The sequence below is a fragment of the Agrobacterium sp. SOY23 genome, from assembly GCF_027212525.1.
In the GTDB taxonomy this organism is placed as follows: domain Bacteria; phylum Pseudomonadota; class Alphaproteobacteria; order Rhizobiales; family Rhizobiaceae; genus Agrobacterium; species Agrobacterium tumefaciens_I.
The window spans coordinates 285,308-342,978 of record NZ_JAPWDT010000003.1 but is presented as its reverse complement, the minus strand read 5'-3'; the positions used below and the strand labels follow the sequence as shown (position 1 = coordinate 342,978).

Annotated in this window: 47 protein-coding genes and 1 riboswitch (2 of these 48 running past the window's edge); of the genes, 25 read left to right on the top strand and 22 right to left on the bottom strand. The window is 60.0% G+C overall.

The features are described 5' to 3' along the window. Both O3S81_RS10445 and O3S81_RS10440 read right to left on the bottom strand, forming a co-directional pair. A protein-coding gene (locus O3S81_RS10445) for an aldo/keto reductase (RefSeq protein ID WP_269342926.1) crosses the window boundary here: on the bottom strand, positions 1-69 show its start. The gene continues 825 nt to the left of window position 1, outside the view; only the first 69 of its 894 coding nucleotides appear in the window; it begins with the start codon at positions 67-69; its stop codon lies beyond the left edge, outside the window. Continuing rightward, complete coding sequence (locus O3S81_RS10440; protein WP_269342925.1) at positions 69-1,226, bottom strand: LLM class flavin-dependent oxidoreductase; 1,158 nt, start codon at positions 1,224-1,226, stop codon at positions 69-71. The genes O3S81_RS10445 and O3S81_RS10440 overlap by 1 nt, the downstream gene beginning before the upstream one ends. 100 nt (positions 1,227-1,326) lie before the next feature. Between O3S81_RS10440 and O3S81_RS10435 the strand changes: the two genes are divergently transcribed. The 6 genes from O3S81_RS10435 (at position 1,327) to O3S81_RS10410 (ending at position 8,698) form a co-directional block, all read left to right on the top strand. Beyond that, on the top strand, positions 1,327-2,031 hold the full coding sequence (locus tag O3S81_RS10435) for a GntR family transcriptional regulator (RefSeq protein WP_269342923.1): 705 nt from the start codon (positions 1,327-1,329) through the stop codon (positions 2,029-2,031). 335 nt (positions 2,032-2,366) lie between these two features. After that, complete coding sequence (locus tag O3S81_RS10430) at positions 2,367-3,443, top strand: ABC transporter ATP-binding protein (RefSeq protein WP_269342921.1); 1,077 nt, start codon at positions 2,367-2,369, stop codon at positions 3,441-3,443. Positions 3,444-3,493: 50 nt separating this feature from the next. Next, positions 3,494-4,744 (top strand): ABC transporter substrate-binding protein, encoded by a 1,251-nt coding sequence (locus O3S81_RS10425; protein WP_269342919.1) that lies wholly within the window; start codon positions 3,494-3,496, stop codon positions 4,742-4,744. Positions 4,745-4,918: 174 nt separating this feature from the next. Further along, complete coding sequence (locus tag O3S81_RS10420) at positions 4,919-5,830, top strand: carbohydrate ABC transporter permease (protein ID WP_269343500.1); 912 nt, start codon at positions 4,919-4,921, stop codon at positions 5,828-5,830. 4 nt (positions 5,831-5,834) lie between these two features. Beyond that, a complete protein-coding gene (locus tag O3S81_RS10415) occupies positions 5,835-6,692 on the top strand; it encodes a carbohydrate ABC transporter permease (RefSeq protein WP_269342918.1) in 858 nt (285 codons plus the stop codon). Between the two features lie 11 nt (positions 6,693-6,703). After that, a complete protein-coding gene (locus O3S81_RS10410) occupies positions 6,704-8,698 on the top strand; it encodes an alpha-glucosidase (RefSeq protein ID WP_269342916.1) in 1,995 nt (664 codons plus the stop codon). 35 nt (positions 8,699-8,733) lie between these two features. Here the strand turns inward: O3S81_RS10410 and O3S81_RS10405 are convergent, their stop codons facing one another. Both O3S81_RS10405 and O3S81_RS10400 read right to left on the bottom strand, forming a co-directional pair. Continuing rightward, positions 8,734-10,023, bottom strand: coding sequence for a pilus assembly protein TadG-related protein (locus tag O3S81_RS10405; protein ID WP_269342915.1), 1,290 nt, complete (start codon positions 10,021-10,023; stop codon positions 8,734-8,736). 193 nt (positions 10,024-10,216) lie between these two features. Further along, positions 10,217-11,542 (bottom strand): TadE/TadG family type IV pilus assembly protein, encoded by a 1,326-nt coding sequence (locus O3S81_RS10400; protein WP_269342913.1) that lies wholly within the window; start codon positions 11,540-11,542, stop codon positions 10,217-10,219. A 192-nt stretch (positions 11,543-11,734) separates the two neighbouring features. Continuing rightward, a riboswitch (TPP riboswitch) is annotated at positions 11,735-11,837 on the top strand. A 125-nt stretch (positions 11,838-11,962) separates the two neighbouring features. Between O3S81_RS10400 and O3S81_RS10395 the strand changes: the two genes are divergently transcribed. From O3S81_RS10395 to thiD, 5 genes are read left to right on the top strand one after another with little or no spacing between them, the layout of a single operon-like run. Beyond that, a complete protein-coding gene (locus O3S81_RS10395; RefSeq protein WP_269342911.1) occupies positions 11,963-12,748 on the top strand; it encodes an ABC transporter permease in 786 nt (261 codons plus the stop codon). After that, positions 12,745-13,695 carry an ABC transporter substrate-binding protein gene (locus tag O3S81_RS10390; RefSeq protein ID WP_269342909.1) on the top strand — a complete coding sequence of 317 codons (951 nt, stop codon included), beginning with the start codon at positions 12,745-12,747 and terminating at the stop codon, positions 13,693-13,695. Before O3S81_RS10395 ends, O3S81_RS10390 begins: the two co-directional genes overlap by 4 nt. Continuing rightward, on the top strand, positions 13,692-14,432 hold the full coding sequence (locus O3S81_RS10385) for a hydroxyethylthiazole kinase (protein ID WP_269342908.1): 741 nt from the start codon (positions 13,692-13,694) through the stop codon (positions 14,430-14,432). The genes O3S81_RS10390 and O3S81_RS10385 overlap by 4 nt, the downstream gene beginning before the upstream one ends. Further along, entirely contained in the window at positions 14,419-15,081 is a 663-nt protein-coding gene (thiE, locus tag O3S81_RS10380) for a thiamine phosphate synthase (RefSeq protein ID WP_269342907.1), read from the top strand. The genes O3S81_RS10385 and thiE overlap by 14 nt, the downstream gene beginning before the upstream one ends. Beyond that, positions 15,078-15,875 (top strand): bifunctional hydroxymethylpyrimidine kinase/phosphomethylpyrimidine kinase, encoded by a 798-nt coding sequence (gene thiD / locus O3S81_RS10375; protein ID WP_269342906.1) that lies wholly within the window; start codon positions 15,078-15,080, stop codon positions 15,873-15,875. The genes thiE and thiD overlap by 4 nt, the downstream gene beginning before the upstream one ends. Before the next feature lie 197 nt (positions 15,876-16,072). On the opposite strand, the gene O3S81_RS10370 is transcribed toward thiD, so the two are convergent. Then, on the bottom strand, positions 16,073-16,531 hold the full coding sequence (locus O3S81_RS10370; protein WP_269342905.1) for an Lrp/AsnC family transcriptional regulator: 459 nt from the start codon (positions 16,529-16,531) through the stop codon (positions 16,073-16,075). A 127-nt stretch (positions 16,532-16,658) separates the two neighbouring features. On the opposite strand from O3S81_RS10370, the gene alr reads away from it, so the two are divergent. Both alr and O3S81_RS10360 read left to right on the top strand, forming a co-directional pair. Then, the gene (alr, locus tag O3S81_RS10365) at positions 16,659-17,825 is read left to right on the top strand and encodes an alanine racemase (protein WP_269342904.1); all 1,167 of its coding nucleotides are present in this window, start codon (positions 16,659-16,661) and stop codon (positions 17,823-17,825) included. Positions 17,826-17,832: 7 nt separating this feature from the next. Then, positions 17,833-19,089 carry a D-amino acid dehydrogenase gene (locus O3S81_RS10360; protein ID WP_269342903.1) on the top strand — a complete coding sequence of 419 codons (1,257 nt, stop codon included), beginning with the start codon at positions 17,833-17,835 and terminating at the stop codon, positions 19,087-19,089. 48 nt (positions 19,090-19,137) lie between these two features. On the opposite strand, the gene O3S81_RS10355 is transcribed toward O3S81_RS10360, so the two are convergent. Continuing rightward, positions 19,138-19,848 carry a GntR family transcriptional regulator gene (locus tag O3S81_RS10355; RefSeq protein ID WP_269342901.1) on the bottom strand — a complete coding sequence of 237 codons (711 nt, stop codon included), beginning with the start codon at positions 19,846-19,848 and terminating at the stop codon, positions 19,138-19,140. 178 nt (positions 19,849-20,026) lie between these two features. Here O3S81_RS10355 and O3S81_RS10350 point away from each other — a divergent pair, with 178 nt between their 5' ends. Next, the gene (locus tag O3S81_RS10350; protein ID WP_269342899.1) at positions 20,027-20,530 is read left to right on the top strand and encodes a BA14K family protein; all 504 of its coding nucleotides are present in this window, start codon (positions 20,027-20,029) and stop codon (positions 20,528-20,530) included. Positions 20,531-20,709: 179 nt separating this feature from the next. Here the strand turns inward: O3S81_RS10350 and O3S81_RS10345 are convergent, their stop codons facing one another. Both O3S81_RS10345 and O3S81_RS10340 read right to left on the bottom strand, forming a co-directional pair. Beyond that, positions 20,710-22,074, bottom strand: coding sequence for a sigma-54-dependent transcriptional regulator (locus O3S81_RS10345; protein WP_269342897.1), 1,365 nt, complete (start codon positions 22,072-22,074; stop codon positions 20,710-20,712). Position 22,075: 1 nt separating this feature from the next. Continuing rightward, positions 22,076-23,917 (bottom strand): sensor histidine kinase, encoded by a 1,842-nt coding sequence (locus O3S81_RS10340; RefSeq protein ID WP_269342895.1) that lies wholly within the window; start codon positions 23,915-23,917, stop codon positions 22,076-22,078. A 236-nt stretch (positions 23,918-24,153) separates the two neighbouring features. Between O3S81_RS10340 and O3S81_RS10335 the strand changes: the two genes are divergently transcribed. Next, entirely contained in the window at positions 24,154-25,500 is a 1,347-nt protein-coding gene (locus O3S81_RS10335) for a dicarboxylate/amino acid:cation symporter (RefSeq protein WP_269342894.1), read from the top strand. Between the two features lie 177 nt (positions 25,501-25,677). Further along, positions 25,678-26,115, top strand: a complete 438-nt coding sequence (locus O3S81_RS10330) for an EamA family transporter (RefSeq protein ID WP_269342892.1) — start codon at positions 25,678-25,680, stop codon at positions 26,113-26,115. A gap of 126 nt (positions 26,116-26,241) precedes the next feature. On the opposite strand, the gene O3S81_RS10325 is transcribed toward O3S81_RS10330, so the two are convergent. Both O3S81_RS10325 and O3S81_RS10320 read right to left on the bottom strand, forming a co-directional pair. Continuing rightward, positions 26,242-27,594 carry an aspartate aminotransferase family protein gene (locus O3S81_RS10325; RefSeq protein ID WP_269342891.1) on the bottom strand — a complete coding sequence of 451 codons (1,353 nt, stop codon included), beginning with the start codon at positions 27,592-27,594 and terminating at the stop codon, positions 26,242-26,244. A 36-nt stretch (positions 27,595-27,630) separates the two neighbouring features. Next, positions 27,631-28,365 carry an SDR family NAD(P)-dependent oxidoreductase gene (locus O3S81_RS10320; RefSeq protein WP_269342889.1) on the bottom strand — a complete coding sequence of 245 codons (735 nt, stop codon included), beginning with the start codon at positions 28,363-28,365 and terminating at the stop codon, positions 27,631-27,633. Positions 28,366-28,598: 233 nt separating this feature from the next. Between O3S81_RS10320 and O3S81_RS10315 the strand changes: the two genes are divergently transcribed. Next, on the top strand, positions 28,599-30,245 hold the full coding sequence (locus O3S81_RS10315; protein WP_269342888.1) for a GNAT family N-acetyltransferase: 1,647 nt from the start codon (positions 28,599-28,601) through the stop codon (positions 30,243-30,245). Positions 30,246-30,305: 60 nt separating this feature from the next. Then, complete coding sequence (locus O3S81_RS10310; protein WP_269342885.1) at positions 30,306-31,460, top strand: amidohydrolase; 1,155 nt, start codon at positions 30,306-30,308, stop codon at positions 31,458-31,460. Positions 31,461-31,489: 29 nt separating this feature from the next. Here O3S81_RS10310 and O3S81_RS10305 read toward each other — a convergent pair whose 3' ends face one another. The 5 genes from O3S81_RS10305 to bcsN form a co-directional block, all read right to left on the bottom strand. Continuing rightward, positions 31,490-33,838 carry a cellulose synthase gene (locus O3S81_RS10305; protein WP_269342883.1) on the bottom strand — a complete coding sequence of 783 codons (2,349 nt, stop codon included), beginning with the start codon at positions 33,836-33,838 and terminating at the stop codon, positions 31,490-31,492. Then, on the bottom strand, positions 33,829-34,884 hold the full coding sequence (locus tag O3S81_RS10300; protein WP_269342882.1) for a glycosyl hydrolase family 8: 1,056 nt from the start codon (positions 34,882-34,884) through the stop codon (positions 33,829-33,831). Before O3S81_RS10300 ends, O3S81_RS10305 begins: the two co-directional genes overlap by 10 nt. After that, a complete protein-coding gene (locus O3S81_RS10295) occupies positions 34,881-37,355 on the bottom strand; it encodes a cellulose biosynthesis cyclic di-GMP-binding regulatory protein BcsB (protein ID WP_269342881.1) in 2,475 nt (824 codons plus the stop codon). The genes O3S81_RS10300 and O3S81_RS10295 overlap by 4 nt, the downstream gene beginning before the upstream one ends. Further along, positions 37,352-39,541 (bottom strand): UDP-forming cellulose synthase catalytic subunit, encoded by a 2,190-nt coding sequence (gene bcsA, locus O3S81_RS10290; protein WP_269342880.1) that lies wholly within the window; start codon positions 39,539-39,541, stop codon positions 37,352-37,354. The genes O3S81_RS10295 and bcsA overlap by 4 nt, the downstream gene beginning before the upstream one ends. A 94-nt stretch (positions 39,542-39,635) precedes the next feature. Further along, on the bottom strand, positions 39,636-40,538 hold the full coding sequence (gene bcsN, locus O3S81_RS10285) for a cellulose biosynthesis protein BcsN (protein WP_269342879.1): 903 nt from the start codon (positions 40,536-40,538) through the stop codon (positions 39,636-39,638). A gap of 432 nt (positions 40,539-40,970) precedes the next feature. Here bcsN and O3S81_RS10280 point away from each other — a divergent pair, with 432 nt between their 5' ends. Further along, positions 40,971-42,155: an AGE family epimerase/isomerase gene (locus tag O3S81_RS10280; RefSeq protein WP_269342876.1), complete on the top strand. Its 1,185-nt coding sequence runs from the start codon at positions 40,971-40,973 to the stop codon at positions 42,153-42,155. Positions 42,156-42,209: 54 nt separating this feature from the next. Here O3S81_RS10280 and O3S81_RS10275 read toward each other — a convergent pair whose 3' ends face one another. From O3S81_RS10275 to O3S81_RS10255, 5 genes are read right to left on the bottom strand one after another with little or no spacing between them, the layout of a single operon-like run. Beyond that, positions 42,210-43,172, bottom strand: a complete 963-nt coding sequence (locus tag O3S81_RS10275) for a glycoside hydrolase family 26 protein (RefSeq protein WP_269342875.1) — start codon at positions 43,170-43,172, stop codon at positions 42,210-42,212. A gap of 13 nt (positions 43,173-43,185) precedes the next feature. Further along, positions 43,186-43,689 carry a DUF995 domain-containing protein gene (locus tag O3S81_RS10270; protein ID WP_269342873.1) on the bottom strand — a complete coding sequence of 168 codons (504 nt, stop codon included), beginning with the start codon at positions 43,687-43,689 and terminating at the stop codon, positions 43,186-43,188. Between the two features lie 14 nt (positions 43,690-43,703). After that, the gene (locus O3S81_RS10265; protein WP_269342871.1) at positions 43,704-45,641 is read right to left on the bottom strand and encodes a glycosyltransferase family 2 protein; all 1,938 of its coding nucleotides are present in this window, start codon (positions 45,639-45,641) and stop codon (positions 43,704-43,706) included. Beyond that, complete coding sequence (galE, locus tag O3S81_RS10260) at positions 45,638-46,621, bottom strand: UDP-glucose 4-epimerase GalE (RefSeq protein WP_269342870.1); 984 nt, start codon at positions 46,619-46,621, stop codon at positions 45,638-45,640. Before galE ends, O3S81_RS10265 begins: the two co-directional genes overlap by 4 nt. Position 46,622: 1 nt before the next feature. Then, positions 46,623-47,645: a UDP-glucuronic acid decarboxylase family protein gene (locus O3S81_RS10255; RefSeq protein ID WP_269342869.1), complete on the bottom strand. Its 1,023-nt coding sequence runs from the start codon at positions 47,643-47,645 to the stop codon at positions 46,623-46,625. Between the two features lie 392 nt (positions 47,646-48,037). Here O3S81_RS10255 and O3S81_RS10250 point away from each other — a divergent pair, with 392 nt between their 5' ends. Further along, a complete protein-coding gene (locus tag O3S81_RS10250; RefSeq protein ID WP_269342868.1) occupies positions 48,038-48,388 on the top strand; it encodes a hypothetical protein in 351 nt (116 codons plus the stop codon). A 59-nt stretch (positions 48,389-48,447) separates the two neighbouring features. Here O3S81_RS10250 and O3S81_RS10245 read toward each other — a convergent pair whose 3' ends face one another. Then, a complete protein-coding gene (locus O3S81_RS10245; RefSeq protein WP_269342867.1) occupies positions 48,448-49,221 on the bottom strand; it encodes a helix-turn-helix transcriptional regulator in 774 nt (257 codons plus the stop codon). Between the two features lie 912 nt (positions 49,222-50,133). Here O3S81_RS10245 and O3S81_RS10240 point away from each other — a divergent pair. The 5 genes from O3S81_RS10240 (at position 50,134) to O3S81_RS10220 (ending at position 57,507) form a co-directional block, all read left to right on the top strand. Beyond that, positions 50,134-51,093, top strand: coding sequence for a fibrinogen-binding protein (locus O3S81_RS10240; RefSeq protein ID WP_269342865.1), 960 nt, complete (start codon positions 50,134-50,136; stop codon positions 51,091-51,093). A 153-nt stretch (positions 51,094-51,246) separates the two neighbouring features. Continuing rightward, positions 51,247-53,268, top strand: a complete 2,022-nt coding sequence (locus tag O3S81_RS10235) for a hypothetical protein (protein ID WP_269342863.1) — start codon at positions 51,247-51,249, stop codon at positions 53,266-53,268. A gap of 89 nt (positions 53,269-53,357) precedes the next feature. Next, positions 53,358-55,562, top strand: coding sequence for a type I secretion system permease/ATPase (locus O3S81_RS10230; protein WP_269342861.1), 2,205 nt, complete (start codon positions 53,358-53,360; stop codon positions 55,560-55,562). 8 nt (positions 55,563-55,570) lie between these two features. Beyond that, on the top strand, positions 55,571-56,929 hold the full coding sequence (locus O3S81_RS10225) for an HlyD family type I secretion periplasmic adaptor subunit (protein WP_269342858.1): 1,359 nt from the start codon (positions 55,571-55,573) through the stop codon (positions 56,927-56,929). 83 nt (positions 56,930-57,012) lie between these two features. Continuing rightward, entirely contained in the window at positions 57,013-57,507 is a 495-nt protein-coding gene (locus O3S81_RS10220) for a hypothetical protein (RefSeq protein ID WP_269342856.1), read from the top strand. Between the two features lie 41 nt (positions 57,508-57,548). Here the strand turns inward: O3S81_RS10220 and O3S81_RS10215 are convergent, their stop codons facing one another. Continuing rightward, a protein-coding gene (locus O3S81_RS10215) for an O-antigen ligase family protein (protein WP_269342853.1) crosses the window boundary here: on the bottom strand, positions 57,549-57,671 show its end. Its footprint extends 1,188 nt past the window's final position; only the last 123 of its 1,311 coding nucleotides appear in the window; its start codon lies beyond the right edge, outside the window — the gene reads right to left on this strand; its stop codon occupies positions 57,549-57,551.

The window sequence follows — 57,671 nt, the reverse complement described above, 5'->3', positions numbered from 1 at the left end:
ACCGATGCGCCACATACCATAAACGATGCGGCTGAGTTCGAGTTTGTCAGAAAGAGCGATACGTTCCATCAGTGGCGTTCCCCGTTGCCGAGCGGCGTGGCTGGCATTTCAGAAGGTACCCGGCCGTAAGCATGCGGCAGGGAGCAGGTTTTCATCTGCGGCAGAACCTTGGTGCCGAAATGTTCCGCCTCGTCAAGATGCGGATAACCGGAGAGTATGAAGGCGCGGATACCCATCTTCTGATATTCCTCCAACGCCGAAAGGACCTGATCCGTGGAGCCGACCAGCGCCGCACCACAGCCGGAGCGGGCCCGGCCGATGCCGGTCCACAGATTGGGCTCGACATAACCGAACTTGTCGGCGAGTTCGCGGGCCCGTGCCTGATGCGAGACGCCGAGCGAGCCGCTGTCATGGGCGCGGTTGCGGATCAGCTGGCCATATTCGTCATCGAGCTTCGACACCAGATGGTCGGCATACTCGCGGGCTTCCTTTTCGGTATCGCGCACCACCATGTGAACGCGCAGACCATAATCCAGCGTGCGGCCATGAGCGGCGGCGCGCTCATTGGCGGCGCGCATGCGGTCTGCCAGCTGGTCCTTCGTCTCCGGCCACATCAGATAGACGTCGCATTGTGCACCGCAGAGTTCCAGCGCATCGGGAGAATAACCGCCGAAATAGAGAAGCGGGCCACCATTCTGCTGGTACGGTCTTGCGGGTTCGGTGGAGACGCCCTTGAACTGGTAGATTTCACCGTCATGGTCGATGGTATCCCGCGTCCAAGCCTGACGCAAAATCTCGACGACCTCGTGGCTGCGCTTGTAACGGAAGGCGCTGTCGGCAACTTCGCCGGGAAAATCCGAGCTGATGACGTTAAGCGTCAGGCGGCCCTTCAGCATATGGTCGAGCGTTGCCACGGTCCGCGCCAGCATGATCGGCTGCATCTCGCCGCAGCGAATTGCCGCGAGGAAATTGATGCGGTCGCTGATCGGCGCGCAGCCGGCAACGAAGCTCAGCGTGTCCTGTCCGACCTGATAGGACGAAGGGCAGAGAATGTTGCGGAAACCGAGTTCCTCTGCTTTTTTGACGATATCGGAGCAATGTTCGAAGCTGGAACGCAAGCTGCCATCCGGCACGCCGAGATAGGCGTAGTCATCGGAACACAAAGCGGAAAACCAGGAGACCTCGGCAGCATCGAGATCAGCGGATGTAACGGGTACGACGGTCATGCAATTCCTCCTCAAGGCCGCTCTCGTTTTTCTTGCATAACATCAAGAAATATGTAAATCAATGATGTATCAATTTTTGTTTCGGGGAGGAAACGGCATCATGAAACACACTGGCGGCAGCCTGCCCATGTATATGCAGATCGCCGAAATGCTGGTGCGCGAGGTGGCTGCCGGCCGATTGATCGACGGCGAAAAGCTAGCGCCTGAGCGCGATATGGCGGCCGATCTCGGCATTGCCGTCGGTACGCTGCGCAAGGCGCTTGCCGAATTGCAGGAGCGCGGCCTTCTCGAGCGCGTGCAAGGGTCAGGCAATTACATCCGCGCGGTCAGTGACCCGCAGAGCGTCTACGCCTTCTTCCGGCTTGAACTGATCGAGGGCGGCGGCCTGCCAACGGCGGAGGTTCTGGATGTGGCGCGCCTTGCCAAGCCAGCCGACCTGCCCGCCTTCGGCACATCGACTGAGGGACACAGGATTCGCCGCCTTCGCCGCATCGCCGGAAAACCGGCGGCCATAGAGGAAATCTGGCTGGACGGTTCCTATGTCGATGCGATCGCCATCGAGAACATGTCGGAATCGCTTTATCTTTATTACCGTACCCGCCTCAATCTCTGGATATCGAAGGCCGAAGACCGCGTCGATCTGGGTGAAGTGCCCGAATGGGCGCCTGAGGTTTTCGGCCAGAAGCCGGGCGTGTCTGTGCCCCGGGTGTTGCGCCTCAGCCAGGCGCAGGACGGCGCGGTGGCTGAAGTTTCATGGACCTGGTTCGACCATACCGTCGCGCGCTACGTTTCTCGCATACGTTGAGATTGCGCAAATTTCGCGTGATCTACATGGGTGAAGGAATTTGACGGGAGGCAAGCAAGCCGTTGCCTGCTCAGCAGGTAGTTTTGCAGTTATATTTCTTCGAATCAATGACTTAGTAGTTTTTGATTTCTGTCAGAAATAAAATTGATACACTATTGATTTCCTTTTTATGAAAGGTAATATCACGACCTCAGGGAGACAGGCGTTTTGCCATCCCACGATATCGCCGGACAATCGGGATCGATTTTCGAAGATGCGATACGGGGAACTTGAAGGTTGATACCGGCTATTGCGTCCATTCAAAATTCGGGCGCGCCGGTCGTGAGGAGGAAAATATGGCTTCGGTCAGCCTGCGCAAGCTGGACAAGAGTTACGGTGCGCTTCGCATCGTCAAGGGCATAGACCTTGAAATCAACGATGGCGAATTCGTCGTGTTCGTCGGCCCTTCCGGCTGCGGCAAATCCACGACGCTGCGCATGGTCGCGGGGCTGGAGAGCATTACCGGCGGCGAGGTGAAGATCGGCGACCGCGTTGTCAACAAGCTCCCGCCGCGCGAACGCGACATCGCCATGGTGTTTCAGGACTATGCGCTTTATCCGCACAAGACGGTGCGTGAGAACATGGGTTTCAGCCTGAAGGTACGCGGCGTCAGCGCCTCCCAGGCCAATGCCAGCATCGATGAAGCGGCGAAGATGCTCGGCATCGAGCATCTTCTCGACCGGCGGCCCGGCCAGCTTTCCGGCGGCCAGCGTCAGCGTGTGGCCATGGGACGCGCCATCGTGCGCCGCCCGCAGGTCTTCCTGTTCGACGAGCCGCTTTCCAACCTCGACGCCAAGCTGCGCGGACAGGTGCGCACGGAAATCAAGCGCCTGCACCAGCAACTCGGCACCACCATCATCTACGTCACCCATGACCAGGTAGAGGCCATGACGCTCGCCGACCGCATCGTCATCCTGCGCGGCGGTGATATCGAGCAGGTCGGCACGCCGGATGAGGTCTACAACCGCCCTGAAAGTGTCTTCGTCGGCGGTTTCGTCGGTGCGCCCGCCATGAATTTTGCCCGCGCCAAGGTGAACGGCGACCGGTTGACATTCTCCGACGGCAATTCACTGCAGATGGCGGCCATCCGGCCATCGCGCGAAACGGGGCTCGAAGGCCGCGAAGTCATCGTTGGCATTCGTCCGGAACATTTCGGTCCTGCCGAGGGCTTCGACAGCCAGCTTGCCGTGAAGGTGCAGGTGGTGGAGCCGCTGGGTTCGGACACACTCGTCCATTTCAGCCTCGGCGATGCGGCGCTGACCGCGCGGATGCCGCCGCAGCTTCGGCCAACCCCGAACGAGGAACTGCGGATCGGCGTCGATCCATCCAAGGTCCATCTTTTCGACGCGACGACGGAACGCTCTATCCACTGATTGCCGGGCGAAAAACGCTTCGGCCAAGGGTTTAATAACGGGAGGAACTCATGACATTCAAAGCTATCCGGGGCAAAGCCCTGATGGGTGCCGCACTCTGCGCAACCATGCTTGCCTTTTCGGGACAGGCCTTTGCCGATGCCGAACTGAAGATTTTCGTTTCCAGCCAGCATCAGCCTGATGTCTGGCGCAAGGCGCTGGACCAATATGAGGCAAAGACGCCGGGCGTGAAGGTGGTCATCGAGACCGGCGGCAACACCTCGGAAATGCAGGCGCAATATCTCAACACCGTCATGTCGGCCAAGGATTCGAGCCTCGACGTGCTGATGCTCGACGTCATCCGTCCCGCACAATTCGCCACCGCCGGCTGGACCAGCGATTTTTCCGGCAAGGACATGTCGGCCTACCTGCCGACCTATGCCGAAGCCAACACGGTGGATGGCAAGATCGTGGCGCTGCCCGCCTTCGCCGACTCCATGTTCCTCTATTACCGCAAGGACCTGCTCGACAAATACGGTATCAAGCCGCCGACCACCTGGGATGAGCTGAAGGAAGCCTCCAAGAAGGTGATGGAAGGTGAGAAGAACCCCGAACTTCAGGGCCTGTCCTTCCAGGGCAAGGCGATCGAAGGCGCGGTCTGCACCTTCCTCCTGCCCTATTGGAGCGAAGGCAAGTCTCTGGTTGAAAACGGCAAGCTGAATTTCGACAACAAGGCTGCGGTGGATTCCCTGAAGCTCTGGAAGAGCTTTGTCGACGAAGGTATTTCCAAGAAGAACATTTCGGAAGTCGCGACCGACGACACCCGCAAGGAATTCCAGGCCGGCAAGGTGCTCTTCGCCGTCAACTGGTCCTACGCCTGGACCCATTTCCAGGGCAAGGAATCGCAGGTGAACGACAAGGTCGGCGTCGCCCGCCTGCCGGCCGTCAAGGGTGGCGAGCAGACGACCTGCCTCGGCGGCTGGGAATTCGGCATCTCCGCCTATTCCAAGCAGCAGGATGAAGCCAAGAAGCTTGTCGAATATCTCTCCGGTCAGGATGTTTCGAAGTTCATGGCCATCAACGCAGCGCTTCTGCCCACCTATGCCGCACTCTACAAGGATGCGGATGTGACCAAGACCATCCCGTGGTTCGCGGATGCCCTGCCCGTCGTTGAAACGGCGAAGGCCCGCCCCGTGACACCGCGTTACAACGAGGTCAGCGAAACGATCCGCACCACCGTCAACGGCGTGCTTGCCGGCGTGATGACGCCGGAGGATGGCGCAAAACAGATGGAAAGCCGTCTGCGGCGCGTTCTGCGCTAAGCTTTGAGCCGGAAGGCGGCATGCGTGCCATGCCCTTTCCGGCCGTTTCGACTGACAGGAATAAAGCCGCCTGAACGGCGCGATAAACGGGCCGGACATAAACCGGTCCGATCGGGAGACGATGACGTGAATCCAGTTGCGGGAGTGGCAGAGGTGACAATGCCGGAAAGAACCATGGTTCGGGTGGACGAGAAACCGCAGCCGCGCTGGACGCGGTGGCTCGATCTCGGCGACCGGTCACTGGCCGTGCTTCTGCTCGCGCCGGCCGCGATCCTGCTGTCGCTCATCATCGTTTATCCGGTGGCAAGACTTGTCTACACGAGCTTCTTCAGCCTTTCGCTGACCTCAGGCCTGCCGGCGGAATTTATCGGCTTTGAAAATTACACGGCGATGTTCGATGATCCGATCTTCTGGGAAACGACCTGGAATACGGTTCTCATCACGCTGATCACGGTGCCCGGCGCGCTCTTCATGGGCCTTGGCCTCGCGCTGCTCGCCAACCTGCCTTTCTCCATGCAGTGGCCGATGCGGCTTTCGCTTCTCATTCCCTGGGCGCTGCCGCTCTCCTTTGCCGGCCTCATCTTCGCGTGGTTCTTCCATTACGAATATGGCGTGGTCAACGATGTGCTGAACCGCCTGGGATTTGAAGGCATCATCTGGTTCAACTCGCCGAGCTGGGCCTTTGCGGCCATCTGCCTGACGATCATCTGGAAGACCTCCTCCTTCATGGCGCTGATGATCCTTGCCGGTCTTCAGACCATTCCGCGCTCGCTCTATGAGGCAGCGGATGTGGATGGCGCCGGCAAGATCAGGCAGTTCTTCGAGATCACCCTGCCGCTGCTGAAGCCCTCGATCGTCGTCGCCCTCATCTTCCGCACGATCACGGCGCTGCAAACCTTTGATATTCCCTACATGATGACCGGCGGCGGCCCCGGCACATCCACCACCACGCTTGCCATGTATATCCACCAGAACACCGTCTCCTTCCTCGATCTCGGTTACGGCTCGGCGCTGGCGGTCATGATGTTTGCGCTTTCGATGTGCGTTACCGCCGTTTACCTCCGCATTATCAGGACGAAGGACTAAAGCCATGAGCACCGTTGCCACCTCCTCCGGTCTGTCCTCCGTCTTCTCCGGCAAGCCACTGCGCTTCATCGCTGCCTCCATTCTTCTGGTGAATGGCCTCTTCCCCGCGATCTGGATTCTCTTCACTTCGCTGAAAACGGAAGCGGAACTAACGGTCAAACCGATCACCTGGTTTCCGCACGCGCCGACGCTCGCCAACTACATGCAGGCCTTTTCCGATCAGCCGCTGCACCTTTTTCTGTTCAACAGCTTCATGGTGGCTCTGCTTTCCACTGCGCTCACCATCCTGATTTCGGTGCTCGCGGCTTACGCGCTTGCGCGGCTCAACCTCAAATACCGGGCGCTGATCCTGTCGCTCATCATCGCCGTTTCCACCTTCCCGCTTGTCACGCTTCTGGTGCCGCTGTTCGAAATCATGCGTGCCTTGAACCTGCTCAACAGCTGGACGGCGCTGATCCTGCCCTACACGGTGCTGTCGCTGCCGGTCTGCACGCTGATGCTAGTCTCCTTCTTCGAGAGCATCCCGCGCGATCTCGAAAACGCCGCCATGATCGATGGCTGCACCCGCATCGGCGCGCTGTTCAAGGTGGTTGTGCCGCTTTGCGCGCCGGGTGTCTTCACCGCCGGCATTCTTGCCTTCGTGAATGCCTGGGATGAGTTCCTGCTGGCGCTCTCCTTCAATTCCAACCCGGCACTGCGCACCCTGCCCGTCGGCATCCAGCTTTATCAGGGTGAGTTCGCTTTCCCCTGGCCGGTGATTTCGGCAGCGCTGGTGGTCGGCATCGTACCGGTTGCGATCCTGATCGTCATCTTCCAGGAACGGGTTGTCTCAGGCCTCACCGCCGGTGGTCTCAAGGGCTAAAAGGTTAAGTCATGCATTTCGAAACGACCCAAGACGGCTTCACGCTCACGATCGGCAACCGCACACTCCTTTCCCACTCGCCTGAAAGTCCGGCCTTCTTCGCCGGCTTCGGGAAAGAGCGGATGGATATGTATCGCGGCAATTTCGATATCGAGGACTATGTCATCGAGCGCACCGCCCTGCGCCATGCCGAGGTCAGCGATAACAGCGTCACGCTCTCATCCGCACCGGGACAGGCACCGCGCCTTCGCCTGACGCTCGATGGCAACACTGTCCGACTGACGGCGCTGGACGAGACAATCAACCGCCTCTGGCTGCGTATCGTCGCGGAAACGGACGAGCATGTCTGGGGCGGCGGCGAGCAGATGTCCTATTTCGACATGCGCGGCCGGCGTTTCCCGCTCTGGACCTCCGAGCCCGGGGTCGGTCGCGACAAGACCACCGAGATAACCTTCAAATCCGATGTCAGCGGCAAGGCGGGCGGTGATTATTACAACACCAACTATCCGCAGCCGACCTGGCTCTCCTCGCGCAAATACGCGCTGCATGTGGAAACGACCGCCTATTCGGTCTTCGATTTCCGCAATGGCGATTTCCACGAGATCGAAATCTGGGCCATCCCCGAAAAGATCGAATTTTTCGCCGGTGACAGTTTCACCGATATCGTCTCGGCCCTGTCGCTGCGGTTCGGACGCCAGCCGGAATTGCCTGATTGGGTCTATAATGGCGCGATCATCGGGTTAAAGGACGGCGCCAACTCTTTCACGCGGCTGGAAAAAATCCGCGCGGCCGGAACGAAGGTGTCCGGCCTGTGGTGCGAGGACTGGGTGGGGCTTCGTCAGACTTCTTTTGGCGCCCGCCTTTTCTGGGACTGGCAGGCGAATGACACGCGCTATCCGCATCTGCGCCAGAAGATCGCCGAACTTGCCGACCAGGGCATTCGTTTCCTGGGTTATGTGAACCCCTATCTCTGCGTCGACGGACCGCTCTTTCCCGTCGCTGAAGCGGCCGGTTATTTCGCCACCGACGCCGAGGGCAAGACGGCGTTGGTGGACTTCGGCGAGTTCGATTGCGGCGTGGTCGACTTCACCAATTCGGCCGCCGCCGACTGGTTCGCCGAAGAGATCATTGGCAAAAACATGCTGGATTTCGGCCTTTCCGGCTGGATGGCCGATTTCGGCGAATATCTGCCGATCGATATCAAGCTGTCGAACGCGGTCGATGCCAAGCTGATGCACAATGCCTGGCCCACGCTCTGGGCGGAGGTCAATGCGAAGGGCGTCGAAAGTCGCGGCAAGACCGGTGAAGCACTGTTCTTCATGCGCGCAGGTTTCACCGGCGTGCAGGCTCATTGCCCGCTGATCTGGGGCGGTGACCAGTCTGTCGACTTCTCCCGTCATGACGGCCTTGTCACCGTCATCTGCGGCGCGCTTTCCTCAGGCCTCATGGGCAATGCCTATCATCACTCAGACATTGGCGGTTACACCAGCCTGTTCGGCAATGTCCGAACGGCGGAACTCATCATGCGCTGGACGGAGATGGCCGCCTTCACCCCGGTCATGCGCACCCATGAGGGCAACCGGCCGCGTGACAATCTGCAGATCGATCAGGATGAAACGGTTCTTTCCCATTTTGCCCGCATGACGGCGATCTATGTGGCGCTCGCCCCCTATCTGAAGTTACTTTCCGCCGAGGCCGCAAAGACGGGCCTGCCGGTACAGCGCCCGCTTTTCCTGCATTATGAGGATGAACCTCAGACCTACGCCATTCAGGATTGCTATCTCTACGGTGCCGACATGCTGGTTGCCCCCGTCTGGAAGGCGAGCGAAACGCAACGTGCGCTCTATCTTCCCGGCGACGGCGAATGGGTGCATCTGTGGAGTGGCGCACGCCATTCCGGCGGGCGCGAAATCATCGTCGAAGCTCCGCTCGGTCAGCCGGCGGTCTTTTACCGTGCCGATAGCCTCCATGTGCCGCTGTTTGAACAGCTTCGCACCATCGGTTGAAGAAGGCTGCGCGGATTCCAGTGGAAACGCCGCGCTCAGCCTGTCAGACGGGGCGATGTAATGGCCTTTTTGAAAAGCGCCGACATCGCGTCGCTGATGCCCTGCGACGGGCTGACCTCGAAGAACAGGCCGGGTGAAGCGCATGTCTGCATACGTGCGCCGATTTCCGACTGGAAAGGCTTGATCCAGCTATTATACCAGTCGTTGGTCGGCAGCGGCAGATAGGTGGTGTAGAGCACCGCGATCCGGAAACCCTTTTCCTTCAGCTTCGTGCAATATTTGATATCGATCGGCTCCTGACAGCGGCCGCTTGTCGTTTTTTTGGTGCATGTGGACGGCTTGTAGCTATCACCGACACCATCCGAAACGAAGAAAATGATCTTGTCCGGGCTCGCCGAACTCGCGCCTGTCCCCGAACTGCCGATCTTGTCGCCTATCTGGATCAAAGCCCGGTCGAAATCGGTCTGCTGGTCGTTATTATATCCCTGATAGGGAATGGACATCAGGTCGACTTCGCCCGCCTTTTTCTTAGCGGTCGCCAGATCCGACGTCAGGGGAACAACTTCGAGCAGCTTGGTGTCTTCCGCCTTCTCCCCGAAGGTATAGACCGCCATGCGATATTGATTGCTGCTCTTCCGCGTGGCCTTTGCCGTGTCCATCAGGCTTGCCGTGGCCTGCGCGACCACATTGATGCGCGTCGTGACCCCAAGGCTTTTGGCCCTGTAATAATAGCTGCCCGTGTCCACCACCCCGTTTTTCACGATGTGACAGGCGAAAGCGCATTTGTCGCTGGTATTCGCAACCATGGTGGCAACATCGGCGGGGGTGGCGCCGACACCCATCGAGGGCGTGTTATCCAGAAGGACATAAAAATCACTGAAGGTTTCCGTCTCGTATTTGGCGGTCGCCTTGCCCGAAACAGTGATGAGATCCTTCGCGAGAACCTGCGAAAGCGTCGTGCCGACGGAAGCCGTGAAACTGACGGAAGACTCGATGACATTACCGTGCTTGATCACCGATATATCGAGCGACAGAAGCTTGTAGTCGGCATTGGCGCGTTGATTGCCTTCGAAGAAAGCCGAGGCCTCGCTACTGCCAAGGCTGATGACGCCATCTCCCGACATTTCTTTTGCGGCCTTGACGCTCGCCGACGTATCCGCCACCACCGCGAGGGCCGCCGCATCGGCCGCCATTTGCAAATCGGACTTCACGGCCATGCCGTGTGTCACATCCAGGGCCACGCCGGCCACTCCGATCAACGGCACCATCAACAAGGCGCTGAGAATGCCAAAATTCCCTGATTCATCCTGCCAGATATTTTTCAAATTCGCCCCCGGAACCCTGCTGGAGGCGAGACTTAGCCAAAGATTATTGAAAGGCAGTTTCAAGGAATAACTAATTTTCGATAAATCTAATTTCCGGAATAACTAATATTGCACTCAAAAGCGTTTTCCGTCACACCGACAGGCGCGATGGACAGCGTGTTGAACAGCAGCCCGGCATCGGACGCGCGGCCATTCAACTCGTCAGGCGCGGCGTGCTGATTGCCTTTTTGAAAAGGGCCGACATCGCATCGCTGATGCCCTGCGAAGGGCTGACTTCAAAGAACAGCCCCGGAGAAGCGCAGGCCTGCATGCGCGAACTGATTTCCGTCTGGAACGGTTGTATCCAGAGCCTGTACCAGCCATTGCCCGATAGCGGCAGGTAGGTCGTATAAAGCACGGCGATACGGAAGCCCTTTTCCTTGAGCTTGGTGCAGAGCCTTGTGTCGATCGGCTCCTGGCAACGCCCGCCCTGCGTCGTTTGTTTTGTGCAGTTATTTGGCTTGTAGCTGTCGGCAACACCGTCAGAGACGAAAAACACTATTTTTTCCGGGCTGGCGGAACTGGCGCCGCTGCCCGAATTTCCCATCTTTTTCTCGATCTTGGTAAGCGCCCGGTCGAAATCGGTGTGCTGATCGTTCTTATACATATGGGAAGGAACCGACATGAGTTCGATTTCGGCAATCTTCTTCTTGGCCTCCTGCAAATCCGAAGTCCGCGGCACAACTTCGAGCAAATCCCCGCCTGACGCAACATCGACTGCCGTTTTCCCAAAAGTGTAGACGGCAATACGATATTGATCATAGCTCTTGCGCGTGGCAGCGGCCGTATCCATCAAACTCGCGGTTGCCTTGGCAACCACGTCGATGCGCGTGGTCGCGTTTATGCGACCCTTGGCATCGGCGTCTTTATTCTTGATCCTGAAATAGGTGCTGGTCGGGTCTGACGCGCCGTCTTTCGTTGTGAGATGGCAAGCGAAAGCGCATCCTATCGTCTTTTCCATCACCGCGACATCGGCGGGCGTGGCGCCCACGCCCATGGAAGGCGAGTTGTCGAGAACGAGGTAAAAATCGGTAAAGGTTTCCGTCTCGTATTTGGCGGTTGCACTCCCCGAGACCGTCAGGAAGTCCTTTCCGAGAACTCTGGAAAGCGTCGTATTCACTGAGGCCGTAAAATTGACCGAAGACTCGATGATGGTCCCGCGCTTGATGACAGATATATCGAGAGACAATAGCTGATAGTCTCGGTTGCCCCGCTGATTGCCATGGAAGAAAGCGGCGGCTTCTTCTTCGCCGACGGCAATGACGCCATTGCTCGCCATCCGTTTTGCAGCCTGGGCGCTTGCCGAACTATCGGCAACCACCGCCAGAGCAGCGGAATCGGCCGCCATCTGCAAATCGGACTTGACGCTGAGGCCGCGTGTTATGTCGAGCGCAACACCGGCGGATCCGATGAGCGGTATGATCAACAAGGCGCTGAGAATGGCAAAATTTCCGGACTTGTCCCGCCAGATGCTTTTCAAGTTAGTCTCCGAGCTTCTCTGAATGCGGGCTTAGTTACTCGAACGACGTTGCAATATAGTTTATTGATATAACTAATTGTCGATAAATTCGATATATCTAATAACTATATTTCTCCCGGCCGCATAACGGCGGGGTACCGATCACCGGTTGGTAGAGACCGTTGACATTTTTAAAACTTGACCTACAAAACAAGCTCTTCCGAGGGGAGCACCGCACGGTGCTGAGATGGCGATGAGCCGGACCCTTGAACCTGATCCGGGTCATGCCGGCGTAGGAACGGAACTGTCGCGCCTTGGAGGCGCTGCCCTTTCTCTTCTCCGCTATGCCTGATCTCCGTGATTGCCACATCTGGAGACGACCGATGATGCTGAAACCTTCTGCCCTTCGCACATGGTGCATCTGCATCTGAGGCCCGGCTCATGCGTGCCACCCATGCGTTGAACGGTGTCGGTCTTCTGCTCCTTCTCTGGCAGGCGGGAACGTCGCTGTTTTCGCCGCCTCGCTATATCCTGCCGTCGCCCGCCGATGTCGCCGCCGCCTTCCTGCGCCAGCCGGGTTTCCTGTTCGGCCAGGCCATGGTGACGTTCGGCGAAATGACGCTCGGGCTTGCCGCGGGCATTGCCGCCGGTATTCTCGTTGCCTTCACGACGGCCGCCATCCCGCGTCTTGGCCGCCTCGTCTGGCCAATGGTTCTGGTGTTGCAGGCCTTTCCGGTCTTCGTGCTCGCCCCCATTCTCGTCCTCTGGTTCGGCTTCGGCATGGCCTCGAAAGTGGTCATGACGGCAATCATCATTTTCTTCCCCGTCGCCTCCTCTTTCACCGACGGCCTCAACCGCACGGATCGCGCCATCCTCGACGCCGCCTCGCTGACGGAGGCGAGCCATTGGCAGATCCTCACCCGGTTGCGCGTGCCGCTGGCGCTCCCCTCACTGATTTCGGGCTTGAGGGTGGCTGCGCCGCTTGCCCCGCTCGGGGCCGTCATCGGCGAATGGGTGGGCGCATCGGCCGGGCTCGGCTTCGTGATGATCCAGTCCAATGCCCGCATGCAGACCGACACCATGTTCGCCGCCATGGCCATTCTCGCCGTCATGGCCTTGCTGCTCCGGCTCATCGTTGACGGGGCGACGGCCAATCTCGCCCCCTGGGCCAAAGAAACAGAACACATCATTCCTTTCAGATATTTACGGAGACTTTCGGGACCATGAAACGAACGCTTCTTTCCCTCGCCATCGCAGCGGCAAGCGTGCTTGCGCCCATGCAATCCCAGGCGGCCGACAAGCTGACCGTATTGCTCGAATGGTTCGTGAACCCCGATCATGCACCGATGGTGATCGCCAAGGAACGCGGCCTGTTTGCCGATGCGGGACTGGAAGTGGAGCTGGTTCCTCCGGCTGACCCTTCCACGGTGCCGCGCCTCGTCTCGGCAAAACAGGCCGATATCGGCGTGCATTACCAGCCGAACCTCTATCTCGACCACGAAGCCGGCCTGCCGCTCGTGCGTTTCGGCACACTGGTCGAAACCCCGCTCAACACCGTCACGGTTCTCGCGGATGGGCCGATCAAGAGCCTGAAAGATCTGAAGGGCAAGAAGGTCGGTTTTTCCGTTTCCGGTTTCGAGGATGCGATGCTGAAGCGCATGCTGGAGAAGGACGGGCTGACGAAGGACGACGTCGAGCTGGTCAACGTCAATTTCTCGCTGTCGCCTTCCCTGATCGCCGGCAAGGTGGATGCCACGCTCGGCGGTTTTCGCAATTTCGAACTGACTCAGATGAAACTCGAAGGACATGAGGGCCGCTCCTTCTTCCCCGAAGAACATGGCGTACCGGCCTATGACGAGCTGATCTTCGTCACCCATCGTGATCTCGCAAAGGACAGCCGTCTGCCGCGTTTCCTCTCCGCCGTGGAGCAAGCCGCGATCTTTATCACCAACCATCCGCAGGATGCCTGGCAGCTTTTCATCAAGGCCTATCCGAACCTTGACGATGCCCTGAACAAACAGGCCTTTTTCGACACGCTGCCACGTTTCGCCAAGCGCCCCGCCGCACTTGACCGCACCCGTTACGCTCGTTTCGGCGCCTTCATGCAGGAGATGCAGCTGATCAAGCTGGCGCCGGCAGCAGACGATATCGCCGTGGAGCTGCAACAGCCATGACCGGCAATTTTCCGACAGCGGCAAAAGCCGCCGAGATTCTGGAACGCGTGCGGCAGACGCGTCCGCGCGTGCATTGCCTGATGAACACCGTGGTGCAGAAATTCACCGCCGACGGCATCACCGTCGTCGGCGGCATTCCCTCGATGACCACCTCGCTGGAAGAGATCGAAAGCTTCGTCACCAAGGCGGATGCACTGACCGTCAATCTCGGCACGCTGGACGCCGAACGACGCAAGGTCATCCGGCTGGCGATCGAGATCGCCAATGCATCCGGCAAGCCGTGGATCGTCGACCCCGTGCATGTCGACTATTCACCCTCGCGGCTGGATTTCGCCCGGGAACTTATCGCCCATTCGCCCACCATCGTCCGAGGCAACCGCGCAGAAATGAGCCTGATCGGCGATGTGTCGGGCGCGGTGCGGATCGAGACCGGACCGGTGGATCATCTCCGCGACACGACGCGCAATGTCAGGATCGTCAATGGTCACCCGTGGATGGCGAAGGTGACCGGCACGGGCTGCCTTTCGGGCGGTGTCATCGCCGCCTTCATGGCAGTGGAAAAAGACGCGTTGACGGCAGCGGCTTCCGCCCTTGCGGTGACAGGCGTTTCCGCCGAGCTCGCCGCGAAACAGGCCAAAGGCCCCGGTACGTTCGAACCGGCATTTCTGGATGCTCTTTCCGAAATCTCCGGTGAGGACATCATAAATCACGCGAGGATTGAGCATGAACAAGGTTGATTACCGCCTTAATGCGCTGGTCGATACCAGTCTTGCCGATGTCGCGCCGTTGCCGGAGCTTGCTCTGGCGGCCGCGCTCAACGGGGCAACGATCCTGCAATATCGCGACAAGCATGGCTCGACGCGGGAGATGATCGAAAATGCCCGTGCCATTCGCGAGGCCATCGCTGGCACTGGCGTGCCGCTGGTCATCAACGACCGGGTGGATGTGGCGCTGGCTGCGGGGGCTGATGGGGTGCATCTCGGTGCCGACGACATGGATGCAAAGACCGCAAGGCGTATTCTCGGGCAAAAGGCAATTATCGGCCTTACCGTCAAGAACCGCGCCGATGCCGAACGGGCGGCCTCCATGCCCGCCGACTATGCCTGCATCGGCGGCGTGTTCGAGACCGTTTCCAAGGTCAACCCGGACAAGCCGGTCGGCATCGATGGCTTTATGACGCTGCGCGCCCTGTTGCAGGAGTGGCGGCCGGATATGCCGGTGGGTGCGATCGCCGGCATTGATCTTGCCCGCGTACCCGCCGTCGTCACCGCCGGCGCGGATGGGGTCGCCGTCATTTCCGCAATTTTCCGCGCAGCCGATATCGCCAGCGCAACCAGGGATTTCCGCTCCACAATTGACGCGGCGCTGAAAGCGAGACAGCCATGACAGCCATTGCATTGACCATTGCCGGCTCCGACAGCGGCGGCGGCGCGGGTATCCAGGCCGACATCAAGACCTTTTCCGCACTCGGCGCCTATGCCGCCAGCGTCATCACCGCCATCACCGCCCAGAACACCAGGGGCGTGACTGCCGTGGAGGATATTTCGGTCGCTACCATCGTCGCGCAGATGGATGCGGTTTTTTCCGATCTCGCGGTCAATGCCGTGAAGATCGGCATGGTCTCGCGGATCGAAACCATCGCAGCCATCGCAGAACGGCTTCGGCAGCAATCGCAGCCGGTGGTGCTCGATCCGGTCATGGTGGCGACGTCGGGCGACCGGCTGCTGCATGAAGATGCCATCGAGACCCTGCGGCGCGACCTGTTGCCACTCGCTGCCATCGTGACGCCGAACCTGCCGGAAGCGGCGCTGCTGACCGGCACGCCGATGGCGGAGACGGAGCGGGAGATTACCCGCCAGGCCGAGCTGATCCTGAAGGCCGGTGCGAAGGCCGTGCTCATCAAGGGCGGCCATGGCGACGGGCCGGAAAGCACGGATTATCTGTTTGCGGACGGGACCATGCAGGCACTTTCTGCGCCGAGGGTGGAGACGAAAAACGACCACGGCACCGGCTGCACGCTGGCGGCTGCGATTACGGCGCATCTTGCGATGGGGCACGAATTTCGGGAAGCGGTCGGGCTTGCGAAGGATTATCTGAACGGGGCGCTCGATGCCGGACGGGGGCTTGCCATTGGACATGGGCGGGGGCCGGTGCATCATTTTTATCGGTGGTGGGGGTGATATCGATAGGTAGAGTGTGGGGTTTACCCCCCTCTGTCCTGCCGGACATCTCCCCCTCAAGGGGGGAGATCAGATGGGGCTTGTGCCTCAGTACCACGCAATCCTGCTGATTGGATGATCAGCAAGCCGCTTGTCAATCTCCCCCCTTGAGGGGGAGATGTCCGGCAGGACAGAGGGGGTAAACCCCACACTCGAGGCTATCGCGCCTTCGGCGTCGCCAGCACATTCCGGATCGCAAAACTCGAATGAATGCGCGAAACCCCCGGCAGTTTCGACAATATCTCCTTGTGAATCCGCTCGAAATCCCCCGCACTCTCCGCCTCGCAGCGCAGGAAATAGTCCGAACCGCCGGTCATCAGATAACATTCGCGGATTTCCGGATAGCGCCGCACCGCATTTTCGAAGCGGTTGAGAAAATCCTCCGTCTGCCGGTCGAGCGTGATCTGCACGATGACCGAAATTACCTCGCCGCCGGCAAGGCCGCTGGTCAGCGCGGTATAACCGCGGATAATCCCCTCCCGCTCGAGGATGTCGACCCGGCGAAGGCAGGCGGAGGGCGAAAGTCCGACTTCCACTGCCAGTTTTGCATTGCTGATGCGGGCATTGAGCCGAAGCAGGCGGATGATGTGGCGGTCGGTCGCATCCAGTGACGACATAGAAGATTCCAATTGATCAACGAAAATTGCGTGATTTCTAATTCTATCGCATTTTCTTCGAACAATCGCCAAGAAATTCGATAATCGTTGCAATACCCTCAGAGGATAAAAATGAGGGTGAACGACCATGGACATGCAGATCAGCCGCCAGCAGGCAGCCGGTGGTGCAAGCGGCCATCTGACCATCGATCTCGGCGCATTGCGCGACAATTATCTGACCCTGACGGCGATGGCGCCAGCCTCGCAGACGGCGGCGGTCGTGAAAGCCGATGCCTATGGACTCGGCACGGATATCGTCTCGCAGACCTTGTTCGAGGCGGGTTGCCGCAATTTCTTCGTCGCCCATATCGATGAGGCATTGTCTCTCAGGCTGCGGCTTTCGGCAGATGCGCGGATTTTCGTTCTCAACGGGCTTCAGCCCGGCAATGAGACCTCCTGCGCCGCCATGGCGGTCACCCCGGTCCTGAATTCGCTGGAGCAGATCGCGCAATGGTCGGCCCATGCCGGAAAGCTTGGCAAGAGCCTCACCGCTGCCGTGCAGATCGATACCGGCATGTGCCGCCTTGGGCTGTCACCCGAAGAGCTTGAAGTCCTTGCCGCGCAGCCGCGACTGCTCGATGGTATCGACATCGCCTTCGTGATGAGCCACCTCGCCTGCGCCGATGAGCCGGATCATGCCGCCAATGCCGCACAGCTTTCGGTAATGCATAAAGCAGCCGGGGCCTTCCCGGATGCGCCGGTGTGTTTTTCCAATTCGGGCGGTATTTTTCTCGGCAATGACTATCACAATGCTCTGCTGCGCCCGGGCATCGCGCTTTATGGCGGCGCCCCTTCCACTGCCCGCCCCAACCCGATGAAACCGGTCGTCCGTCTCGATCTCGCCGTCATCCAGACCCGCACCGTCCCTGCCTGCTCTCTGGTCGGTTACGGCGGCTCTTTCGAAGCGACCAGCCCGACGCGTCTTGCAACCATCGCCGCCGGTTACGCCGATGGCCTGCCGCGCGCGCTCAGCAATCGCGGCGCGGCGTGGTATAACGGCGTGCGCCTGCCGATTGCCGGGCGCGTTTCGATGGACAGCATCATTCTCGACATATCCGCCCTGCCCGAGGGAACATTGACCCAGGGCAGCCTCGTGCAGATGATCGGGCCAGACCAGACGCTGGAAGACATTGCCGAGGATGCGGGCACGATCGCCTATGAAATCCTGACCGGCCTCGGTCGCCGTTATCGCCGTAGTTACATTCAGCCGGGCGAAACCCCGGCCATTGCTTCAACATCAGCCAATCACAAGTGAGACGATCATGAACGTCACTATCCTCGGAGCCGGCGTCGTCGGCGTGACATCCGCCTGGTATCTGGCCAAAGCCGGGCACAAGGTGACGGTGATCGACCGCCAGCCGGCCGCAGCCCTCGAAACCAGCTTCGCCAATGCGGGCGAGGTATCCCCCGGTTACTCCTCTCCATGGGCGGCACCCGGCATCCCGGTCAAGGCGATGAAATGGCTGTTCATGAAACACGCGCCCCTCATTATCCGCCCGACGGCGGACCCTGCGGCATGGCGCTGGATGAGCCAGATGCTGCGCAACTGCACCTCGGCACGTTATGCCATCAACAAGAGCCGCATGGTGCGTGTTGCCGAATATAGCCGCGATTGCCTGATGGCGCTGCGCGAAGAGACCGGCATCGAATATGACCAGCGCATGCAGGGCACACTCGAGGTGTTTCGCACCCAGAAGCAGTTCGACGCCATCGGCAAGGATGTGGACGTGCTGACGGCGGGCGGCGTGCCTTTCGAGATTCTCGACCGCGACGGTTGCGCCGCCATCGAGCCGGGCCTTGCGCCCGCCAAGGAGAAGATCGTCGGTGGCCTGCGACTGCCCGGCGACGAGACCGGCGACTGCTTCATGTTCACCACCGAACTTGCCCGCATGGCGGAAGAGGCCGGTGTTACCTTCCTTTACGATACCGGCATCATGCGCCCGATCGTTGAAGGCGGCCGCATCAAGGCCGTGGAAACCACGCGCGGACTGATGGAGGCGGATATCTTCGTGGCGGCGCTTGGCAGCTATTCGCCGCAATTCGTGCGGCAGCTTGGGCTGACCCTGCCGGTCTATCCGGTGAAAGGGTATTCCATCACGGTTCCGGTCGTGAAGGAGGAGCGCGCGCCCGTCTCCACGGTCATGGACGAAACATTCAAGGTGGCAATCACCCGGCTCGGCTCGCGCATTCGCGCGGGCGGCATGGCGGAAATTGCGGGTTTCAGCAAGGATTTGCCGGCCGCGCGCCAGGAAACGCTGGCCCATTCAGTGGAAGACCTGTTCGGCGGTGCGGGCGATCAAAGCCAGGCGAAATTCTGGTGCGGCCTGCGCCCGATGACGCCGGATGGCACGCCGGTGATCGGCGCCACGCGCTACAGCAATCTTTATCTCAACACCGGCCACGGCACGCTCGGCTGGACCATGTCCTGCGGCTCGGCCCGTGTACTCGCCGATCTGATTAGTGGCGAAAAACCGGAGATCGACACGCACGATCTGGCCATCAGCCGTTACGCGGCCTGAAGCGAATAGAAACGCCCACTCCCGCCGGAAAGGCGGGATGGGCGGCGATCAAAGCGCCAGCGCATCCTTCAGCGCCAGCCCTTCCTTCATGCGAAGATCGAGATCGGCTTCGATATGGTCGAGATGCCGCAACATCAGCGCACGGGCTTTTGCGCCGTCCTTCGCCTCCAGCGCATCCAGCAGATCGGCATGATCGTTGTGGCCGCAGCTTGAAACGCCCGAGCGTCCGTAGAGCGCGATGACCAGCGACGAGCGGGCGACCAGCTCGTCCATGAATTTTTCGAGAATGGCATTACCGGCAAGCGAAGCCAGCATCAGGTGAAAATCGCCCGATGCCTTGATTTCCGCGCGCCTGGCGTTCGGGCCGCGCTCGTGTTGATGGCGGCTTTCCTGCACCAGATGTTCCCTCAGCCGCGCCGCCGCCGCAGGTGTGATTTTTTCAATGGCAGCATCCACGACCCCCGGTTCGATCAGCCGGCGCGAAGCGAAAACCTGCCGTGCCTCGTCCGGCGTCGGATTGGAAACGAAAGCACCCCGGTTGCGTTCTGCCTTCACCAGCCCTTCATAGGCCAACATCTGAAGGGCGGCGCGCACCACCGTGCGGCTGACATCGAACAGGGTTCCCACTTCCGATTCGGATAATTTCGTTCCCGGTGCCAGCCGCCGGTCGACAATGGCGTCGCGCAGCGTGTCGCGAATGGCCTGGGCGCGGTCTTCATGGGAGGAATCGGGGCTGACGGTTATGTGGGCAAGGCTCATGGGCGTGTCCTGTTTGTTCTTTGTTCTAGCGCGAAGCGCGGTCCACGCAAACAGGAATTGCGGGCCTGCACCGCTCTGCCACAATTCATTCAGCGCCCGTTCAGCAGGCGGGCTGTATTTCCTTAACCATCGAATTTGCAACTGGCAGCGCCCTGCCACCTGTATGGAAGAACACAACATGTCGTCCTTTGCAGCCAAAACCGTTATGGCCATCGCCGTCGCCGCCGCCGCCATCGTTCCTTTCAACAGCGCATCCGCTGGCGACTGGGACCGTCACGACCGTCGCGATGCCGCCATTGTGGGCGGTGTGCTCGGCCTTGCCGCCGGCGTGGCCGTTGGCTCGGCCCTTTCCCGCCCGGCACCGGTGTATGAAGAACGCGTCTATGTCGATCCGGCACCGCGCCGCTACCAGGCCTATGAGCCGGGTTATGTCGATGATGAGCCGGACTACCGTTATTACCGCGCAGCGCCGCAGCCGGTTTATCGCCCCGCGCCCGTCTATCGCGCCCAGCCGGTCTATGACAGCCGCCCGGTCTATAACCAGCGCCGTGCCTATCGCACCATCGAACCCTGGACCAATGCCTGGTACGACTATTGCTCGCAGCGTTACCGGAGCTTCAACTCCCGCACCGGCACCTTTACGGATTATGACGGCCAGCGTCATTTCTGCGTAGCCGGCTGATCGGGTAAAACCGCAGCTTAAGGCTTGTTGCCTTGCGCTCTCCATCATCCTCGGCCTCGTGCCGAGGATTTGGTCACCTATCGTAAATAGGTAGGGAACAGATGCTCGGGAGAGGCCCGGGCATGGCGCAGGAGAGGTTTTCGGATCAAGCCGAAGGCCTCCAATACGTCACGGCCGCCTCACGCCGTGCCGTTCTTCACATAATCCGCCCGGTTGATGCCGTGGCGTTGCAGCTTGTCGTAAAAAGTCTTGCGGGCGATACCGAGCGACGCGATGGTCGCGGCCACGTCCCCGTTCGATTGTTCCAATGTTTCGCGAATGATACGCGCTTCGATCTCGTCCATGCGCTCCGGCAGGGTGCCGGAAGCAGGCAGCGCAGATTGCAAAGCGGGCGCAGCCGCAGGTTCCGCCTCCAGCCCCAGCACCACCCTTTCGGCGAAATGGCCGAGTTCGCGCACATTGCCCGGCCAGTCATGGTCCTGAAGCCGGCGGGAAATGCCGGCGCTGATCTGCGGCACCGGCATGTTGAAACGGTTGGCCGCCTTAGTGACGAAGTGCGAGAACAGCAGCGGAATATCCGCCTTGCGTTCACGCAGCGGCGGAATGGACAGGGTCACCACGTTCAGCCGGTAATAGAGATCCTCGCGGAAGCTGCCGCGCTCGGCCGGATCGCCAAGATCGACCTTGGCCGCCGCCACCACGCGGATATCGACTGGCCGCTCCTCGTTCGACCCGAGCGGTGAAACTTCACGCATTTCCAGCACGCGCAGCATCTTCACCTGCACCGCAAGCGGCATGCTCTCGATCTCATCCAGAAACAGCGTGCCGCCGCTGGAATGTTCGATGCGGCCGACGCGCTTTTTCTGCGCGCCGGTAAAAGCCCCCGGCTCATGGCCAAAAAGCTCGCTTTCGATCACCGTTTCCGGCAAAGCGCCGCAATTCAGCGCCACGAAATTACCCTTCGCGCGCTTCTTGCTCCAGTGATGCAGCGCCGTCGCCACTACTTCCTTGCCGCTGCCGGTTTCGCCCGCCACCAGCACATCCACATCCGTATCGGCAATATGGCGCAGCGTGGTGCGCAGGCGCTCCATGGCCGGCGTCTGGCCGATCAGCGGCAGATCGTCTTCCGCCTGCCCGGCAGCCCGGCGAAGAGCGCGGTTTTCCAGCACGAGACGGCGCTTTTCCAGTGCCCGGCGCGCACTTTCCACCATGCGTTCGGCGGGAAAAGGTTTTGCGATGAAATCATAAGCGCCGTTGTGAAGCGCATCGACGGCCATTGGCACATCGCCATGGCCGGTGATGAGGATGACCGGCAGATCGGCATCGATCTTGCGCACATGGTCGAAAAATTCGAGCCCGGTCATGCCGGGCATGCGCACATCGGTGATGACGACGCCGTCGAAATCCTCACTCAAAGCCGCAAGCGCCTGTTCGGCCCTTGAAAAAGAAGTGACCGGCAACCCATCGAGTTCCAGCGTCTGCACCATCGCCTTGCGCAGCTGCGAGTCGTCATCCACCAGGAATATGGTTCCATCCGTCGTCATGTCATGCTCGCTTCAGATATACGGAAAAAGCCGTTCCCGCCGCACTGCTCGCCACCTCGATGCGTCCGCCATAATCGGACGCGATATCGTTGGAGATGACGAGACCAAGGCCGAGGCCGCTTTCCTTTGATGTATTGAAGGGTGAAAAAAGCTGGGCGCGGATAGCCTCCGGAATGCCGCTGCCATTGTCGCTGACCGAAATCACGACCATGTCGCCCTCCTCTCGTACACGCACCTCGACACGCGCCGTCTCAATTGTTTCCGTGGCTTCCAGCGCGTTTTGCAGAAGGTTGATGAGGATTTGTTCGAGCCGGATACGGCTGCCGAGCACCTTCAGATCCTGATCCGGCAAGGCGATATCCAGCGCATCCATCTGCCCGGAAAAACGGCTGCGCAACAGCATGACCGCGCCTTCTATGACCAACCTGGCGCTTACAGGTTCGGCGGCGGTGCGGCCCTTGCGCGCGAGTATCTTCAGGTCGGTGGTAATGGTGCCGATACGTTCGGTGAGGGCGGCAATGTCTTGCAGATTCTCGGTGGCTTCGGCCAGACGATCGCGTTTCAGCAAAGTGCGGGCATTGTCGGCGAAAGCGCGGATGGTGGCGACAGGCTGGTTGATTTCATGCGCCACACCCGCCGCCACCTGCCCCAGAATGGACAGGCGGTTGGCCTGCACCAGCTCGTGCTGCACATTGCGCAACTCACCGGTGGTCTTTTCATGCAGGGCGATTTCGGCCTGCAGATGATCGCGCGTTTTCGTCAGGTCGCGGGTTCGCTCCTGCACCTTCATTTCCAGTTCCGCACGGGCGCGCTGTTCCTCTTCCTTCTCCCGGAGCGCCTTGTGCCTGCGCCACAGCCAGAGTGCGGAAAGCGCCATCAGCGGCATCAACGTCGCCAGCGCCACCACCCTGCCCTCACGGATTGTGGCATTCAGCGCCGGTGCGACGGGCTGCAGATAATGCAAGGTCCATGACGTCGTCGGCACCGGCATTTCCAGCTGCAGATAATCGCCGCGCTCGCGCCCCGGTCCATCGACATGGATGAGTGGAACGCCATCACCCGACGAACGAGCAGCGCGGAACGGCAGGGTTGCGAGCGTCTCATTGCCGAATTGCAGGCTTTCGGCAATGATCTTCCGCTGTGCCTCGTCGATTGGCGCAACGGTCTTGAAACGCCATTCCGGCACGCTCGTCATCAGCACGACGCCATTCCCGTCGACCACATAGACCGGTTTGCCGCCGATGTTCCAGTCCGTTTCCAGACGGTTGAATTCCACCTTGGCGATGACGACGCCCAGCGGCCGCCCGTCGCTGGCATCGATGCGGCGGGAGATGTAAAGACCCGGCCGGCGGCTGACATTGCCGAGCGCATAATGTTCGGACATGCCCGTCTTCATCGCCGCCTGGAAATATTCGCGGAAGGCATAGTTGGAGCCGACGAAGCTGTCGTCCTGTCGCCAGTTGCTGGAGGCGATGGTCAGGCCGGTCGGCCCGGTGACATAGATCACCGAGGACTGCGTGCCTTCGATCAGGCCTTCCAGCTTGCGGTTCAGCCGGTCGAGGGCCGGCGGACCGCCGCCGTCAAGCGCAGCCGCGAGATCGGGATCGCCGGACAGGACCAGCGGAATGGCGCGCGGCCGCTCCAGCGCAACATTCAGGAGCGCGATCTTCAGTTCGGCATCCGTGGAAGCCTCGGAGGCAGCGGTGCGCATCGCCTGAAGACGGGCGAACTCGTCAGCCACCAGCAGCACGCCCAGGCTGACCAGCAGCCACAGGCCGGCCAGCGCCAGCCATTGCGCCCGCCGTTTCGCCTGGGAATGAGGTGTCCGATCCTGATAGGTCATGGGATAATTGTGCGGATTTACGCACGGATCGCAAGAGATTTTGTCCGGAATTCCACACAAATGGCCGTGAGCCAGCAAAGCTTCAATAAAAACTACTTTTGAAATCAGCCGGTTACGGCAAATAAGCAAGTCTGGCATGCGTATTGCACATGACTCCGCAATCGGCGCGAAGCCGTCAACGACACGGCGATCCCGGGAGGCCAATCAAGGCAGGGTGAGGCCGAGGAGGAAAAAACATGATCGATACGACAGCCGTGGCCGCAGGCCACGCCAAGCAGCCATTTTACAAGCACCTGTATTTTCAGGTTCTGGTGGCCATCATCGCCGGTATCGCGCTCGGCCATTTCTATCCGGCCTTCGGCGAACAGCTGAAGCCGCTCGGCGACGGCTTCATCCGCCTCGTCAAAATGATCATCGCTCCCGTCATCTTCCTCACCGTCGCAACCGGCATCGCCGGCATGAATGACATGAAGAAGGTCGGCCGCGTGGCCGGCAAGGCCATGATCTACTTCCTGGTCTTCTCCACCCTTGCACTGATCGTCGGCCTCATCGTCGCCAACACCGTGCAGCCGGGCGCCGGCATGAACATCGATCCGTCCACGCTGGATGCCAAGGCCGTCGCGACCTACGCCGACAAGGCCCATGAGCAGACCATCACCGGCTTCCTGATGAACATCATCCCGACCACCATCGTCGGTGCTTTCGCCAGCGGCGACATTCTGCAGGTGCTGTTCTTCTCCGTACTTTTCGGCATCGCGCTCGGCGTCGTCGGCGAAAAGGGCAAGCCCGTCACCGATTTCATGCATGCCCTGATGTATCCGATCTTCAAGCTGGTCGCGATCCTGATGAAGGCCGCCCCCATCGGTGCTTTTGGTGCCATGGCGTTTACCATCGGCAAATACGGCATCTCGTCCGTCACCAACCTCGCGATGCTGATCGGCACCTTCTACATCACGTCCTTCCTGTTCGTGTTCGTGGTTCTCGGCGCCGTCTGCCGTTATAACGGCTTCTCCATCGTGGCGCTGATCCGTTACATCAAGGAAGAACTGCTGCTGGTTCTCGGCACCTCGTCTTCCGAAGCCGCCCTGCCCGGCCTGATGAGCAAGATGGAAAAGGCCGGCTGCAAGCGCTCCGTCGTCGGCCTCGTCATCCCCACCGGTTATTCCTTCAACCTTGACGGCACCAACATCTACATGACGCTGGCGGCCCTCTTCATCGCCCAGGCAACCGGTATCCACCTCTCCTTCGGTGAGCAGATCCTGCTGCTGCTCGTGGCCATGCTCTCCTCCAAGGGTGCTGCCGGCATCACCGGCGCCGGCTTCATCACGCTTGCGGCCACTCTCTCAGTTGTACCTTCGGTTCCGGTCGCCGGCATGGCGCTCATCCTCGGCATCGACCGCTTCATGTCGGAATGCCGCGCGCTCACCAACTTCGTCGGCAATGCTGTCGCCACCATCGTCGTCGCCCGCTGGGAAGGCGAACTGGATCAGGACCAGCTCGCCCGCGTGCTGAGCGGCCAGGAAGAGTTCACCGGCATCGCCGATGTGGATTCCCTGCCGGCTTCGGTTCAACCCGCCGAATAATACGACCTCCCAAGGTCCTGCCTGTCCCGGTCCGTCCGGGCGGGCCTCGCATGAAGGCCGGTGTATCCTGTGGATGCACCGGCCTTTCATCGTTCCGCCCCTGAACGAAAACGGTTTTATCGGCCTGGCGATGCTATAGAGCCAGACAGGGCGCAATACGATGGACGGAGCAACCGCATGAAGAACCTGTTTCTCGCCTGGCAATTCTGGGCGCTGTTATCTGCAGCTTTCGCAGCGCTGACAGCCATTTTCGCCAAGATCGGCATCGAAAACGTCAATTCGGATTTCGCCACCTTCATCCGCACCATCGTCATTTTAGCCGCAGCAGGCCTGATGGTTTATGTCACCGGCAACTGGCAGCAGCCTTCCAGCATTTCGGGGCGGACATGGGTGTTTCTCGTGCTTTCGGGTCTGGCGACCGGTGCCTCGTGGATATGTTATTTCCGGGCGCTGAAGCTCGGCGATGCCGCCCGCGTTGCACCCATCGACAAGCTGAGCGTCGTTTTCGTCGCGGTCTTTGCGGTGCTGTTTCTGGGAGAAAGGCTATCACTGCCCAATTGGCTCGGCGTCGTGCTGATCGCCTGCGGCGCGGTGCTTGTGGCCTACCGGGGATAGATCAGAACCGGAGCCTTTGGTGCAACGCATCATCCTCACTCCGTCACCCCGGCTCAAGGCCGGCATGACGGAGGAGCGGTTTCGTCCCCTATTACATGTTCCCGGCTGACGTGCTCCATAGAACCTCTAGCTGCGGGCAGCCGCGGCCTTGTCGAGACCGCGCTTGACGCCTGCAAACAGCTCATCCAGCTGCTCGGCCGTGATGATGAGCGGCGGGCAGAAGCAGATGGATTCACCGATCGGCCGGGTGATAACGCCTTCGCTTTCTATGGCCGCTGCAAGCGCCAGCGTCGTATCACCCGGTTTCATGCCCTCCCACGGCTTCACTTCCAGCGCACCGATGAGGCCGATGCCGCGTGACGAATGGATGAGCGGGTGATCGGCCAGCGCCTTCAGATGATCGAGAAATTTGCTCTCCAGTCGGGCGACATTGCCGACAAGATCGCGCTCCTGAATGATCTTGAGGTTTTCGAGGCCTACCGCGGTCGCGACCGGATGGCCGGAGGCGGTGTAACCATGGCCGAAGGAGCCGATACGGTCTGACTCATCGGCGATCGGCTGGTAGAAATTGTCGTTCATGATGATCGCCGAAAGCGGCATGTAGGACGACGAAATCTGCTTGGAAACCACCAGCACATCCGGCTTGATGTCATAGGTCTCGCAAGCGAACATCCTGCCCGTGCGACCGAAACCGCAGATCACCTCATCCACGACAAGAAGAATGTCGTATTTCTTCAGGATCGCCTGCACGCCCTCCCAATAACCTTCCGGAGGCAACAGAACCCCACCGGCACCCATCACCGGCTCACCCCAGAAGGCGGCGATGGTCTCGGGGCCTTCGCGCAGGATCAGGTCTTCGAGCTCCTTCAGGATACGTGCGGTGAATTCCGCTTCGCTTTCACCATCCTTGCCAAAATGCACATAGGAGGGGCAGGCCGTGTGCAGCATGCGGTCCAGCGGCAGGTCGAAGCTTTCATGGTTGCGCGGCAGGCCGGTGATCGAGGCGGACGCGATCGTCACGCCATGATAGCCCTTGATGCGGCCGATGATCTTTTTCTTGTCCTTCTTGCCCAGCGCGTTCGAGCGATACCAGACCATCTTCGCAACGAGGTCGTTGGCCTCGGAGCCGGAGGAGGTGAAATGCACCTTGGACATCGGTACCGGCGAAAGCTCGATCAACAACTCGGCCAGATCGACGGACGGGCCATGGGTCTTGTAGGAGAAGGTGTGGTAATAAGGCAGCTTCTGCATCTGCTTCGTTGCCGCTTCCACCAGCCGCTTTTCGCCGAAACCGAGCGCCACCGACCACAGCCCCGCCATCGCCTCGATATAGCGCTTGCCGCTGCTGTCAGTGACATAGATGCCGTCGCCGCTTTCGATCACCAGACCGCCGGTCTTCTCGAATTTGCGCAGATTGACATTCGGGTGCATCTGGTAGGCGATATCGCGTGCCTCGACGGAATTCGGCAGGATGGTCATCGATAAGGGCTCCGTTTCGGTTGATTGGCTGAGGCGTCAGACGTGCTGGCCGCCATTGATGTGAATTTCCGCGCCGTTGATGTAGCTCGACTGTTCCGAGCACAGGAAATAAATGGTCTGCGCCACCTCGGCGGTGGTTCCGAGGCGGCCGAGCGGCACCTGCGCATCCACCAGTTCGGCCGTTCCGGGAGACAGGATGGCGGTATTGATCTCACCCGGCGCAATGGCGTTGGCACGCACGCCACGCGGGCCGAATTCATGCGCCAGTTCCCGCGTCAGCGCCGCAAGCGCCGCCTTGGAAGCGGCATAAGCAACACCGGCGAATGGGTGAACGCGCGACCCGACGATGGAGGTGACGTTGACGATGGAACCCCCAGCGGCCTCCAGTTCCGGCAGCAGCGCACGCGCAAGCAGCGCGGTCGAGATGAGATTGACATTCATCACCCGCATCCAGATATCGGCCGTCGTATCCATCACACCGAGACGGCTTCCGCCTTCGCCCTTGGGCGAAATACCGGCATTGTTGACGAGAGCGGCAAGCTTGCCTTCCGGCAGGCGCGAGCGCACCTCGTCTGCCAGATCATCGATCCGCGACAGATCTTCGAGATCGGCCTGGATATGGCTTTCCCGTGCGGACGGCCAGCGGCACTCCTCCGAAAAAGGTTGCCGGGACACGGTGAGAATCCTCCAGCCCTTTTCCTGAAACAGCTTGACGGTGGCATGCCCTATTCCGCGGCTCGCGCCGGTCAGAAGCATGAAAGGAACAGCCATTCGAGAACTCCCGTGCCATGCGAACCGTTGAGCCGGCCGCGCATTCCGCCCGCATGTTAGAGAGTTACAACCGGCGGACAAGGGCTTTTTTGTCGCGGCGTGGCCGTGGCAAACGTGCGGCGGGCTAATCCTATTTGATGCGAAGCTTTCACCCGAAGGGAATATTTGAAGCCTGCCATTTGCCCATAAAATGAGACCTCCCGAATGTGTGATCAGTATTGGGAGGGGGACGAATGCGCATCGACATCATCGACACGGATGCCGGCTTCGAGGCGATCCGTGAAAACTGGGACGCGGTGTTCATGGCCGATCCCCACGCCCGGCATTTCCTTTCCTGGGGCTGGCTCAGGGATTATATGCCGCGCCGCAGGCGCTGGTTCATCCTCGCGCTCCGTGAACGCCCGGAAGGCTCGCCCTATGTGGCGTTTTTCCCGCTGCGCATCGTCACCGAACCGGACAAGAAAACCGGCCACTTTCACGACAGCATCGTCATGGCCGGCAATGCAGCGGCGGATTACACCGGTTTCATCACCCTGCCGGACTATGAAAATCACGCCGTTGCCGGTTTCTGCTCCTATATACGCCAGCAGAACTGGACCGAGCTGAAGCTCGACTATCTTTCCGGCCCGCCGGAACGGCGCGGCGCGATGATCCGCGCCCTTCAGGGTCCGCTCGTCATGTTCCGCGACAACATGCCGACCAATCCTTACAACATCAACAATTGCATCTGCCCGGTAGTGGCCCTGCCGGATACGTTCGACGGTTATCTCGACAGCCATATGAGCAGCCAGACACGGCAGAAGCTCCGGCGCTTCCTGAGAAAGGTGGAGGGCGGCGACGAATATCGCATCACCTTCGCGACAAAGGAAACGATCAAGCGGGACATGGACATCCTGTTCGATTTCTGGCGCATCCGCTGGGCGCCGCACAAGGGCAAGGAGCGCACGGAACTGTTGATCGGCGCGACGCGGCAAATGCTGATGGATGTCTATATTCGTGGTGATCTGGAAGTGCCGGTGCTCTGGTTCGGCGACCAGCCGCTCGGCGCGCTCGCCAACATCATCGACCGACAGAAGAAATCGGTCCTCTTCTACATCACCGGCCGCGACGAGAACTGGAAGACACCTTCCCCCGGTCTCGTGCTGCACGGGCACTGCATCCGCAGGGCGATCGAGCAGGGCTTCAGAACCTATGATTTCCTGCGCGGCAACGAACCCTATAAATATTTCTTCGGCCCAGAGGAGCAGAAGCTGAGCTGCACGCTGTTCCGCACCCGCTCGGGCGACAATCTCGGCGGCCGGCTGCACCCGCGCAGCGTCCGCTTCGTTTACGAACAGGCCCTCAAACTTTATAAGACCGGCAAGAAGGCCGCAGCCCATATTGCCTTCGGGCAGGTGCTGGCCGCAGCGCCCGACCATCTTGGCGCGCAATTCGGCCTCGCCAATCTCTCCTTCGACCGGGGTGAGTTCCGGGAAGCGGAAATCGCCTTCCTCTCCCTTTTGGCCGCCGGGCAGGAACCCGTTGTCCTGTGGCTGCGCATCGGCGAAACGCGAATGGCTCAACAGCATTATCATGAGGCATCCGAGGCCTTCCGCCAGGTAACCAATCGTGCTCCCTTCCATCGTGAAGCGCTTTATAAATGCGCCGTGGCGCTGATTGCCGCCGAAAGAACGGTGGAAGGCGCGGAAATCCTCGACAGGCTGCAGCACTATCATTCGGATGACGCGGCGCATCTGGAATATGCGGAGAAAGCACGTGCGGCGCTTGCGCGGCTGGAACTGGCAAAGGCCAAGGTTTTGCTGCCGGCCGATGTCGTCACGCTCGCCGTCAAACCGAAAACGACGGCCAAGCGCTGGCACCCGCCAAAGGTTTTGCATTGAAGGCAATGCCCTGTAAGTTGCGGCCGGGAAAACCTCCCGGCCGGCTTGCAAGGATATTCAATGTTTCTGACCAACAAGGACATGCTCGATCTTGTCGAGCTTCGCCATGATCTGCACCGCCATCCGGAAATTTCCGGGGAGGAAAAGGAAACGGCGCAGCGCATCCGCACCTTCCTCGAACAGGCAAAGCCCGACCGGCTTCTTGCCGATCTCGGCGGCCATGGCGTGGCGGCGGTCTTCGACAGCGGCAAAGGCGGTCCGGCGATCCTCATCCGCTCGGAACTCGATGCCCTGCCCATTCATGAGAAAAGCGAGGCCGAATACCGCTCGGGCATCGACGGCAAGGGGCATCTTTGCGGCCATGACGGCCACTCCACAATTCTGACGGCACTCGCGCTTGGCCTTTCCCGGCAGCGGCCCGAGACCGGCAGCGTCATCCTTTTATACCAGCCGGCGGAAGAAACCGGCGCGGGCGCCGCCGCCGTCCTCGCCGATCCGCGCTTTCACGAGATAAAACCGGACCATTCCTTTTCGCTCCACAACCTGCCCGGCCTGCCGCTCGGTCATGTCAGCGTGGTGGAAGGGCCGGTCAATTGCGCATCACGCGGCATCAAAATCCGCCTTTCCGGCAAGACCGCGCATGCTTCCTCACCGGAACACGGCGTTTCGCCGATGCGGGCGATGGCCGAGCTGATGCCGGCCCTGGCCGAGCTCGGTTCCGGCTTCCCGCCCGAACCCGATTTTTCGATGGTCACGATCACCCATGCCGTGATGGGCGAAGCCGCATTCGGCATCTCCCCGGCCGACGCGGAAATCTGGGCGACGCTCAGAACGCTGACCGACGACCGGATGGAAAAGCTCTGCGCAGCAGCGGAAACACTGGCAAGAAAGGTGGCAGAGGAACAGCAGCTGACGCTCGCCATCGCCTATGACGATATTTTCCTGCATTGCGAAAATGTACCTGAAGCAGTCGGGCATATCCGACGGGCGCTTGACGAGGAGAAAATCTCCCACAATTCGGAAGGCCTGCCCATGCGGGCATCCGAGGATTTCGGCCGGTTCCGCGCCGTCTCGTCATCAGCCATGTTCTTTCTGGGCGCAGGCAGGGATTACCCCAACCTGCACAATCCCGATTATGATTTTCCGGATGCATTGATCGGCATCGGCGCGCGCATCTTCATGCGCATCATCCGCAACCTGACGGACGTGGCGTAAGCAGCAAGCCAGCGCTGTGCCGACTGCTCTCATCCGCCCTGCGGGCCGTTGCTCGGCCGGGCGGCGCGCACGGCCGCCAGCCCCCTGATGCCATCCTGATTTCCGATGGCCGTCAGGCTTTCGAAAATCTGCGCCGCTTCGCCATAACGGCGCATGGCAAGGTAGGAGTAACCACGCAGCACCATCAGGTCCGCGCGCTCATCAGCCAACCGCGCCCGCTGGTCAAGCAGCAGAAGCGTTTCCGCATAACGTTTCGACTGGAAGGCGGAAACCGCCCTGTCGGCCAGGATCGAGACCTGCAACTCGGTCGCACGCGGGCGATCCATGCGCGATTTCGTCGCCGAAACGGCAGCGTGGTCCGTCAAGCCCATGCGCAGATAGGCAAGGCTCTGGCCATAGGCCGCATCGCTTTTGACATTGGACTGACCGCCTTCAATGGCGGATTCGAAGGCTTTCAGCGCCTCTGCCGGCCGGTTTGTTTCCATCAGGCACCAGCCGAGATCAAGCGCCTGCTGCGGCGGCAGACGCTGCGGATCAGGATAGGCCGCGCAGGAACGCGGGCGCGAGGCGGCGCTGGTTTCCCTTTGCACCTGCACCGGTCGGCGCGCCTGCTTGCGTGAAGGTTCCGGCTGCTGGACGACAGGCTGGTCATAGACCACCACCGTCTCACCCTGCGGCGCAGAGGTCGTCGCGGGCGCCGTTATCTGTGCGGCAGCGGGCGGTGCGATTGTGGGGGCAATCGTCCGACCGGACTGGTCAACCATACGCGCGGTCCCAACATCCGCGATACGTTGGGAGCGGCTGGCCCATTGCTGCTGGATGCCGCGCAAACCGGCAAGATTGCGAAGATCGTGATAGCTGACGGCCATGCCGTAGGCTGAAGGCTCATCATCGGGTTTCCAGCCAAGGGCCGTGCTGAACCATTGCAAGGCGAGCGGCGTCTGGCGGAATGCAAGCGAATACCAGCCGAATTGCTGCGCGGTCGCCGCATCCTTGCGCGCCACCGTCTGGGCCGCGATGCGCTGCAGCACATCCGGCGGCAAAACGACAGGCGGCTGCAACGCCAGAAGATTGGCCGTCGCGGCAAGATAGGTCGCAAGCGCATCGTCGGAGGCCGTGCGCCATTTATACACGATGTCCTCGGCCTCACGCGGCTCGTTACGGTCGATCAGCGCCAGCGCCAGACCCTGCGAGGCCGACGCGCTGTCTTCTTCCTCGCGCGCCTTGCGGAACCATTTTTCCGCCTCCGTCATGTTCTTCTGGCGGATATTGTACCAGCCGAGCAGCAGGGCGTCGCTTGCAAGCTTGTCGGTTTCGGCAAGCCTCTCAAGCCGCATCAGATAGGCGGAAGGAACGGTGACGCTCTCCTTTTCACCCTCTTTCGCTTTTTCTCCGGCCTTGGCCACGAACTGGCGGGCGAGATCGTTCTTGACCGGTTCGAACTCCGGTTGGCCGTCCGCTCCGGGTTTCTCCCTGGCCAGCAACTCATCCATCACCTCCGCCGGCAAAAGCGCGGAAGCCTTCTGTATCGTCGCGAGCCTGTCGCTGGCGGCCGTGCAATTGTTGAGGATGTAAAGATAGGCGTCACGCGCCCGTCCCATTCGATCGGTATTGGCAAAGGCATCCGCCACCCGCCACAGGACATCGACCTCGCTGCAGGTCAGCAGGCCGGAATTATTGGCGGCCGTATCCACCACCGTCGCATATTGCTTGAGATCGGAAGCATTGACGAGCCGCTGGCGGGCTTCGGCGAGCGAAACCATACCGATGAGATTGTCAGGCGGCTGCCAGCCGGGCTCCGCCTGCTGGCGCTCGGCGATCGCCTTTCTCACCTCAGCATAGCGGCCATCGGTATAAAGCTGCCACATGGCATCGAGTTTGGGGTCGCCATTTTCGGGAATGGCAAGAGGATCGGCGGGCGGCGTCCAGTTGGGATAAAGCGTGCGAAGACGTGCGATTTCGGCCTGGAGGCGCTGGGTATCACCCTTGGCCGCGAAATAACGCAAAGCGCTGAGATCGACTTCCGGCATATCGCCAGCTGCCGGCTGCGTCGCTCGGGAGGCCGGTGCCTGCGCCATCTGTGCTTGCGGCGCTTGCCCGGCGGGCTGCGTCACCGGCAGCGGATCGCTCGCCGGCACGGTTACCGGCGGTGTCGCAGGCTGGGTTAGCTGCGCCATCTCGCGGTCTTTAAGGAAAGCATTGATCTGCGCCGGATTGGCCACGGCAGGCGAAATGCGCTGCACCGCCCGGTTATCGCCGACCGCTGACGTATGCACATCCGACACCCGACCGAGAATGCTGTCGCGCCAGTGGAAGGCTGCGAGCCCGATCAGAAGCAGAATGAGAGCCGAAGTCGACAGTGGCTTGTTCATCGGCATTCCCCGTTATTTCCTGCCAGAAACGACAATGCCAGAAGATGCAATGTGGAAGGATAATAAAGTGTTGGCTGGAAATTTTTAAGTTCGGCGGAAATGGCCGGACCGCCCGCGACGCAGGCCGCCAGCGCCGGAATGATACGATAACCGGGATCGGAGAGCACATCCTTCACCGCGCCGCTTTTCAGGTCGAAGGTGCCGGCAGCACCACTTTCCAGCGTCATGCCGTCTTTCAGCCGGGCGAGCAACTCCGGCGAGCCCATATGTGCCCTTGCAAGATAAAGCGGAATGCGCACCGCATTATAACCGAATTCGGGCGGGAAACCCGAGGCCGGCTGCGGCTTTGTCTTCACCGACACCCAGTCGGCCGGCAGTTTTTTATCGCTGAAGGCGAATGCGCCGATCTGCGCCACGCCGTCATCGGCAAGCGCTTTCCAGAGTGGCGATGGCGCGACAAGATTGAGCACCGGAAATGCTTCAAAAATCAGATAGGAAGGATTGACCACCGGACCATCATCCCGGTCACCCTCGCCAAAACCGCTGGAAGCCGGCAAAAGCAGCGTGCGTCCGCCACGCTGCGCCACGGCCTTCCTGAGGATGGCGGATGCGATGACAGAAGATGCCTCGGCATAATCCTGCCGGTTCCATTGCCCAGCGGCCAGCGCCAGCGCATAGGCAATCAGGATATCGCCATCCGTGGCGTTGTTGATGTCTGTTACGTGCGGTCTGGTGCGCGGATCCCATTTCCAGGCGGAAAGGCCGTCGTCGCGCACCAGCAGTTCGGTGCGCGTGAAACTCCAGATCAGCTCGAAATCGGACAGGTTGTCGGCAAGCACGGCAAGCCACATGCCGTAACCCTGCCCTTCGCTATGGCTGATATTGCCGTTGCCGGTATCGATGATGCGCCCGCCAGGATCGAGGAACGCACCTTTATAGGACGCCCATGCCTCCGGCGTAATGGAAGCGGCGCGACTGACGGAGATACCCGTAATCAGCATCATGACCGACAGGCAGAAAAGACTGGCAAGTTTTGAAATCCCGCTCTTCATCGATGCCGCCCCATCAGGCGCAGCATCACGAAGGTGGCGAAGCCGAGCAGCGATACGAAGCCGATGAATGCCAGCGAATAGGACAGAACATTGGAAGACAGCCAGTTGGCAGCGATCAACCTCGCGTTCGAGAGTGAAAATGCCCGCGTGCCATAAAAATACGGCCGTTCCACCTCCACCGTTTCCACCTTTCCGGCAGCGGCATCGTAGGCCACGACACGCCCGGTAACATCACGCCAGCGGTTTTCCCGCGTCATCGCCGCCATGCCGTCGAGAAGTTCCGCCGAAGTCGGCGCGGTGGCAAGCGTCCAGACCCCACCGCCGGAGGGGCTGAGCCCCTGCGCCAGCATGAAGGAAACGTTGCCGGGCGGCGCATAGGGCTGTTCGGCCGCCGGCAGGAAGCGCAGCGTATCCGAACTCAGGTCGAAATTCCGCTTCATCCATTCCTCGAGAGAGGACACCTGCCCCTCCCAGACGCCACCATCCACCCGTTCCCGCCAGTCATTAAAGAGGGTTTCGCTGCTTTGCGCGGGCTGCTGGACGCCGGTCCCCGCCTTCCAGGATATCTGGCTGGAGGGAACAAGATTGAACTGGCTGATCAAAGCTTGCGGGAACTGAGAAATCGTCCCGACAAACAGGGCGTCGCGGTCGCCGATCACCAGCGGCGAGGCGACGGTCTCGATATTGATGGGATGTCCCGCGACACTCGCCAGCCGGCTGACGAGCGTGGCGGCCGCCGACATGGTGTCGGTGTCGAAACGGTCGAGCGACAATGCAACGGGCGCGCCGCCGCTTCGGTAGGGTTGCCCGGCACCCGCCATAGCGGCGAGATCCGGCTTGCGGCCGATCTGGGCATAGTCCGGAATATGAATTTCCGACGTATCGAACAATGCGAAACGCGGGGTCGTGTTGGCGGGCGCGCCCGGCGCACAGGCCTGATCCTGCGCCGTCATCAGCACCGCCTCGATGGTCACCCTGTTCGGCCCCGGCTTGAAGTGACGCATTGTCACCTTGATCGGCAAATGCCGGAAAATGCCGCCGCCATTGTTGGAAATCGGCACGGTCGAGGCGATCTGGTCATTGACGTAAATATCGACATGGCTGCCAGGCAGGACCTGCGACGAATAGGCGGCATCGAGCAGCAGCGACGCTTCACCATAGGCCGATGCGTAAAAATCGGCGGGCATGCCCACATAAAATTCATTGCGGAAACGCCGGCCGCCGAATTCGGTGCTTTGGAGACCGAGTTCGGAAAGCGCAATGCGGCGATCCGACATGACGAGCGGCACATCCGGCGCATGCCAGCTGCGGGTCGAAAAGGTCGTTCTCTGGGTGCCGGGCGTGCGCGAGATCGAGGAAAACAGCGTCTCTATTGCCGCCTGCACCGCCTGCGGAGTGGGGCCGCTGACGAACAGCGGTGAAAAACCGCCGGGCGCTGCCGCGCCAAAGCCGGCAAAGGCGCCTGCCGATGCCTCGGGCGGCAATGTCCCGGCCATACCGGCAATCTCGCGGGCGGTACCGACGATGACCGAGAGCGTTCCCGCCTTGCGCTCAGTGGAAGGGGCGGTCACGAAACGGATCGTCTGGTTCGGCATCTGGGTTCTCAGTGCCAGCGCCTGCGAAAGGCGCAGAAGAGAATCCGCAAAGGCCGGGTTGCCGAGCGCCGGCGCGACAATTTCGATCGACGTTGCCGCCTTGCCATCCGCACCCGTCGCCTGAATGTCGTCTATATTGGCAAAACTGCCGGCAACATCCGCGTTGAAGCCGATATAGCTGTTCGCGGGATTCACATCGGTCCAGAGATCGTAGGTGGACTGGATCGTGCAATCGGTTCGGTGGCGCTGCTGCACGCCGAGCGTCACGACATTCGCACCGACCTGCAACACGCCCGGCGGAATCTTGAGGGAAACGTTCCCCTCGCTGTCAGGCGCTTCGATGCGGGCCGCCTCCAGCGCGACATTGTTCAGGCTGACCTGAAAATTCGAGTTTTCCGGCGCCACCACAATGGCGTTCTGATAACCGATATTCAGCGAGACGGCGGCATTCACCTGCTCGGGCGTCAGATAGATGCTCCATTGCCGCCGGTCTATCTCACCGGAAAGGCTGAGCTTCTCATAGGGCAGGATATATCGCCGGCGGCTGTCGGCATTGAGCGCCGGGGTCGAGGCGGGTCTTACACCTTCCTGACGCGGAGGAACCTGAACAGGCGGCAATGGCGGAACGGCGGGGCGTTGCGGCGGCGGCTGAACCGCAAAGGGCGGCGGGGCCGACGGTTGGGCCGGTATCTGGGCAGGAGGCTGCTGGCGCGGCGCGACAGGTGGAACGGCGGGTGGCGGCACGGGCGCAGGCGTCGTCTGCGCCGGCCTTTCGGGCGACATGTCGAAGGGTGAGGACTGCGCGAAAGCCCCGGTCGCAACGGCTCCCCACATCAGCACTGTCAGAGAATCCCGGATGGATTTGCGGCCGCTCATTTTACGGCTCCGACGGGTTTGACGCTCTTGGGAGCGGGCCGAAAGCCCCGGATCAGATAATAAAGGCCGCGCTGGGTCTGGAAGAGCGCTATCGCCAGAAAAATCGCCGTACCGCGGATGAGGCCCGGGTTTTTCCGGCGCACGCGCTGGAATTCGCTCCATTGTTCGGAATTGGCGAAGATCAGGTCGGCGATCAGCCGGTGATCGACGGCACGTTGCGGCGAAAAGGTGCAGCCGATCGAGACGAAGCCCTCGCCCTTTACCGTCCGCACCACGTTGACAGGCATGCTTTCCGGCACGCCTTCACTATGCGGCTTGACCTTCACGATGGCCGTCGCACCTTTTTCAATGCCTGTGGCGCCGTCGAAGAGATTGATCAGCAGGCCATGCACCGAGACATTGTCGATGGAAGCCGGCAGCCAGGCATCGCTGCCCTCGAGCTGGACCTCGCAGCGCCGCTTGACGGTGATGCGCCGCGACGCCGACTTGTCGCCGCGCTCGGAAACAACGCCGAGCGCGCAACCCGCGAAGATGAGGTTGAGCAGGTTCCAGCCGCCGACAACGAGCGTTACATCCGCCTTGTAGGGCTCGCTGTAGATGCGCCATGCGGCAAAGGCCATCGCGACGACAAGCAGCGCGAAAATGACGAAGAACGGCCGGCTGATTTCCGAAAGCCGCGCCTCGGCGATGGATTCATCCTTTGCCGTTACCTTGAAGGTCGGCTTGCCCGGATTGAAGATCACCGAAACAACGGCTGGCAGCAGGTGAACCGTCTGCACATATTCGTAAAGTTCCGAAATCCATGGCCAACGGAAGCTGCCGTAGAGATAGTTCTGCATCATCAGGTTCACGAGCATATAGGCCGCCGTATAGGCCAGGAACTCGCCGCCCGAGGCCACGAAAATCTGCAGGTCGAAAAACAGATAGAACAGCGGTGCGAACAGGAAGATGGTGCGCGGGAACGGGAACAACCAGAACAGCGTCGACGACATGTAGCAAAGACGCTGCGTAAACGAGAGACCACGCCGGAACAGGGGCTGACGGAAGATCAGGATCTGCATCATGCCCTGCGCCCAGCGGCTGCGCTGGCCGATGAAGCTCGTAAAGGTGGCGGGTTGCAACCCGGCTATCAGCGGCTTGTCGACATAGATGCTGTTCCAGCCGCGCGAATGCAGCGCCAGCGCCGTTTCGCAATCCTCCGTGATGCTGACACCGCTGAAGCCTTCCGTCTCCTGCAACGCCTCGCGCCGCAGCACGGCGGCGGAACCGCAGAAGAAAGCACCGTTCCATTTGTCGAGGCCGCGCTGAATGATGCCGTAGAACATCTCATTTTCGCTCGGCATGGTCTCGAACGTGCGCAGGTTGCGCTCGATAGGATCGGGATTGACGAAGAAGTGTGGTGTCTGCACCAGAAAGAGCCGGGGATCCTCCTCGAAATAGCCCAGCGTCTCCAGAAGAAAATCACGGGCAGGCGCATGGTCGGCGTCAAACACCGTCACGAGTTCGCCGGTCGAGTGGGCAAGACCGTTATTGAGATTTCCGGCCTTGGCATGGACGTTGCGCTCGCGCGTCAGATACCGCACGTCGAGGTCCTCGCAGAGCTTTTTCAGCTCCTCGTGGCGGCGTTGCGCCGCCTGCGCCTCGACGATATTGCTGGCATTGCGCTTCTGCACGGAGCCGCCATCGTCCAGCAGCCAGACGGTGAACCGATCGGCCGGATAGTCCATATTTTTAGCCGCCGCCAGCGTATTGGCGAGAAGTTCCGCATCTTCATTATAGCTCGGCACGAAGACATCGACCGTTGGCCGATATTCTGGAGAACCGGGCCTTGTCTTGCGCGACGGCAATGGCATCGAGACGATGACGAGGCTGAGGCCCAGCATCACGACGCTGTACATTTCCGCCAGATAAAGCAGAAAGCCGGGAATGAAGTTTTCAAGCTGGTTGACGGGCGGCAATGTGCTGGTGGTGCGCCAGTAGACATAGCGCAGAACGACGGCCGTGCCGAAACCGAGCGCCACCAGTCGCCATGGCCCCTGCCCGTTGAAGCTTTTGATCGTCGCCAGAAGGATAAGCGAGATCGCGGTGGCGACCAGATGCGTCTGCAGGCTGACCGGCATCGTGATGATGGCCAGAACGCAAAGCGATACAAGTAACCAGACAATGATTGTAATGGCCTTGCTCATCCAGAAACTTTCCGTTGTCTTCCCCACCCGGAGTTTCGGCCCGGAATCACCACGAATTGCACGTCTGCGCCGTCTTTCCCGCTGGCTCCGGCGATCATCTGCATCCCTGCACCGCCCCCGGACCGGACAAACATGAGGGCGAAGGAATGGACACCTGCGGGACCTGTGATGGCGGCTGCCCCCTTTCCATCACCCCGCCATCCATGCGCCTTCCCGCCACCGCTGGCCTTGCCGGCTGGACTGGCGCCCCGGCCGAGGCGGGCGACGGAATACTGACTGCAGCAACGGGCGGCAGCGGCTGCGGTTCCGGCTGCGCTGGCGCGACGGCCACGACGCGACGAACGGGCCGGGGCGGCACGCTGGCCGTCACGTCCCCGCCGCCCGGCCGCATCGGCACATCTTCCGCCTTCACGGGATAGACCGGATGACCCGGTCGGCCGAGATTTTTGTCAACCGCCTGCGGCGTGCCGTAGGGGTTCCAGCTTGGCGAAGCATAGGTGCCGGTGATCGTGTAATTATACATCACCGCCAGCAGCCGCTCGACGCTTGCGCCGGACTGGCAAAGGCGTAGCCGCACCTTAATGCGTCCGAGATTGCGGAAATCCTGCCGCATGCTTTCCGGCGAGCGTATGTCCTGCCAGCCATAAAGACAGGTATCGTCGCCGCGCCCCTTGCCGGCGGCATAGGAAAAGGCGCCATAACCGTTCTGAAAGTAGTTTGCCGACATGGCAATGCTTTCGCCCGGAAATTCGGCGCGGATTTCACGGGCGACGGAGGATGCCCTAAAACCGGTGAAAGCCAGGGCGTCACCATCGGTATCGCCGGCCTGCTGCGGACCGAAAAACTCCGCCTTGATATAATTCTGCCCGGGCGTGGCAGCCTCGGAGCGCAAGATGACCTGCTGCGCCACCGCGTTGGAATAGGTGCGGTTGACCACGGTGACGATTTCAGGACCGCCCGGTGGCGGAAAAACCAGCGCTTCGGACGGCGACAACATCTGCGCACCCCCGAACGATCGAACGCCCGCGGGAGTATTGCAGCCCGAAAGAACCGCAATGGAGAACAGCAATGAAGTATAGGCAGAAAATCTCACTGCCTTGCGCCCCTTTATTTCCCCAACGCCGCCCAGGTTAAAAGGAGACCGAATCACTAATGACCAGACCATTGTTACGAAATACGTGAGGACTACGAATAAGCAATCTCAAATTTGCGTTGTAATTTCTGATACTTTGTGGCTTACGAATCATCTGCGCAGCAGTCCAGACTTGCACAATAATGGAACCATTCACGCCGCCATGGGTTGGCCCAGCGTAGGATCGATAATTTTTACGGTTGCAGCGCAATATGTCCCATGATCTATTTGCCTCCATAATTACGTATTTTTATTGGTCTATTTTTTCATTCCGCTTTAAAAACAGAGAGTTACCGCATGACCGTGCAATTTCCGAGCATCGCGCAGACGCTTGCCGAAGAGATCGCGGCCTTACGCAAATGGCTGGACAAGGACGCCCTGCCTTTGTGGTGGGAGGCGGGAGCGGCCCGCCCAGATGGCGGATTTTACGAGCGCCTCGGCCAGGATGCGAAACCGGTCTTTTCCGACGATCGCCGCGCCCGTGTGCAGCCGCGCCAGGCCTATTGTTTCGCCGCCGCCGGCCAGCATGGCTGGCAGGGGCCGTGGAAAGACGCACTCCTGCATGGCTTAAGCTGGTTCGAGAAGGTCTACCGCCTCGATAACGGCCTTTACGGCAACCTTGCCGACCAGACCGGCCGGCTGATCGATCCCTCCTTCGATCTCTACAATCAGGCTTTTGCGCTTTTCGTCTCCGCTCAGGCCGCCACGAGCCTGCCTAAGCGCCGGGACGAGATGCGTGGCCGAGCGCTCGATATTCTTGCGCTCCTTAAACGCGACTATAGACACCCCCTCGCCGGCTTCGAGGAGGAAAACCCGCCGCGCGCACCGCTCTGCTCCAATCCACACATGCATCTTTTCGAGGCGATGCTGGCATGGGAAGAACAGGATCCGGATGGTCCGTGGTCGGCGCTGGCCGACGAGATCGCCGACCTGGCGCTCACCCGCTTCATCGATGGCGGCAATGGTGGCCTGCGCGAATTCTTCAGCCAAGACTGGAAACCCTACGAGGGCGAGAAGGGCCGCATCATGGAGCCGGGCCACCAGTTCGAATGGGCCTGGCTTCTGGTGCGCTGGGGCAGCCTGCGCGGTAATGGCGAGGCGATTGAAAAGGCCAAGAGACTGTTCGAGATCGGCGAAGGGCATGGCATCTGCCCGCGCCGCAAGGTGGCGGTGATGAGCCTCTTTGACGATTTTTCGGTGCATGACGGGCTGGCGCGGCTGTGGCCGCAGACGGAATGGCTGAAGGCGGCGGTGCGGCTGGCGAGCGTCACGAATGGCGAGGAGCGGCAGCGTTACCTCACCTCCGGCCTTAGGGCCATCGGCGCGCTGCAGCCTTTCCTCGACACGCCGGTCAAGGGTCTGTGGTTCGACAAATGGCCGGCTGACAGGCCGATGCTCGACGAGCCGGCACCGGCAAGCACATTCTACCACATCGTCTGCGCCATTTATGAGGCGGAGGCCGTGCTGGCGGCGGGTAACTGACCACGGGCCACCGGACGAGCGGCATGGCTGCCGCTCGCCGGTTTTCGAAGTCAGTCAGGCCTTGGCCGGACGTACGACGCGCCAGTCGGGTTTGCCGAGATTGTGCGGCCAGGCGTGAACATCCTTGTCGTTGAAATAGACGACCTCTTCCAGTCTCGGAAAATCCGCCTGTTTCAACGTCACGTCGTTCATCCACGGACGAACATAGGAATCGCCGCCCTCATAGCCGAGTTCGGCAACCCAGATCGGCTTGTTGAAGGGTTCGACAAGTCCATAGCCCTTGCGCAGCAGATCGGAGAACTTTTGCGGTCCGCCATATTCGATCTTGTCATAATCCTCGAGACCGAAGACCGAGAGACCGACCAGATCGGCGTAGCTGTCGCCGGGATAATAGACCCGCAGGCCATCGAGACCTTTCGGAGACCACATCACCTTGACGCCGGGCACCGCCTTGCGGGTCATGTCCACCATGCGCTTGTAGGCCGTGATGTAGTCCTGAGGATTCCAGCCCGACCATGAGAAACGGCCGGACGTGTCTTCCATTTCCTGCCCCCAGCGCAGGATGAGCGGGCTCTTCATTGCCGACATGCGCGCGGCGATCGCCCGCATGTTTTCGTCGTAATCGCCCCTCAGCACCTTGCGGCGCAACTCGTCGGAGGTGAGCCGCCAGTTGACGTCCCACGACCAGGGTTCCACCGTAATCAGCACGTTGCGCTTGCGCTCCAGGGCATAGGCGTCCGCGAGCGCGAGGCTATCGAGATCCACGTCTTCCCAGGGCAGGAACAGATGTTCCGTTGCCACCCCGGCCTGGGCGGTGAAATCGCCATGCGGATCGTAGGCGCCGAAGCGGATACCCTCCGCATGCAATGTCGGGCGTTTGTCGGCAAGCGTCTTCATGCCCGTCGACGTCATGGGGGCGACGCCCTGCGCGTCGAGCTTGAGCACCGGATACATACCGGCGGTAAAGGCTGCGGCGGCACCACTTGCGAACAGAAGTCTTCTTCTTGTTATCTGCATGACACCTTACTCCTTACCTTGTTGCCGTCATCGCCTTGTCGTAAGCGGCGATCTGCGGCGTTACATCGTCCTTGCGGACGAGCTTGAGGAATTCATCGCCAGCGCGTGGCGGGTTGTGTCGGAACACATACCAGGGCCCGCCCTGCTTGCGCTGGTAGAGCACCTTGCCGATGCGGCCATGGTCGAAGCAGGTATCGGCCTTGCCGTTACCGGCTGCGCTTTTCCAGGTGGCGCGCATGCACAAGGTGCCGTTGGCATCCACAGTCCAACGGCCTTCACCGATGGATTTCTGGCCCTTTTCTTCCGTTGCGGCGACGAATTTACGGCCGTCGGCAATGAAGCGTCCGCCGCCCGTATCCCATTTCCAGGTCTTGTCGAAGTACATGTCCACGACTTCGCTGGTTCTGAGCGGTTTCGGCGTCTTCGTGCCGCCTGCAGCATGGACGGCGCTTGGCGCAACCACTGCAAGACAGAGTACGAAAGCGGAGAATCCGCATTTGCTTATTGTTGTTTTCATCACAGCCTCCTCCTTCATTGTCCGACCCTATTGTCGGCCAGCATGATTTCTCCAGTTGCCACCGCCGGCGGCGGAACAACGATGGGTTCCGCCTGCATTTCCTGTTGCCCGGGCAGTCCCGGCAGGGCGATGCGCAGTTTCAGCCGTACCGATCTTGCGCCTTCCACGCCCGCACCGGCGACCGTGAAGCGTGTTTCGGTAAAACTGACATAGGGTTGCCCGTGCGACAGGGCTTCCAGCCCGCCAATCGCATGGGAGTTGAGCTGCGCCGCACCTGCACCCACCAGCAGCAGGGAACAGGCGGCGGCGGTTGCTCCACCACGCAATGCCGGCAACCTTGGCACGCCGTTTTCCATCGCATGGCGGATGAGCAGAAACACCGAAAGGCCCGCATAGATCGCCACATTGATGGCGGCGAAGACGAAGAACCCTTCCGCGCCGTTTTCCCGCGGCGCCAGAACCATGGCGAGAAGGCTGAGCGCCGCCAAAGCCATGTAAGGTGCAACGACCCGCAGCGGCAGCGGCGGTTTTGCCTGCGTGCCCTTGGGCGTAATGCGGAAATCGACGAAATCGCCACGGATCGTGTCGCGTATCGCCGCCAGCACGCCCATCAGCGACCAGGGCCAGCGCAGGAACAGAAACACCATGGCTTCCCAGCCAAAGAGCTTGGCATCATGCGGGCGGAACGCGCCCGTGGCCCGCCAGAAGAATGCGAACACGATCATGATCAGCGAAATCGGCATGAAATGCGCCAGAAACACCGGATAGGATGCATTGACGAGGACATGACCGCTTATGAGCGCGATGGCGGGAAGCACGAACATCAGTGCCATGAAGCCGGAAAACAGCGGATACCAGAGCTGCGAAAACAGGAACTGGAACTTCAGCAGCGGCGGCAGCTTCGGCACGTAATGCCGTGAATATTGCAGCAGAATGGTCATCAGGCTGCGCGACCACTGAAACTCCTGCACGATGAGATCGGCAAAGGTCACCGGCCCGTCGCCATGCGCAATGGCATTGGCCGCATGGACACCGCGCCAGCCGCCGGCATTCATCAACAGCGTGGTGGAATGATCCTCGGCAAGCTCCGGCCCAAGACCGCCCACTTCCCGCAGGGCTTTCGTGCGCACGGCGTAATGCGAGCCGATGCAGAGCGGCGCCCAGCCATTATTATAGCCCAGCTGCAGCGCGCCATGCAGGCTTGCCTCGGCATAAAGCCTGCCGCGCGCGGCCCAGCTTTCACCGGCATTGGCATCGCAGATGCTCGGGGCCGAGACATAGCCCACCTTCGGATCGGTAAAGGGACGCATGATCTCGCGCAGATAATCCGGTTCCGGCACATGATCGGCATCGAACTGGGCGACGAAATCATAACGCTCGTAACCGTAATGATCGTAGAAATAGGCGAGATTGCCTTCCTTGCAGCGTGTGCGCCGCGGCCAGGTCTTGCGGTGATATTCCGCGACGCCCTGCCGGGTGGAAACAAAAACGCCGTGCGCGCCGCACCATTTCAGCGTTTGCTCATCCGGAGCCTCATCCGCCAGCCAGACATCGAATTCCAGACCGTCCTGCTCCAGCATGGCCAGCAGCGTCTTGCGCACCACGGCAAAGGGTTCCGATGGCGCCTTGGTGACGACCATCGCCACCCGGCCCTTCGGCAGAGGCGACTGCGGATCGACCACCTTCGCGTTCAGGAAGATGAAGATGAAATAGGACGGCAGAAGCGTGATCCACGCCAAGGTTATCGTGACGACGGTGTAATAAGGCCAGTCGATGACGCGATCGCGATCGAGCCACCAGATCCAGAAATAGGCGAGCGTCACCAGCCAGCCGCCGATGCCGAGACGATAGGCCATGCGGTTCCAGCCGGTGAAAACCGGTTGCATACGCAGATCGTCGGTGATTGCAACCGCGCGGGCCGATGGAACGGAATGGGTGGAACGGGCTTTCATGACCGCACCTCCAGTCCGAAGCCGGGACCGGCCGTGCGGATGATCGTGTCGATATCCGAACGCTTCGGAATAAAGCCGAGCGTCTCTTCCGCCCGCCTTATATCGGCAAAAAGGGCGGGCGGATCGCCGGCGCGCCTTGCACCGAAATGCACCGGCACCTCCTGCCCCGTTACCCGGTGGATCGCCCGGAGGATATCGCCGACCGACGTGCCGTGGCCGGAACCGAGATTGACGCGCAGCGTCTCCCCGCCTTCGGCAAGATAGTTGACGGCGGCCACATGGGCATCGGCGAGATCGCTGACATGGATATAGTCGCGAATGCAGGTGCCGTCGCTGGTGTCGTAATCCGCTCCGAAGACATCGAGTTGCGGCAGCCGTGCGGCGGCGGCCATCAGCGCGCGCGGGATCAGATGGGTTTCAGGCTCGTGCCGCTCGCAAAGTTCGCCGTCCGGATCGGCGCCGGCGGCATTGAAATAACGCAGCGCCACGAAACGCAGGCCATAGGCAGCGGCATAATCATCAAGCGCCATTTCGAAGATGAGCTTGGTGCGCCCGTAAGGATTGACCGGCATCTGCGCCGTTTCCTCGCGGATCGGTAATTGCGGCGGCACGCCGTAGGTGGCGCAGCTGGAGGAAAATACCAGCCCGCCGATATTCTGGTCGAGACAGGCATCCAGCAACGCCAGGCTGCCGCCGACATTGTTGCGGTAATATTTGCGCGGATCCTCAACGGATTCGCCGACATAGGCGTTGGCGGCGCAATGGATGACGAAGGCCGGCGAAAATTCCTTCAGCGTGGCCCCCAGGAGGCCACGATCGAGAATGTCGCCCTCGATAAAGGGCCCCCAGCGGACGGAATCCGCATGACCGGTCGAGAGATTGTCGTAAGCAATGGGCTTGAAACCGGATTGCGCCAGCGCCTTGCAGATGTGGCTGCCTATGAATCCGGCCCCGCCCGTGACGAGGATTGTGCGGGGCATCTCATACGGCCTCCACCACATTCCTGCCGGCCAGCAGCGCATCGAAATAGACGATGGTTTTTTCCAAGCCGATTTCGAGTGGTACGCGCGGCTGCCATCTCAGCAGCTCCTTTGCCCGTGAAATATCGGGGCGACGCTGCTGCGGATCGTCGATAGCCGCCGGCAGGTGCACGATGCGCGACCGGGAACCCGTCATGCGGATGACGATATCGGCGAGCTGCCGCACCGGAATTTCTGTCGGGTTGCCGAGATTGATCGGTCCGGTGCAATCTTTCGGCTTGGCCGAAAACCGCAGGAAGCCGTCGATCAGGTCGTCGACATAGCAGAAGGAGCGGGTCTGGCTGCCATCGCCATAAATGGTGATGTCGGTGCCTTTCAGCGCCTGGACGATGAAGTTCGAAACCACGCGCCCGTCATCGGGACGCATACGCGGCCCATAGGTGTTGAAAATGCGTCCCACCTTGATATCGACGTCGTGGCAGCGGTGATAATCGAAGAACAGCGTTTCGGCGCTGCGTTTGCCCTCATCGTAACAAGCTCGCGGCCCGATTGTATTTACATTGCCCAGATAGGTTTCCGGCTGCGGATTGACGTTCGGATCGCCATAGACTTCCGATGTCGAGGATTGCACTACCGTCGCCCCGCATCTGCGGGCCACTTCCAGCACGTTGACCGCACCCAACACATTGGTCAGCAACGTACCGACGGGATCGCGCTGATAATCGGGCGGCGAAGCCGGCGAGGCGAAGTTGAAGATCAGCGAGACATCGATGTCATAGGGCTTGCGCACGTCGTGCTCGACCAGCAGAAACCGTTTATTGTCCCGCAAATGCGCCACATTCGCCGTACGTCCGGTCGAAAGGTCGTCGAGACAGATAACCTCGTGACCGCTGCTCAGCAGGCGCTCGCAAAGATGCGAGCCCAGAAAACCGGCACCGCCGTTGACGAGAACGCGTTGACCAGGTCTCCATTCGGAGTAGATGGTGACGCCGTTGTCGTGCTCGTTGGGAACGAAATTACGCATTACACACTCCTCCCCATGAGGAATCAGCATGGCTGATTCAACTAAACTAGATCAAACTTCCGATTGTGCGATATCTTGAATATCATCCTCCGGTTTTTACTTCTTCTGGAGGTTTGATATTTCAGTTCGATAAATTTCAACTTTCATGATAGGCGTAGCAGAAGGCAGGTCAACTTCATTTTATCAAAATATTACAATTGATTACCCAAAATTACTCAAAATAGCCTCTTGATTTAATACTTTTTAACTATGCCACCATTATGCCTTTCTTATTGAGCATTAGCGCAAGCTTCGCTCAACCAGTCGGGACTATCCTGGTTTTGTAAGGCTCGGTCCACCGGGACAAAACCGCCCGGCGAGATGCGACAGACAGTCGATTTCAGGGGACACACATGACGAATGAAATGCCTTATTCCCGCGGCGGCAAAACAGCCCGCCATTGTCGTCTCGCGCTCGTTGCCGGCGCGCTTTTGACTTTCACTTTCGCGACGGCTTCATGCTCCGTGGTCGAAGACGCCGTTCTCATCAAGACCGCGTCGGCAAACACGACGACGATCAAGAACCGGGTTGCTCCGGCGAAGACGTCCTACGGTTATCAAAAAACGGGCAACGCGGCCGTTACGCTTGTTGCCGATGCCTCGGGTACGCCCGCTGTATCGCGGCAGTCCTATTCCGGCTCTTCTCCCTATATCTGCTCACCGAGCGGATTCGGGCAGAAATCCCGCTGCTTCCTGAGGCCCTGAGCCTCCAGCAGAAACACCGGAGGGAACTGGCGTCCGGACGGCTCTTGCCGCCCTGACGCTCAGTTCTTCCAGCCGCCGGAGAAGGTCGCGTCTTCATCCTTGTGGAAGAAGCGCGAAGCCGCCTCCGTGCGGTTGCGCACGTTCATTTTCTTATAGATGTTGCGAACGTGAACCTTGACGGTGTTCTCGGACAGATGCAGCCGATCAGCGATGATCTTGTTTTGCGTTCCCTTGCACAGCAGGTCGAGGATTTGCACCTCGCGTGTCGTCAGCGTCGCTGCCTCACCCCGGCCTGCGGCCAGGGCATCGGCACGGTTGGCGATCACGGCATTGTTTTGAACGCTCTTGCCGTTGACCGACGGTGAATAAGGCGTGAGCTTGCCGAGAAGAGCGGCTGGAAAATGTTCTCCGCCCTTCATAAGCAGATCCACGGCCGCCATGAAGACATCGAGCCTGAGGTTGAGCGGCAGCACGCCATCGATGACGCGCATGCCCACCAGCCGCTTCAGCGGCTCCTCGAATTTATCGATGGTTTCGACGACGAGCGCGATCGGCGCATCGGGATGTTTTTCCCGAACCTCCGAAAGAACGGTGTGAAGTCGCTCGCCCGACATCCGGTAAGGCAACACCAGGCGGACATTATTACCGTAATCATCGTCGATCTCGGCCGACGACGTTATGTTGACCACCGCGAATGTTGGGAACTTTTTGCCCAGCGCCTCCATGAGGCACTCGGAAAACAGGTCCGGATCCGCAATGACCAATAAAGTTCCATTTATAGGAGCAACGGTGTTTTTTTGTTTTGCTGTATAATCTGACGTTCCCATGAACATTGACGCCTCCCTAAAGCGCTTACGCATTACTTTCTTTTGGTTGTGCAGTCTTTCGTCCGCCGGGTATCTTTCCCCTCAATACGTGGGGGAAATTCCCCGTCTCAGGCCATGTCAATTATCATTAATCACCCGTTAATTCAGGAAAGCTAATACGAAAAGCTGTGTAAATAAATGGCCCAAACGGGTTATTTTTTACAATTGACATACAAAATAGGTTACGACGGGATAGAATCATTCATCCGGTAAGCGCTGCAAAAACAAAGACATCGGAAAAGGTTTCGCTATGGTTTTGCAATCCGGGAAAATATAACTTTTAGTTGATATCTCTTTACATAGCTCGCCGGCGAACCAGGCTTGAAGCTGTTCCTTTTCGGGATAAAGACCCTTTCCGACCGAAATAAACCATGTTTTTCAAAAAACAGCTTTTTCCAGCCCAAGCGAGCTTCATTTACGGCCAAACGGGATGAAAAAGACCGCGGAACGGCCCCCGCGGCACATATATTTGGACGAAAACGCCGATATGTTTAGCCCGAATTGATATCTAGGAAGCGCAATTTTTCTGCGGCACAGTCTGACCGTCGCTGAACGGCGGCCGATGGAAAGATATCTCCGGCCTTGACGTGTGTTTGAAAAACGCCGGTCCCTTTTCAAGAAAACATGCAAGCGAAAAGACGAAGCCACCGCGCTCCCCCGTTGGAGCGAGGAACGGATTTGTGCGCCTTTTTTACCGAGTAGCGCACAAGGGCTGAACGAAAAGAGCCCGATCACGGGCCAATACCGAACCGCAGATGATGCGTACCGAGTGCATCTGCAAACATCAATCTTCATGCTATCCGGGGCAAGCGCGAAAAAATCCCGTTTGAGATGAGAGGGATTTCGAAAGCTGCTCCGAGCTTTTTCGGAGGAAATGAAATGGGTTATGATCCAAAGTCATCCGGCGACGAGATCACCAAGATCGGCGCGCTTTCCGATGGTTTCGCCAACACGTCGACCAATGACGCCAAGGTGGAAGACAGCAACGTCGGCACCGCGAATGGCGAAAACCGCAACAACGACAACAGCGACAACAGCACCAATGTGGATGTTGACGCCAAGATCGATGTTGAGGCCAATAACGGCGACAATCGCGACAACGACTATGACTGGAGCTATGACAGCAAGTCCTATAGCGACAACGACACGACCACCAAGACCAGCACCGAAACCAACACCGATATCAAGGTCGATTACGACTGGAGCTATGAAAGCAAGTCGTACAGCGACAACGACACCAATGTGAAAACAATCACGGATACGGACACAAAGACGTCCAACTATTCCGACAACGACACCTCCACCAAGACCACGACGACCTCCGACAGCTTCAACTCCGCGGACAGTTTCTACAAGTCAGATGACGACTTCGGCAACATCACGGGCGTCAAGGATGTCGGCAATCTCGGCATCGCCGGCGGAGATCTCACCTTCAATCTGGGTGACGACTTCTCCTTCACTCTCGATGTCGACAATATCCTCAACGGCTCGCTGAATGGCGACGGCAACGACACCGGCTTCAGCATGGTGCAGGCCAACCACCTGGCGGATCAGGATGAGGCCTATGACATCAAGATGCAGAACGGTGGCGCTGAAAACCACCTGAGCGCCAATGCAGGCGACGCCTTTGGCGCCGAAGGCATCGACGGCAAGGGTTGGGACCTCAAGGCCGGCGACGATGCAGCAGGCACCAGCACTGCGGACGCATCGGCAATCCTGGCAAATTCCGGCTTCCATCTGGAACTGGTGCAGGGCGCCAACATGCTCTCCAACGCAGTTGATGTCACGATCACAGGCGGTAACTCGCATGTGTCTGATGTCGGTGAGGATCACTCCTGATACCCACCTCTTGACGAAAAGAGCTGCACCGGCACCCGCCGGTGCAGTTCGCGGTTGAAGGACCGGGTCTGCGTAAAAACGAAGCGCCGCCTCTGAGACGTGCGCCGTCCGCAGCCTCCAGGCTCTGCCGCGATGATCAGGGAGGGACCTCCGATGCATATCGACAAGATTTCGGACATGATCGCGCATTTCATCGGCCTGTTCGACACGGTGATCGAAGAAGCGCGTCTGAGAACCAATTATACCGAAGGCCCGGCGCAATCCGATCCGGACCGTCTGCCGGACGATGAAGCGGCAAAGCTGCTCGACAAGAACTACGACGTTCCGCTCGAGGACTACGACCCCGGTGTCAAATACCACGCCGGCTATTATGATTTTGACTATATCCGGCCGCATTTCGCCCGCGCTGTCGAATACGACATGCAGCAGCTTGCAAATGCCATCCCGGTCGATATTTCCGCAGCCCATTTCCGTTTTCCCGGCCGTCTTTCCTTCGAGGAGGAATATGAACTGGTGGTTCACCCCGGTCCCGGTTCGGTCATCGCCCATGTCGCGCAGGTCAACATTCTCCAGGACGACGACTATCTGAACATGACGGACGGCCCCTATGCGGGCCGCGATACGAGCTTCGTCACCGAACGCACCGTCGAGTTCTACAATGAAGCGGCCGTCTTCACGCCCTTTGCCGTTTTCCAGCGCACCGACAGTTACGACGCCCTGCAGGCGCTCGCCAAGTCCGCGCATGACTATATCGACCATGCCCGCGAAAACGACGTGACGTCGCTCGGCACCGGTGCGGATCAGGATTTCGTTCTGGCCGGCAACGACATTGACGGGCTCTACATCAACGGCTCGATAGCCAGCGAAAAACCGATACTCGACGACTACATGCCTGATCGCGGTATCGCCAAGCCGGCGGAAGAGCCGGAAAAGAGCGATGTTTCGCTGCACGAGGACAGCCCGGCCGGCAATAGCCTCGATGTGGCCGCAGGCGCCAATGTCGTCGCCAACATCGCCACGCTGGTCAATACCGGTGTCATGACCTCGGTTACCGCCGTCATGGGCGATTATCACCAGATCGACGCGATCACCCAGGCCTATATCTATAGCGACCGGGACGAGATCGACTCCGTTTTCACACAGTCCGAGGACCAGGCGGTAACGGCAGCCTTCAATATCGCCAGCTTCGAGCGCAGCGTCTATCCGGGCGCAGAAAACACGGAGAACAGCAGCCAGGAAAACGGTGAGCCGCCGATATTCCCCACCGGCTGGCGCGTCAGCGTGCTGGAAGGCGACGTTTCTTTCGTGCACTGGATCGAGCAATACCAGTTCGTCAGCGACAACGACACGATGACGATCACCACCTCGGGAGCGACCGTCAGCCTGCTGACGGGCGGCAATGCCGCGCTCAACATTGCGAATTTCCTCGGCATCGGCATGCAATACGATCTGATCATCATCGGCGGCAATGTGCTGGACATGAACATCATCAGCCAGATCGCCGTGCTTTACGACAATGACTGGGTGCGTGCCAATCCCGATGCGCCGGAAGGCGCCACCATCCAGTCCGGCAACAACCTGTTGTGGAACGATGCCGCCATTCACAATGTCGGCGGCAACGACCGTTTCGAAACCATGCCGGACTACATGACGCAGACGGTGAACGCGATCAATGAGCGCGATCCCAACATGCCGGATGCGCTTGCCCATGACGTCAATTTCGCCGGCTATGAGGGGCTGAACGTCCTCTATATCACCGGCAATCTTTACGATGTCAGCATCATCAAGCAGGTGAGCGTGCTGGGCGATTCCGACGACGTGACACAGGCCGCCGCCAAGGTTCTGGAAAACAACGAGGACGCCACCGTCCATATCGACACCGGCAGCAACGCCGTCGTCAACTTGGCGCAGATCGTCGATTACGACAGCTTCGGCTCCACCACCTATGTCGCCGGCGGCGTTTATTCCGACGCCATCCTGATCCAGGGCGGCATTATCGAAAACGACACGTCGCAACCGGCGCAGCAAGGCCAATTGGCGAATGAGGTCATCGCCTTTCTTCACGACGATCCCGCCACCATCGAGAACGAATCCGATGGCGTCATCAATGCCGGTCACGACCTGTCATGGTCGAACGCCCATTCATCCGACGTCATGCAGGCGGTCACCGCATAGGTTTTGGCGAGCGGGGAAAACTACAAGAACGCGCCCCGCCGCAACCAAAACGGCAAACACCGCAAGATCACCGAGGGGACCGATATAAAATGGATCATATTTCAAGAAAAACCATTGCCGATGGACGCTCACTGGATTTGCCGCTGGATCAGGACGCGGAAGACAGCAAGCTGACGGATGCCTGTATTTCAGCCATCAATGAAGCCGTCGAAAACCTGCGCCAATTATCCGGCGCCGAACAGACGGCAAAAGCAGAAACACCCTCCCCCATGCCCGCACCGATCATGCCTGCACCGCCGCAGCCCACGCTGCAGGCTTCCCCCGAGGCCACCCCGCAATTGCGCAGCGCACCGCAGGAAAGGCCGGCCCCGCCGGAACCGAAAGCCAAGATCGACAATGCGGAGCTGAAAGCCACACCCGATCTGCCCTTCACCAAGACCATCGACAATAATGACGGGCCGATCCGTGAAAATGAACGCCGGCCCGTGACGGGCGGCGGCGGCAACGGCAGGGAACCGTCAGACAATGGCGGCGGTGGCGGCGGCGGTGGTGGGAACCAGAGCGGCTTCCACAAGCGCAGCGAACCGATCAACTTCGCCGCCAGCCTCGCCAAGGGCATCGCGGCCGTGCGGCGCAACATGGTGGTGGTGATGCTGTTCACCGTCGCCATCAACATCCTGCTGCTCGCCATACCGCTTTATCTGTTCCAGATATCGGACCGGGTGCTGACCAGCCGCTCGATGGATACGCTGGTGATGCTGACGGTCGCGGTTCTTGGCGCGGTCCTGCTGCAGGCCTTCATGGACGCCATCCGCCGCTTCATCCTGATGCGCACCGCGGTCGAACTTGAGGTGCAGCTCGGCGCACCGATCCTTTCCGCCGCCGCCCGCGCCTCCCTGCATGGCAGCGGCAAGGACTACCAGACCTTGCAGGATTTGCAGCAATTGCGCTCCTTCCTCACCTCCGGCACGCTCATTGCCTTTCTCGATGCGCCGCTGATGCCGCTTTTCATCGTGGTGGTTTATCTTGTCCATCCGCATCTCGGCATCATCATCATGGTCTGCTGTGTCGTGCTGTTCACCATTGCCTGGCTGAACCAGCGCTTCACCGCACGGCAGTTCTCCGAAGCTTCCGGTTATCTCAGCCGCGCCAATTTCCATCTCGATTCCATGTCGCGCAATTCGCAGATCATCAATGCGCTCGCCATGATCCCGGAAGCGGTGAAGATGTGGGGCCGCGAAACCGCAGGGTCGCTGAAATCGCATGTCGCGGCGCAGGATCGCAACATCATGTTTTCCGGCGTCTCCAAGGCGGCGCGCATGATAACCCAGGTGGCCTTGCTCGGCTGGGGCGCGCATCTGTCGCTTTCCGGCGAGTTGACCGGCGGCATGGTCATCGCCGCCTCCATCATTTCCGGCCGCGCGCTCGCCCCCATCGAAGGTGCGATCGAAGGCTGGCACCAGTTCAACAAATCCGCCGCCGCCTATGGCCGCATCAAGCAGCTTCTCATCAATTCGCCGCTCAACTTCCCCCGCCTGCGCCTGCCCAATCCGGAAGGGCGCCTCGATGTGGAGCGTATCCTCTTCGTGCCGCCGCCGCAGAAGAAGGTGATCTTGAACGGCATCTCCTTTTCGCTGAAAAAGGGGGAATCGCTCGCCATCATCGGTAATTCCGGTTCCGGCAAGACGACGCTCGGCAAGATGCTGGTCGGTTCCATCCTGCCCACCTCAGGCAATGTCCGTCTCGACCTCATGGATCTGCGCAACTGGGACCAGCGGCAGTTCGGTGAAAGCATCGGTTACCTGCCGCAGGACGTGCAGCTTTTCCCCGGCACCATCAAGGCCAATATCTGCCGCATGCGCGACGATGTCGAAGACCGGCAGATTTACGAGGCTGCAGTGCTGGCCGACGTGCATGAGTTGATCGCCGGTTTTCCGCAGGGGTATGAAACCGTGGTCGCCGCCGACGGCGCGCCGCTTTCCGGCGGCCAGAAACAGCGTATCGCGCTAGCCCGCGCCTTTTTCGGCGATCCCAAATTCGTGGTGCTGGACGAGCCAAATTCCAATCTGGATACACACGGCGAACAGGCGCTGGCCAAGGCGCTGTTGCACGCCAAGAAACAGGGCATCACCACCGTCACCATCACCCAGCGGCCCGCCCTTTTGCAATGCGTCGACAAGATCATGGTGCTGAAGGACGGATCCGTCGCCATGTTCGGCGAAAGGCTGGAGGTGCTGAAAGCGCTTTCCGGTAATGGCCGCCCGGCCAACCAGTCGCCACAGATCGAGGGTTGAGGTTCGTCATGTTCAAGAAGAAAAACGCCATTGCCGAAATCAAACCCCAGGGCCAGCTGGAATGGTACAGCGAGGTGCCGCGCTCCATTCGTCTGCATAGCTCGATCGGTCTTGCCGTGCTGCTCGCCTCCTTCGGCGGTTTCGGATATTGGGCGGGCACCGCACCGCTCTCTTCCGCCATCATCGCCCAAGGCAGCTTCGTCGCCACCGGTAACAACAAGGTCGTGCAGCATCTGGAAGGCGGCATCATCAAGGAAATGATGGTGAGCGAAGGCGACACGGTCAAGGTGGGCGACGTTCTCCTGACGCTAGACAAGACGACGGCACTTGCCAATGAGCGCATGCTGCAGCTGAGACGGCTTCGCCTCGAAACCATCGTGACCCGCCTGCGGGCCGAAGCCCAGGGCGCAAAAAGCTTCAAGGTGCCTGACATCGTCATGAAGGAGGCCGGCGACCCGGACATCAACGCCATCATCCAGAGCCAGAACATCGTGTTCCACAGCAAGCTCGTCAAACTGGAAGAGCAGCTGAACCTGATCGACAAAAACATCAGGTCGCTGGAGTTCCGCTATAATGGCTATGACGGGCAAAAGCAGTCCTTCGACCGCCAGCTGGCGCTTCTGACACAGGAGCGCGATTCCAAGGAGCGGCTCGCCAAGGATGGCGTCATCCGCAAGACGGACATGCTGGCACTGGAACGCGCCATTGCCGACGCGATGGGCGACATCGCCCGCCTGAGCGGCGAAATGAACCAGAGCGAGGCGGAAATCGCCAAGTTCCGGCAGGAAGCGATCATCGCCGTTAACGCCAACAAGCAGGCCGCGCTCGATGCGCTGGAAACCGCCGAATCCGATCTCGACAGCGTGCGCGAACAGGTACGCGGTGCAGCCGAAGTGCTGGAACGCACCGTCATCCGTTCCCCCGTCAACGGCACGGTGGTGCGCGCCTATTACCACACGCCGGGCGGCGTCATCACGACAGGCAAGCCGATCATGGAACTCCTGCCGGCCCATGTGCCGCTGATTCTGGAAGCGCAGGTGCTCAGAACCTCCATCGACCAGCTTCATGAGGGCCAGACCGCCGCGATCCGCCTCTCCGCGCTCAACCGCCGCACCACGCCGGTTCTGAACGGCAAGGTCTTTTACGTTTCGGCCGACAGTATCGAGGAAAATGCCGGGCTTCAGGTCAAGGATGTCTACATCGTGCGTGTGCAGATCCCCGACGAGGAAATCGCCAAGGTGCATAATTTCCACCCCGTGCCTGGCATGCCGGCCGACGTTCTCATCCAGACCTCGGAGCGCACTTTCTTCGAATATCTGACCAAACCGATTTCCGACAGCATGTCGCGCGCCTTCAAGGAAAGATGAAGAAATAACAGTGACGTACACTGTCATTCCCGCGCTGGTCGGCATATAATATCACTATATTTCGTCGGGGCGGGAGAAGCGGCATGGCGGCGATGTCGGATGTATTGCTGCTGGTCGGCAGGCTGAATTACGTGTGGACCAACACCGAAAGCCTGATGATCTATCTGATCGTCCATCTCCTGAAAGTGGAGAAGGAAGCGGCCATCGTCGTGTTCCTGACGCTCAACACCACGCGGGCGCGCATGGATTTGATCGAGCGCCTGGCGAAGCTTCCTTCCACCGATGCGAAGGACCGCAAGACCATCCTCTCCATCATGGCGCGGCTGAAGAAGGAAGCCAGGACGCGCAACAAATACAATCACTGCATCTATTCCTTCGATGAAAAAGGCGAAATCGCCAGTACGCAACTGATGCGGCTGGTGGAGGACGACAGCCAGGTGCGTTACGGCAAGGTCGAACGCATGGACGAGAAGGAAATCGAGCACCTTGAAAAATCGATCGCCGATATCGTCGCGGTCAGCAAGGACATATGGAGCTTCATCCACGCCAGCCCGCATGTATCGGCGGATTACCTATAGGATAAGCAACGGAAGCACCCTCGCCTCCGCCGCCCGGCCTTTCAGCCCAATGATTTGGGCTGGCTGGCTTCCAGCTCAAGGCCGGAATGGCGGTGGGAGAACCCGTCACGAACCCCGGACAGCCCCATGCGGCCCTGCGCATATCTGGCCGGAAGGCACAGTTT

Excerpts from the sequence above, each read along its gene's own strand:
- O3S81_RS10440 (WP_269342925.1), bottom strand. The coding sequence starts at position 1,226 with ATGACCGTCGTACCCGTTACATCCGCTGATCTCGATGCTGCCGAGGTC.
- O3S81_RS10435 (WP_269342923.1), top strand. The coding sequence starts at position 1,327 with ATGAAACACACTGGCGGCAGCCTGCCCATGTATATGCAGATCGCCGAA.
- O3S81_RS10430 (WP_269342921.1), top strand. The coding sequence starts at position 2,367 with ATGGCTTCGGTCAGCCTGCGCAAGCTGGACAAGAGTTACGGTGCGCTT.
- O3S81_RS10425 (WP_269342919.1), top strand. The coding sequence starts at position 3,494 with ATGACATTCAAAGCTATCCGGGGCAAAGCCCTGATGGGTGCCGCACTC.
- O3S81_RS10420 (WP_269343500.1), top strand. The coding sequence starts at position 4,919 with ATGGTTCGGGTGGACGAGAAACCGCAGCCGCGCTGGACGCGGTGGCTC.
- O3S81_RS10415 (WP_269342918.1), top strand. The coding sequence starts at position 5,835 with ATGAGCACCGTTGCCACCTCCTCCGGTCTGTCCTCCGTCTTCTCCGGC.
- O3S81_RS10410 (WP_269342916.1), top strand. The coding sequence starts at position 6,704 with ATGCATTTCGAAACGACCCAAGACGGCTTCACGCTCACGATCGGCAAC.
- O3S81_RS10395 (WP_269342911.1), top strand. The coding sequence starts at position 11,963 with ATGCGTGCCACCCATGCGTTGAACGGTGTCGGTCTTCTGCTCCTTCTC.
- O3S81_RS10390 (WP_269342909.1), top strand. The coding sequence starts at position 12,745 with ATGAAACGAACGCTTCTTTCCCTCGCCATCGCAGCGGCAAGCGTGCTT.
- O3S81_RS10385 (WP_269342908.1), top strand. The coding sequence starts at position 13,692 with ATGACCGGCAATTTTCCGACAGCGGCAAAAGCCGCCGAGATTCTGGAA.
- thiE (WP_269342907.1), top strand. The coding sequence starts at position 14,419 with ATGAACAAGGTTGATTACCGCCTTAATGCGCTGGTCGATACCAGTCTT.
- thiD (WP_269342906.1), top strand. The coding sequence starts at position 15,078 with ATGACAGCCATTGCATTGACCATTGCCGGCTCCGACAGCGGCGGCGGC.
- O3S81_RS10370 (WP_269342905.1), bottom strand. The coding sequence starts at position 16,531 with ATGTCGTCACTGGATGCGACCGACCGCCACATCATCCGCCTGCTTCGG.
- alr (WP_269342904.1), top strand. The coding sequence starts at position 16,659 with ATGGACATGCAGATCAGCCGCCAGCAGGCAGCCGGTGGTGCAAGCGGC.
- O3S81_RS10360 (WP_269342903.1), top strand. The coding sequence starts at position 17,833 with ATGAACGTCACTATCCTCGGAGCCGGCGTCGTCGGCGTGACATCCGCC.
- O3S81_RS10355 (WP_269342901.1), bottom strand. The coding sequence starts at position 19,848 with ATGAGCCTTGCCCACATAACCGTCAGCCCCGATTCCTCCCATGAAGAC.
- O3S81_RS10350 (WP_269342899.1), top strand. The coding sequence starts at position 20,027 with ATGTCGTCCTTTGCAGCCAAAACCGTTATGGCCATCGCCGTCGCCGCC.
- O3S81_RS10345 (WP_269342897.1), bottom strand. The coding sequence starts at position 22,074 with ATGACGACGGATGGAACCATATTCCTGGTGGATGACGACTCGCAGCTG.
- O3S81_RS10340 (WP_269342895.1), bottom strand. The coding sequence starts at position 23,917 with ATGACCTATCAGGATCGGACACCTCATTCCCAGGCGAAACGGCGGGCG.
- O3S81_RS10335 (WP_269342894.1), top strand. The coding sequence starts at position 24,154 with ATGATCGATACGACAGCCGTGGCCGCAGGCCACGCCAAGCAGCCATTT.
- O3S81_RS10330 (WP_269342892.1), top strand. The coding sequence starts at position 25,678 with ATGAAGAACCTGTTTCTCGCCTGGCAATTCTGGGCGCTGTTATCTGCA.
- O3S81_RS10325 (WP_269342891.1), bottom strand. The coding sequence starts at position 27,594 with ATGACCATCCTGCCGAATTCCGTCGAGGCACGCGATATCGCCTACCAG.
- O3S81_RS10320 (WP_269342889.1), bottom strand. The coding sequence starts at position 28,365 with ATGGCTGTTCCTTTCATGCTTCTGACCGGCGCGAGCCGCGGAATAGGG.
- O3S81_RS10315 (WP_269342888.1), top strand. The coding sequence starts at position 28,599 with ATGCGCATCGACATCATCGACACGGATGCCGGCTTCGAGGCGATCCGT.
- O3S81_RS10310 (WP_269342885.1), top strand. The coding sequence starts at position 30,306 with ATGTTTCTGACCAACAAGGACATGCTCGATCTTGTCGAGCTTCGCCAT.
- O3S81_RS10305 (WP_269342883.1), bottom strand. The coding sequence starts at position 33,838 with ATGCCGATGAACAAGCCACTGTCGACTTCGGCTCTCATTCTGCTTCTG.
- O3S81_RS10300 (WP_269342882.1), bottom strand. The coding sequence starts at position 34,884 with ATGAAGAGCGGGATTTCAAAACTTGCCAGTCTTTTCTGCCTGTCGGTC.
- O3S81_RS10295 (WP_269342881.1), bottom strand. The coding sequence starts at position 37,355 with ATGAGCGGCCGCAAATCCATCCGGGATTCTCTGACAGTGCTGATGTGG.
- bcsA (WP_269342880.1), bottom strand. The coding sequence starts at position 39,541 with ATGAGCAAGGCCATTACAATCATTGTCTGGTTACTTGTATCGCTTTGC.
- bcsN (WP_269342879.1), bottom strand. The coding sequence starts at position 40,538 with ATGTTGTCGCCGTCCGAAGCGCTGGTTTTTCCGCCACCGGGCGGTCCT.
- O3S81_RS10280 (WP_269342876.1), top strand. The coding sequence starts at position 40,971 with ATGACCGTGCAATTTCCGAGCATCGCGCAGACGCTTGCCGAAGAGATC.
- O3S81_RS10275 (WP_269342875.1), bottom strand. The coding sequence starts at position 43,172 with ATGCAGATAACAAGAAGAAGACTTCTGTTCGCAAGTGGTGCCGCCGCA.
- O3S81_RS10270 (WP_269342873.1), bottom strand. The coding sequence starts at position 43,689 with ATGAAAACAACAATAAGCAAATGCGGATTCTCCGCTTTCGTACTCTGT.
- O3S81_RS10265 (WP_269342871.1), bottom strand. The coding sequence starts at position 45,641 with ATGAAAGCCCGTTCCACCCATTCCGTTCCATCGGCCCGCGCGGTTGCA.
- galE (WP_269342870.1), bottom strand. The coding sequence starts at position 46,621 with ATGCCCCGCACAATCCTCGTCACGGGCGGGGCCGGATTCATAGGCAGC.
- O3S81_RS10255 (WP_269342869.1), bottom strand. The coding sequence starts at position 47,645 with ATGCGTAATTTCGTTCCCAACGAGCACGACAACGGCGTCACCATCTAC.
- O3S81_RS10250 (WP_269342868.1), top strand. The coding sequence starts at position 48,038 with ATGACGAATGAAATGCCTTATTCCCGCGGCGGCAAAACAGCCCGCCAT.
- O3S81_RS10245 (WP_269342867.1), bottom strand. The coding sequence starts at position 49,221 with ATGTTCATGGGAACGTCAGATTATACAGCAAAACAAAAAAACACCGTT.
- O3S81_RS10240 (WP_269342865.1), top strand. The coding sequence starts at position 50,134 with ATGGGTTATGATCCAAAGTCATCCGGCGACGAGATCACCAAGATCGGC.
- O3S81_RS10235 (WP_269342863.1), top strand. The coding sequence starts at position 51,247 with ATGCATATCGACAAGATTTCGGACATGATCGCGCATTTCATCGGCCTG.
- O3S81_RS10230 (WP_269342861.1), top strand. The coding sequence starts at position 53,358 with ATGGATCATATTTCAAGAAAAACCATTGCCGATGGACGCTCACTGGAT.
- O3S81_RS10225 (WP_269342858.1), top strand. The coding sequence starts at position 55,571 with ATGTTCAAGAAGAAAAACGCCATTGCCGAAATCAAACCCCAGGGCCAG.
- O3S81_RS10220 (WP_269342856.1), top strand. The coding sequence starts at position 57,013 with ATGGCGGCGATGTCGGATGTATTGCTGCTGGTCGGCAGGCTGAATTAC.